Genomic DNA, 57201 nt, shown 5'->3' with positions numbered 1-57201 from the left:
ATCGGGACGTTCACCGAGCCCGGGCTGGCCTTCACCGTGCCCTGCGCCGAGACCGCCCGGGACCAGACCGGGAAGCCCAGTTCGGTCAGCGCGGCCACGTCCCGGCAGCCGGCGTCGATGACGAGACCGAGGACGCCACGGGCCCGCAGCGAGGTGGCCAGCAGTTCGCCGAAGGCGCCGTCCGTGCTGGGCGAGGTGAAGCCGACCACGAGTACGTCGCCGGGCCGGGTCTGCTCCACCGCCGCGTGGATCATCAGGTTGTCGCCCGGCTGGGCGGAGACGGTGACCGCCCGGCCGGCGATCCGGGCCCCCGGGTAGATCGGCCGGAGCAGGTGCCCCAGCAGGCCGGTGCGGCCCTGCGCCTCGTGCACCGTCGACACGCCCTGCCGGGCGAACTGCGCGACGGCGTCGGCCGGCGGGGCGGCGTCGGTCCGGACGATGACGTGGCCGGTCACAGCAGCTCTCCGCCGACCACCGGGAAGACCCGCTGGTACGCCTCGGCGTGGCTGATCGACCGGTCGCCACCGTTGCGGACGGCCTGCACCCCGCGCCGTACGCCGAGATCCGTGTAGTACGCGACCAGGTGGCCCTGGGCTCCCATGATCCGCATCGCCTCGACCTTTCGGTCGAAGACCGGGGTGATGTCCAGCAGCAGGTTCGGCAGGAAGCCGCACTGCTCGGGCTGGTGCGGCTCGAACTGCAACACGTTCGGCGCGCCGATCGGTCGGGTGTCCCGGTCGTGCCCGGCCGCCTGGGCCACCATCCGGGCCCGGAGCACGATCTCGTGGGTCAGCGAGTGGTCCAGGTTGTACGGGTCCTTGGCCGGATGGGTGACGATCACGGCCGGGTCGATCCGGCGGATGGTCGAGACGACGCTGTCGTAGAGGTCGTCCGTGGCCCGCAGCGGGTAGTCCCCGGCGTCGAGGAACTCGATCTCGGCGCCGAGCACCTTCGCCGCCCGGCTCGCCTCGTCGCGTCTCGCCTCCTTGACCCGCTCCAGGGTCATCCCGGGCTGCTTCCACAGCCCCTGCGATTCGCCCTTCTCGCCGAAGGTGAGGCACAGCACGTGGACCTGCTGGCCCCGGGATGCGCCGAGCGCGATGGCGCCACCCGCGCGCCAGACAAAGTCGGCGGCGTGCGCGCTTACCACGAGGATCGGACCTCGCCCGATCGGGGACGCTGTCATCGACAATCCTTTCCGAGCGGTTCCGCGAGTGCGTCGGTACGCCCCGGGCGGAAGCCGCGATGCTTGTCGGAGGCAGACCGATCATAGGTGCGGGCAACACTATTGCCAATAACATTGTCAACAATCTCGGCCGCGCCGGGGCGTACCGATAGATGCCGGAGAGCCCACCGGGCCGGCGGTGCCGGGATAGGTCGCGGAACGGTTTTCCGAAATGGCGGCACCGACGGCGGGAACGTCGCGGGGCCTGTCCGGCTACCGCCCGGCGCCCCTCCCCGGTCACCGAACTGTCCCGCCGGATCCCCACCGGATCCCCACCGGCCGCACACCGCGACGAGCGAAACCCGCCGGCCACCGCACTGGCCGTGGTCGCAGCCCTTCTTCGCCCCCGGCTCGGGACACCGGCCCGGCCCCCGGCCACCGAGCGGTCACCGGGCGGCGCCACCCGGGGTGCCGGCGGTGCCGTTCGGCGTCGAGGCGGCGAACGGCACCTCGGCAACCGGTGCCGACGCCTCGCCGACCGGGTGCCGCCACAGCCCGCGGCGGCGCAGGATCGGCAGCACACCCTCGCCGACCCAGTACGCCTCCTCCAGGTGCGGATGTCCGGAGAGGATGAACTCGGTGATGCCGAGGGCGTGGTACTCGGCGATCCGGTCGGCCACCTCGGTGTGGCTGCCGACCAGTGCCGTACCCGCGCCGCCGCGCACCAGCCCGACCCCGGCCCAGAGGTTCGGCGACACCTCCAGCCGATCCCGGGAACCACCGTGCAGGGCGAGCATCCGGCGCTGCCCCTCGGACTCGCTGCGCCCCAGTCCGGCCTGGACGGCCGTGACGTCGGAGTCGGCGATGCCGTCGAGCAGCCGCTGCGCCTGCGCCCAGGCCGCCTCGGTGGTGTCCCGCGCGATGACGTGCAGCCGGATCCCGAACCGGAGTTCCCGACCCGCCTCGGCGGCCAGCCCCCTGATCCAGGCCAGTTTCTCGGCCACCTGCGCGGGCGGCTCGCCCCAGGTCAGGTACACGTCGCTGTGCCGTACCGCCACCGGGCCGGCCGCCTTGGAGGAGCCACCGAAGTAGATCGGCGGGACGGGGTCGGGCAGCCGGTTCAGCCGGGCCTGCTCGACCCGCAGGTGCTCCCCGGTGTGGCTGACCGTCTCCCCCCGCCACAGCGCCCGTACGACGTGCAGGAACTCGTCGGTACGCGCGTACCGGGCGTCCTTGTCGAGGAAGTCGCCGTAGCCGCGCTGCTCGTGCGACTCCCCGCCGGTGACCACGTTGAGCAGCAGGCGTCCCTGGGAGAGCCGCTGGAAGGTCGAGGCCATCTGGGCGGCCAGGGTCGGCGAGGTCAGTCCGGGTCGGAACGCCACCAGGAACTTCAGCCGCTCGGTGACCTCGGTGAGCATCGCGGTGGCCAGCCAGGCGTCCTCGCACCAGGCACCGGTGGGGGTGAGCGCGCCGACGAAGCCGAGCTGTTCGGCGGTCCGGGCGATCTGCCCGAGGTACGCCACGGTGGCCGGCCGGGCACCTCCGGCGGTACCCGCCGGCAGCCCGTGCCCGCCGCCGACGATGTCCCGGCTGTCGCCGTAGGTCGGCAGGAACCAGTGGAAGGTGAGCGTCATGTCTCTCTCCGATGAGGCTGCGCCCGGGTCGCGGGCGGGACAGGTGGACGTCGGGCGGACATCGGCGGTCGCGGGCCGGCCGGTGCCGCCATTCCGATCTCTGGTCCCGGTACTCTATCCATAAATCCTATCGGTTTAGTAGGCTAACTCTGGCGGCCCGGCCACAGCGACGTGCGCCCCGCCGCATCCGGGCGTCCCCGGTCCGGCACCGACGCCCGCACCACACCCGACCCGCGCTGAGTCGCCCCGAATTCGTTGCCGGCCAACCGAACCGCCCCAACCGAAACTGACCCGACCCGAACACCCCGCCGGCCAGCGGAACCGACCCCAGCGTTCCGGGTCACGCCGTACCCGATCCCGCGTTTCCGACCTCAGCGTTCCGGATCCCGTCGTACCCGATCGGGAGACCGGCCCGTCCGGGACCGGGCCACCGGCCCGGCCGCGCCGAGGTCGGTGCGGCGCCGGTAGCCGGATCCCATCCCCTTCAGGAGCATCCCGATGTCCCACCACACCCTCAGCCCTCCCCGCCGTCGCCGACCCGACGACGCCGCTCGCCGATCCGACGACGCCGTTTGCCGACCCGACGACGCCGTTTGCCAACCCCTGGACGGTGGTGGCCGGTCCGCCGAGGGTGGTCGCCGCCGGCCGACCGGGCCGATCCGTTCCGGCCGGCGACGACATATCCGCCTCGCCGGCCTGCTCGCCGTGGTCCTGGCGGGGATCGGGGCGATCGCCGGATGCGGCGACGACAGCGCCGGCGCGGACTCCGGCGAGTTGCTCGTCGGCTACCAGCGGTTCGGCGGGCTGAGCCTGGTGAAGGCCCGCGGCGAGGCCCCGGACGCGAAATGGTCGCTGTTCGAGAGTGGACCGGCGCTGACCGAGGCGCTCAAGGCGGGCGCGATCGACATCGGCCAGGTCGGCGAGGCGCCGCCGGTCTTCGCCGCGGCCGGCAAAATCAAGTTCCGGATCATCGGTACGTCGGAGCCGGTGCCGCAGGGCGAGGCGGTGTTGGTCAAGGAGGCCAGGGGCTTCCGCAGCTTCGCCGACCTGAAGGGGAAGACGGTGGCCCTGAACAAGGGGTCGAACGTCAACTGGCTGCTGGTGAAGCTCCTGGAAGCGCACCAGATGACGCTCGCCGACATCAACGTCAAGTACCTCAAGCCGGCCGAGGCGCGTCCGGCGTTCGACAACGACCAGGTCGACGCGTGGATCATCTGGGACCCGTACTTCGCGCTGGCCGAGCAGCCCGGGGTGAAGATCCTGGCCGACGCCACCGGGCTGGCCAGCAACCGGGAGTACGTCCTCGTCTCGCCCGAGGCGTTGGAGCGCAAGCCCGAGCAGATCCGGAGGTTCCTGGAGACGTACCGGAGCGTCACCGACTGGGGCATCGCCAACCCGGAGCAGCGGACGAAGATCCTGGCGCCCGAGCTGAAGATCGACGAGCCGACCACCGCCCGGGCACTGGCCCGCAGCGCCAGGCCGCTCGCCCCGGTGACCCCCGAGATCGGCGCCGAGCTACAGGCGATCGCGGACGGCTTCACCAAGCTGGAGCTGATCCCCGAACCGGTCGACATCGCCTCCCTTGTGGACGACCGGTTCGGCGAGGTGTTCCGGTGACGGAGACTCTCGTCGAGAAGCCCACGCGACCGCCCGCCGCCCCGGCGGCCACCCGACGGTCTGGCCACACACCCCGACGGCCGGTACGGCGCTGGCGACGGGCGGTTACCCCGGTCGCGCTCCTGCTGCTCTGGCAGGCGGCGTCCCAGACCGGACTCCTGCCTCCGGAGAAGCTTTCCGCGCCGAGCGCCGTGGCCCAGACCGGTTGGCGGCTCGCCCGGGACGGCACGCTCGGCGTACACCTGCTCGACTCGCTGACCCGGGCCGGCATCGGGCTGGCGATCGGTGGCACCCTGGCCCTGGTGCTCGGCGCCATCGCCGGTCTGCTCCGGCTCGGCGACGACCTGGTCGACCCGCCGGTGCAGATGGCCCGGATGCTGCCGCACCTCGGGCTGGTGCCGTTGCTGATCATCTGGGTCGGCATCGGCGAGTCGCTGAAGATCACGCTGGTGGCGCTCGGTGCGTTCTTCCCGATCTACTTCAACACGTACGCCGGGATCAGGGACATCGACGAACGCCTGGTCGAGGCGGCCCGTACCTGTGGACTCGGCCAACTGGCCCGGATCCGGCACGTCGTACTCCCGGGTGCCCTGCCGTCGCTCTTCCTCGGCCTACGGTTGGCCCTCGGCGCCGCCTGGCTGAGTCTGGTGGTCGGTGAGCAGGTGAACGCGCAGACCGGGATCGGCTTCCTGATGATGGAGGCCCGCGAGTTCAGCCAGACCGATGTGGTCCTGCTCGGCCTGCTCGTCTACGCGCTGCTCGGCCTGCTCTCCGACCTGGCGCTGCGGATGGCGGAACGGAGGACCCTGACATGGCGACGCGGACTCCAGGCGGTCTGAGCACCGCCACCCGGCCGGTCGTCACCGCGCACGGGGTGCGCCGGGCGTTCGGCGAGACCGTCGTACTCGACGGCGTCGACCTCGCCATCGCGCCGGGCGAGGTGGTGGCGCTGCTCGGCGGCAGCGGCTCCGGCAAGAGCACCCTGCTGCGCATCCTGGCCGGGCTCGACCCCGAGGCAACCGGTGAGATCACCCGGACGGGCAGCCAGGCGGTGGTCTTCCAGGAGCACCGGTTGCTGCCCTGGAAACGGGTGGCCGACAACGTCTCACTCGGCGTGCCGGGCGCCGGGGTACGGCAGCGGGTCGCCGCCGCGCTCGCCGAGGTCGGGCTCGCCGAGCGGGGCCGGGCGTGGCCGGCCGAACTCTCCGGCGGGCAGGCCCAGCGGGTCGCCTTCGCGAGAGCACTGGTCCGTGAGCCGGCGCTGATGCTGCTCGACGAGCCGTTCGGCGCCCTGGACGCACTCACCCGGCTGAAGATGCAGACCCTGTTCGGTCGGCTGCACGCCGAGCACGGGTTCGCCGCCCTGCTGGTCACGCACGACGTGGACGAGGCACTGCTGCTGGCCGACCGCACCCTCGTACTCGACGACGGACGCATCGTGGAGGACGCACCGGTGCCGCTGAGCCGACCCCGTGCCCCCGACCACCCCGGCTTCGGACCGTTGCGCCGGCACCTTCTCGACCGACTCGGCGTACGCCCGGACCAGGACGGCGACGCCGGCACCTGACCGGTCGGCGGCCTCCGTGGCCCCTGTGGCGCTCGGTGGCCCCCGTGGCGCTCGGTGGCCATCGCGTGCCGGTCGGGGCCGCGCCCGGAGGGCGACGCGGATTGGCGTGGCCGCACCGGCGTCGGCTGTCCGCGCCTGCGGACCGGCGCGCGGGACCAGTGACCACCCGCCCGAGTCGGTGTGCCGGACCGACGACAGCAGCCTGCCTGGGTCGGGGTGCCGGACCGACGACCTCCTCGGCCGCCGGCTGGGGCCGGGGCTCCGGCCGCACCTGGTCGGCGTACCCGACTGGCGACAGTGGTGATTCCGCGGTCTCGCAGACGCCGGGCCAGAGCCGGGCCTGGTGGGCCCGTACGTCAGGCTCGGACGGGCAGTGTGGCGACGTAACCGGCGGCCAGGTCCGGGTCGCCGAGGCTGGACTCCGGCACCGCCAGGCCGGGTCGCACCTCGGCGCCGAGTTCGACGAGCAGGCCCCGCAGGTGTCGCTCCGACTGGGCGGCCTGGGTCGGGGTGGCACCGACGGTAACCGGGACCGCGACCACTCCGGCCAGCCCCTGGTGCGGCAGGTGGTCGAGGAAGACCTTCAGCACCCCGGTGTAGCTGCCCTTGTAGGTCGGCGTGGCGACCACCAGGATCTGAGCCGCCCGCGCCGTGGCCACGCCATCGGCCACCCCTGGATCGTCTGGTACCAGCAGGGCCGGCCCGTACTCCGCCAGGTCGAGGACGATCGGCGGTCCGGCGCTCTCCCGCCGGGCTACCTCCTCGGCCACCGAGGTGGCGAGCCCTCGAGTACGCGACCCGGGTCGCGGGTTGCCGGAGATGACGACGATCTCGCTCACGTGCTCCTCCACCCGGCGCCGTATCCCGGCGCCCTCGTCCCGGTGGCCGATGTCGGCCGGCCGTCCATTGTGGTCCTGTCTGACGCCGGGCACGGCCGTTTGGGAGGGGTCGGCGGTGCCAGCCTGCCAGGGTTCAGGGTTCAGGGTTCAGGGTTCAGGGTTCAGGGTTCAGTAAATCCTATTTTCCCGATGGGTTAAAGGGCGTTCCGGTAGGGTCACCCCATCCGCACCGAAGGGATTCCAGCTCGGGATGGTCGTGCCGACCGGGGCGGGTCACGCCGGCAGGGCGGCGGTGACGTCGAGTTCGACCAACTGGCCAGGAAAGCCGAGCTGGGCCACCCCGAGCAGCGTGCTGGCGGTGGTGAACGCCGGGGCGAGCGGGGAGGCCCGGAAACGTCGCCAGACCTCGGCAAGCACGTCCCGGTCCGCGCTGACGACATAGATCACCGTACGGACCACGTGTTCCGGGCCAGCACCCGCCGAGCCGAGCGCGATCACGGTGTTCGCGACGACCTGATCCACCTGTGCACCGAAGTCGCCCGGACCGACCAGAACACCTCCGGCGTCAAGCGGACACTGCCCGCCAGATAGGCGGTACGCCCCGCCAGACGATCGTGACGTGATGGTAACCCGGAGTCACATGGAGGCCGTTAGGGTTGCTGGCGGGAGATCGTCATGGTGCCGATTCTGCGGGTAGAGCGTCCCCGGATGGCGCGGGGTATGCCGCCGTGCGTGATCCACCGGCGCCGTGTACAGTTGTCCCCCGTGCGGCGCCACGAGCGGCCAACAAGCGAGATCATCGCCTTGGCCGTCGGTACGGCGACGTATTGCAGGTCCGGGTGGCGGAATGGCAGACGCGCTAGCTTGAGGTGCTAGTGCCCGTATAGGGCGTGGGGGTTCAAGTCCCCCCTCGGACACGAACCGAATCCCAACGGTGCGTGGCAAGATCCACATCTGCCCGCACCGTTTTCGTGTCTGGGTCGTAGGTCAGACGCAGCCCGAGGCTGCGGTACACCTCCATCTTGTGTTCGGGTTCGGCGTCTCGCACAGCGGTGACGAGGTCGCCGAGTTCCTCGACGATGGCGATGATCTCTTCTTCGGTGAGGTGTCCGGTGGTGTCTGGAACCCCGACTGCGGTTACTGCCCGCTCCTGTTGCTCGGCGAGCTGCCGTTCGGCCTGGGTTTCGGCGATCCATCCGGCGACCACGGCTGGGTCCGCCCCCGCTTCCAGGGCCGCCCGGTAGCGGGCCAGCTTCGCGTCACAGTCGGCCACCGTCGGTCCCACCGGCGTTGCCGAAGCCACGGCGGGTGTATCGAGGGCGAGTTGGTCGAGGAGTTTGGCGATGGTGTGGCGGCGCTGCAGTGGTCCGAACTCCTGGACCAGCCAGGTGTCCAACGGAGTGATCAACGCCTCCTCACGCATGATCACGTTGCGCGGGTGGTCGACCTTGTTCGCAAGTGCGTACTCCTGCGGGAATCGGCATCGGTAGTAGGCGACGCCGTGGGAGTGCTGACCCTGCATCTTCCGCCCGCAAACGCCACACGAGACCAGGCTCTTGAAGACGTACGGGTGGCGGGATCGGTGCGCCCGCTTCGGCGCGGTAGCCGTACGAGCCCGCCTGGTCATCAACTGCTGGACACGCTCGAAGTCCGCCTCGTCGACCAGCGGATCATGAACGATGTCCTTGGAGACCAGCCACTGATCGCGGCCGTTCCACCTCATGACCGCGATGTGACCGAGGGCGACATCGTCAACATCGAGCAGCACCTCGTCGGTGCGCTGTTTGTTCCAGACCTGCCGGCCGGTGTACCGAGGGTTCGTCAAGATCACCCGGATCGCGGTCTTGGACCATGCCAGCCCGTCACGGTGGCGGTTGCGGGCCCGATCATGCGCGGACGGGCACGGGATATCGTCGCGGGTGAGCGCCTCCGCGATGGCGAACAGGCCATAGCCAGCCAGGTACATGGCGAAGATCCGCCGCACGACGGGTGCGGTCTGCGGGTCCGGGGTCAGCCCGTGCAGGCGCTTGCCCTCGGCCGCCTTGGCAGGGTTCGGGTGCGGGCCGAGGTCCTTGAGCATGTAGCCGTACGGCGGCCGACCACCGAGGTAACGGCCTTCCAGCACCGTTTGGGAAGCCATGGCAGTACGTACCCGAACCTTGACGCGGTTGCGTTCGCCCTTGCTCATCCCGCCGAAGACCGACATGATCAACTCGTGGGCTTCGTTGTCAGGGTCGAACGGTCCGCCGACCTCGGGCACCCATAGTTGGAGGCCGTAGTGGATGAACAGTGGCACGGTGAGGCCGAACTGGTTGCCGTAGAAGGCACGGTGCGGCTCGCCGATCACTACGGCGGTGAAGCCACGCTGCGGGTTACGCAGTGCGGCCAGTAGACGGGCCGCTTCGGGTCGGCGTTGCCACGGCAGTGCCCGGGTGTGTCCGATGTCGAAGAACTGTTCGACGATCACGCCACCGCGCGGCGCGATCAGGTTGGTGGCCAACTGAACTTGCCAGCCCCGCGACGACTCTGGGTCCTGGTTGTCCTCGGTGGACACACGGCCATAGAAGGCGAAGCTCAGCTTCGGTGCGTCGAAGCTGAGCTTCGCGAGGTTACGCCCCAGGCGTTCCGCGTCTATGGTCATGTTTCCTCCATGGGGTCGTTGGGAATTTCCTTGCGTTGACGGTGTACCGCGACAAGAAGGCGTAGGAGGGCGAGCGCAGCGGCCGGTCCGAATTCCGGTGGGTCCGGCGGAACGATCACGCGTAGTTCGCCCAGCGATGCCGTATCCGTGGTTCCCGAATCGCCATCGTAATTGTAGTCCGGGACGGGCTGATCCGGAAAATCCGGTTGAAATTCTGGCATAAGCATTCCCCCATTTAGTTGAAGTTGTCTGCGCACGGCATTTTAGGCTCGCGCCCATCGCGCAGCTCCCCTTTCTTTGGTAGGCGCGGCAGTCGACTCACTTCGCGGCAACACGGGCTGCGTCGCTTACGACTCACGCCAATCTCTTCTCTGCAAAACAGAACACTAAAGATTCCTCCAGTGGATGGTTGTTCTCGGCCGGACTGGGAAGACTCACCGCACACGACGGGCAGGCGGCGTGACCGGGGAGCGAAAACGACTAATGCGCCACGCGAATCCCCGCGTTCTTCGAGGCGACTAAGCGCCTGCTTTCAGCAGATCCAAGACCTTGTGGTGGCGGCCCCGCTGTACCGAACGAGAGATGCCCGCCAAGCACAGAGCGTGGCGGGCATTCATTCGATAATGATCTTTAGTTTGCTCTTCAGCTCACCGCCTCAAGCTTGAAGTTTCACGGTCCCAACTTTGGGTGTTGACCACTACTGTGCGGCGATTAATGTGACAAGTAGCTCGCCCAGCGTTTCCGCTCGGCGAGCTACTTTCGGGGCGTGAAGGTGGCGGGGTTTCCAGTTAGCCCGTAATGACTGGCAGGAACTCAGTCACTTCGATGGTGGCCTGGTCAGCGGTCGTCGCGGCCGGCTCGGTGCCGCTGAAGCCGCCACCGGCCCACGTTATGCGCCAAGTGACGACGGCACGGAGGGTGAACTTGCCACTGGGCGCCTCCCGCGACGTGGTCGTGTAGGTGTGGCCGCAGTCCGACTTCGACAGCGGTGACGCGCTCCCGGTCCAGGGGGTGCCGGGGCCGGGGCACACGGTGGAGCTGCCGTCTCCGGCGTACCAGGTGATCTTTGTCGGTTCCGCCCTCGCGGTGATGCTGATGCCCGGCAGTGACGCGGTGGCCGTGTGGGTCCTCCAGAGTCCGGGCTGGACCCACCACCACACCGGCACATGTACCACCTGAGGGTCGTCCAGACTGGGGTTCGAGGCGATGACGGGTCTGGGCATGGTGAGCTGCGACACGGCTCGCTGAGCGAGGATGGCCAGGGTGAGCGGCGGGTCGTCCAGAAAGACAGTGCCCTCGAAGTTCATGTTGCCGCTCGCTGGGTCGTAGCACAGCCTGATGTACCAATACTCGGACAGGAAGCCGCCGCTGTCCTTGCCGTAGTAGCATCCGTCGCTGCCGAGCCAACCCCACGCTTCGGAGTAGCAGGGAACGACTTCGCCGCCGAGCTTGCAGGTCAGCGACCCTCCGCCGTCGCTGCCACCACTGCCTGGATCGATGACTACGACTTGGCATTGTGGGTCGTTCGGAGTTAGGGCGCAGTTGACATCGCCGTACCCGTCCGCATAGGCCGCGGATGGAATGAGGACCATCACGATGGCTGCGACGGCGGCGGTTAGGAGCTTTCGAGCTTGCATGATCCCACCTCGTGCACCCCCAATCCTGTGACCTTCCAGGCACCGTCAACGCGTTCCAGGTCGGCGATGACGAGTCGGAGACCACCGGGGGTGTCCTTGTAGGGGTCGCCGTTTGCCTTGTATCGCTGGGTCCTGCTGGTGTCCATGCAGTCGCGCACCCGCGCCTTGGTCGGTGCGTCGGCAGGCTGGAATGATTCGACCTTTGGCTGGAAGATCGCCTCGCCTCGACCCCTCAGACCTTGCTGCCGCATCGACGTCAGGCCATCCCGAAGCCGCTTCAGCGCTGTTCCTGCGGTGTATCGGGGTAGCTCGGGATCGTCTGGGTTCGCAGTCTCACTGGCTTTGAGGAACGCGCGCTGCATGCCGAGGTACACGTCGAGGATCTGCTGTTGTGGTGTGGTCGTTGATGTGACGCTGGCGGTTGGGCTCGGCGCAGATGATGAGCTGGTGGCGCTGGGCAGGGTGATGGGCGGTTCTTCGGGGTCGGTGCAGGCCGTCAGTGTAGCTGCGACGGCGAGCAGGGCGGTCAGGGTGATCGTGCGGGTGGTGCGGTTCATGTGCCCTCCAGCGCCGCTTCTGTTCGTACCTCGGAATGTCGGTTCGCCGCTACTGTCACGTGTGCACGTACACGCTGGCAGTGACTGTCGGGGTTCGTGTCAGCCGGCGTCGTCATCCCGTTGGATACGACGATAGACGTCGATGACCGCTTGGTAGAGGCGGACCTGTAGCCGGCCCTCGTCGGTGATGGCATAGACCGGGACTAGGCGGTCGCCGTCGCGCATCTTGGACTTGCGGACGTGGTTGTCGTTGGCGAGGCGCCGGAGGCTGCGGCCGACGGCGTTGTCGTCTACGTGTCTGCCGTCGGTCTGGCGTTCCAACCGGCTGACCAGCTCTCGGAAGCGGTATGGCCGCTCGGCGATGGCGCTGAGCACGGCCGGGTCGTAGCGGAAGCGGAAAAGATCAGAAATTTCTAAGTAAACATCGACGTCTATCACAACTTTCCCCCGCGCACCTTCGACTGGCCCGACTGACACCTATCGAAAACACCCTCTCAGGTCTTGTCCCCGATCATGCGGCGGGGCACCAGCAAGCGACAGGTGACACTTGTTGACACCCCGCGACTCCCCCTCGGCTCCCACGCGAAGCACGGCGAGGACGCATTGCATTTCATGAGCGCCGACGAGGTAGCGCCCTTTCCGCCCTACGGCGCAATCGGTTATGTGCACCCGAGTACGACCTGGTCCCGCTGATCTCATCGGCACACCTATTCAGACGCGGAGGTAATCCAGCGTTTGGCGAGCAACCTCCGCGAGCGCTCGCGTGATACCACTATCTACGGGCGGCATCTGCCGTTGCAGTGACACCCAGACGAGCCTCAGATAGAGGTTTCCGTCATACGTCGCCACCGCTGGCCCATCAGCCTTCTCGACGTAGGCGTAGGCGGCGGTGCCGAGTCCAGCCACCGGCGTCAGGACAACCTCCTCGGAATGTGCGCGCCGGAGATTCTCGTATACGTCTTCGGCGCTGCTGTTCTCAAAGATCGTTATCTCGGCCATCGCCACACCGTGGTTCCCGCCTTCGCCGAGGGCGACACTGCATCTCATCGTCGCCACGGAGCCCGACGAGGTGCTGCTCTCTTGAGAGTCGGTGCCCAACCTGCCGACCTCCGCCGCGATCGGAGCCCACCCCACTGCCGCACAGGGCCGGTCCACGGCCCTGTAGGTGCCACGGGTCGAGCCGGGCGAGACCGAGATCCCCGCCGCACCGGGATCCGGTTGCAGGTCGGAGGTTTCCACCAGCGGCGACCCCTCTCGGCGGTCTGCCGGCCAGTAGAGGATCGCGGTGGCGAGTACGGAGCCGATCGCGATTGCCGCCACCAGAGCGACAACCGTGAGAGGAGACCGCCGCCGTTGGTGCGTCAACTCCTGGAGCACATCCTGACCACGACTGGCGGAGGACGTGCCGTCGTTATCTACGAGGTACGACATTGCCCGGTCTCCTTGTCTGCTCAAGCCTCTAGCGCCGACGTGCCCGACATCTGGACCTTTTTCTCTGTGCCTGTAACCCCCCGAACGGATGGGCATCTGGTCACGATCTCGGCGGCCAAGTTGACTACCGCCCGGCGAGCTGCCGCGCCGAGCTGCCGTACATCGATTGGTTCGGGCCTTGCCAGTACGGGGTCCCAGGGCACGGTGACGACGCCATGCACGGCGTCGGTGGCTTGTTGCTCGGCGAACCGCAGCTCTCGCGGGTTGTGCGGTCTACCAGCGACCAGGGTGAGGATGACCTCGTCGGCTAACGCGCTGGAGACCTGACGGAGCTGTGTCAGCAGGCGGAGTGTGTGTTGGACGCTTTCGCGCGTCGCCCGAGACACGAGGACGGGAACGGTGCAACCCACGAACGGGGACCACATACCGCGGACCTCGACTTGTGGAAGATCGAGAAGGGCGATCGAGTAGACCTGGCGGATCCGCTCGACCAGGGCATACGTTTCGTGCAGCATCGGGGCACGTCGCGCGCCCCCGGCCGCCGCATTCTCCGCCGCCAGCGCGTGTAGACCAGTGGGGCCCTGCTGCACGAATCGCTCAACGGACTGCCTGTCGATGAGGGAGTCTGCGTTGTCCACGGCATCCCAAACGCTGCGCGCGACGGTGGAGACCCGGACCCCGAGTCCGCCCCAGTTACGACCGGTGGCGTCGATGGCTATAACGGGATCGGGACAGGCGAGCGCCAAGACCCCGCCCACAGCTGCGGTAATGGCCGAACGACCAACGCCACCGTCGGCTGACCCGACGCCGACTACGGCGCACGGCGGGCTAAGCCACGCGGCGCGCAACCACAGCACATCGGCACCATCGGATCGGAAGCGCCTCGGCACCGGCGGCATCGGCAGCCCTCCCTCGACGTGGCTTGTCTGATCACCCGAACTGGCGTCGTCGACCGAACCGCAGACGTCGAGGGACGACCGGAGCTCGTCGGACACGTCACCGTTTTCGGCCACAACAGCCACCTCCGGAACTCGTCATTCCTCTGCCGCATCAAGCGAGATATGAGCCGTGTCGGGTGTCGGGAGCAGACACCCGACACGGCTGCGATTCCCGCGCGCACGGTCCCCCTCACAGAGATCACTTTCGACCCCATCGTGCGTCTCGCAGGTCTCACCCTTCGCAATCTGCCCCGCCCCGTATGCCGATGGCTAGATGCCGGCTGGTGCCTAGATGTTTCGGCATGTGCCGCATGGTGCCGCGTCGTGCTTACCGTTTGCCCTGATCGAAAGCGTCGAGGCTGATTGCGCGTAACACGGCGGCACCTAGTCGTAGCCGGCCTTTCCCGCTACGTTCCTCAACGTAGGCGGCGCCGAAGTCGGGCCAATAGAGCTCATCGGTTTCCGTCTTTAAGCGGCGGATGTCATTCGCCCTCAACAATCACTTCCAGCGGAGACCCAGCATGCAGTTACGGCCTTTTACCGGCACCTATCTAACCGACCCGGGCGTCGTCTGGCGCGAGCTGCTGCACGCCCCGGCGGACGTGCACTTCGCCGACGATCTCGGCCTGTGGTTGATCAGCCGGCACGAGCACGTGCGCCGGGCATTCGCGAACGCGGAGGCTTTCAGCAGCGCGCTCACCCTGGCCCCGGTCTACGAGATGTGCCCGGAGGCGCTGGCCGTCGTCGCGCGCCTGGACGTGCCGCCGACCACGGCGGCGGCGGATTCACCGGTACACGTCCGGACCCGGGGGGCGCTGCGGGCCATCTTCGCCAACACCGCTCCCCGGGTGGCCGACGAGTACGGCCCGATCGTGCACCGTCGCGTGGCGGAGCTGGTAGCCCGGATCGCCGACCGACCGGGCGGGACGGTCGATCTGATGCCGGAGTTCGCCACGCTGCTGCCACTGCTGGTGGTGGTGGACATCCTCGGCGTGCCAGAGCGGGACGTGCCGCGCATCCGGAGCTGGGCCGACGAGCAGATCGCGTTGATCTGGGGCCAGCCCGATCCGTCCGAGCAGGTCCGCCTGGCCCAGGGACTACTGGACTTCTGGCACTACTGCCAGGCGCTCGTTGCGCGGCGGACCGCCGAGGGCGCTACCGGCGACGACTTCGTCAGCCGGGCACTGCGCCACCGCGCTGGCGACAACACCGTGCTGAGCACCGCCGAGGTGGCGAGCATGGCGTTCAACCTCCTCGTGGCCGGGCACGAGACCACCGCCGGGCTACTCGCGCACGGCCTGGACCGGGCGTTGTCCGAGCCAGGACGCTGGGCGCGCATCGCCGCCAACCCCGACGAGGTACCGGCCTATCTAGATGAGGTGCTGCGGTTCGGGCCGGCGATCGACGGTTGGCTACGGGTCACCCGCCTGCCGGTGACCATCGGCGGGGTGACCATCCCGGCCGGCGCCCGGTGCCTGTTGCTAATCGGGGCGGCCAACCGGGATCCAGCTGCCTTCGCCGATCCGGACCGCTTCAACCCGGCGCGTACCGCACGCCGGGGCCACCTCTCCTTCGGGTACGGGCCACATTTCTGCATCGGCGCCGCCCTGGCCCGACTGGAAGCCCGGGTCGCCCTGGTGCGACTCGCCGAGGCGATGCCCGAGCTCCGACTCGCTCCCGGCCACCAGTCGCGGTTCAAGCCCAATCTGGCCTTCCGGTCGCACCGAACGCTCCTTGTCACCAAACCGCGCTCAAGCCAGCGCACCTGATCTCCGCCATCAGGCGGACCAGCAACGACTGCGGAAGGAGGTGGTCGGTACGCGCCCACACACCAAACGACAGCGAGAAGAAACAGGAATCGCATGAAGGGGGGAAACAACATGCGCAAAAGGATCCTCGCGAGCGCAGCCGCGCTCCTCATCACACTCAGCGGCGCTCTCATCGCCACCGGCACTCCAGCCCAGGCCGCCAGCGCCGAATGTAGCGCGCCGTTCTGGTCTCTGGGTACTCGTGGCTGCACCACCGGCACAATCTCGGCACACCCCAGTGGGCGCTACATCGACGTCACCTACTGGGGCTGCCGTGATACGCGCTGGAAGGTGTGGGACACCGGCACCGGCGTGACCGTTGCCAGCGGGAGAACCCCATCGGGGGGGCACATGACCAGGCGAATCGGCGGCCTTTACGGCAGCTACAAGGCACAGATCTCGATGGCCTGCTGGAAAGACCGGATCAGGATCGACAACACCTGACATCCGAATCCGCGTGGAGGGAACGTGGATGCCACCCGCACGGCGGCGGATCCGGAGTCGTTGACTTCTGATTCGACATCCATCCTGTAACAAGGAGAGCGTGGCGGACGCGCCTACCCGGGGAATAGGAAGACGCGTCCGCCACGCATGGAGTTGCCTGGTAACACCTTCGATGAAGGGCTACAACTGTTCGTCCCGCAGGACGTCGAGGTCGATGAACCGTGGGCCGTCGGTGCACAGCGGGACGAACGCTTCATGCGTGGCCTGCGTCTGCGGCAGGTTGGAGTTGATGGCAGCATCCTCGACAGAGTCGAATTCAATGATCTCCATGTAGTGGGTGGGATCATGGCGGTCGCGGCATACCCGGGTGCGGCGGGCTGTGCGAATTCCCGTTGTTGCGTTGATCCAGTCGGTGAGCACCTGGTCGACATCGTCGGGGCGGTCGGTGCGGTAGTCGATGATCTGGATGAAAGCCACGAGCTTCCTTCCGCTACTGGTACGTCGGGGTTATCGGGATGTGGGTTGCAACTCGCGCAGGTAGTCCCGTACGAGAGGTGAGCCGTATAGCTGCGCCACCTGCAGCAGATGGCCGACTTCGTCGTCGAGGTCATCGCCGGTCGGCCCGGCAAGGTTGTGAATCTGTGCCTGGGGTTGCTCGCCGCTGTCCTTGGCGGCCTTTGCCGCCGTTAGCCAGCAGGCCATGACCGCAGCCTGTGCCTGCGTTCCGGTCAGGCCGCTGGCCCGCACGTGCCGGTCGGCCACCTGCAGGGCTCGCTCGGTGACGTAACTGCGCAGCACCAGTAGGGCGTCCCGGATCTCGACGATGCGACGGTAGAGCCCGAACCTTGCTCGTCCGGGCATGGCCACACCCGTCGACGCCGGGCTGAACACGACATCGGGTACGGCGGCGACGAGGTCACGCCACAGCGGTTCGAGCCGGCGCATGGCGGTGCGGTAGGTCAAACCATGGTGTAGGGATACCAGCAGCGGAGGCGCCGCAGCCACGGCGAAAGACAGCCCCGTTACGGCGTCGATGGGTCCGATGGGGTCGAGCCACGCCGTCTCACCGGTTAGCAGCCAGCCGAGGTTGAGCGCCCACGGGATACATAGCAGCAGCATGCCTACGCCCAGCGCAACCAGGCTCAGTCGCATCGCAGTGTGGGCCCGCCGGGCGGCATACGCGCACAGTGGCAGGGCGGCGAGGTGCGCGAGCGTGTGGAAGATCGACAGGAGATGCCAGTAGGACAGCGGCACCTCCGGGGGGACGTCGACCGTCGGGGCGGCCGGCTCCGCACTGGCGTATATGGCGATCATCGTGGCGGCCACAGCGACGCCTGACCCGATGGCCAGCAGACGGTAGCGGGGCCGTTTGGTCATCGCCGTGAGCAGGTACAGCACGCCAGTGGCCTCGACCACGCTGACCAGATGGACGCCGATGAAGACCACGTGTCCGTTGATCATGTCGTACAGCGGGGCCTGGGTTTCGGGCCGGTAGAGTGTGATCTCTGCGGCGACGAGGGCGAGGACCACCCACAGGACTCGCCGCTGGCGATTACGTACTGCGGGCGCGATCAGCAGCACGGTGGCCACCCACAGGCAGATGAGACCGGCCTCCTTGATGAGGGTCATCATGCGCGGACTCCTTAGCGGCGGCCCCGATAGCCGAGTGCGCGCTCCAGATTGGCCAGGACGCCGTTCGAGGGTGATGAAGTGGAGTGGCTGCCAACCTTCTCCAGCAGAAGTGTGGCCGTCATTTCGGCCTCTTGCTCTTCTCGTGTGGAGTAGCACGTGCGAGAAGAAAAACGCTTAACGATGTCTGGGTCAAGTGAGTTGGCAGAGGAGTGCAACACGGCATTGTCCAGGAGTATTCGGTCATTGTGGTCGAACAGGATATGACCGATCTCATGAAATATGATGTGGCGCTGATGGAGCGGGCTGGTTTGGCCGTCGTAGAAGATGTGGTCCTCCTGGTCGGTGGCGAGCCACATGCCACTGGGGAGCCCGGGGGTGGTTGGCTGGGGCAGGGCGTGAAAGTTCAAGGGTCGCGCGCGGTGCTTTGCCAGGGCGAGCCGAAGCGCGTCCACGTCGAACGGCTGTGGGAGCGGGATGCGCTCAATAATTCGTTCGCACCGCCGCCGCAGATGGACCTTGTTCCTCACTATTCCTCCCCTGCCACCTCGTTGTCAGGCGCCGGGAGCCCTTCGGCCCTCCGTGCCGTGTCGATTGCCTGCAGGATGAACCGCCTCGAAGCCTCGGACAGCGGGGCTGCCCTCATTGCGATCCGGGTGACCCCATGTCGTCGCAGCTGCACGAGTAGTTCGAGCTGCTCGTCGATGCTTCGTACCTCGTCGTCGTCGGCGAGCAGATAGCTGGTCGGCACGCCGAAGAAGTCAGCAAGTGCGTGCAGCACGTTGACTGTTGGGTTGGCGCGGATGCCGGTGCGCAGCATCTGAATGTATTGCGGGCTGCGGTCGATGCCGTACCGATCGCGCAATGCGGTCGAGACGGCCTGCAGACTGTAGAGGCGTCCATCGGCGTCGGTCACCGTGCTGAAGAGGCGGTCCAGTCGGCGCGCGATGATGTTGTCGGGGCCCTCGTTGGCGACCACACGACTCCTCGATCTGCTCTTGGCTCACCACTGTCGGCGTTGATCAATAGCCGCGGCGACGGGCTCAGTTGATTGCAGTACGCCCAGCATCAACTACGTCCCCGTGACCGTCAAGAGTGCTGGAGCAACGGATGGTGATCGGGTCTGCGGCGACGGCGAGCTTTCTGCGGAGAGTCGGGTAGTGGCGGGCTCCACGGCGGCACATCCGCAGCAGCATTGACCACGGATGATGTGTCGATCTGTGGTGCCCCTTGGCGACTGGAATGGCATGGAGGAGGTGCTGCTCCCGGATTGCTTGATCAATGGCGGCCTCAGCTTTGGTCACTGAATGGGATCCGGGCAAAACGGCAAAAACGCCCAGTCGATGGATACTGTCGCGAAAGGGGGTGCCGAGAGGGCAACGTGAGGGCGTAGAGTTGCGCAAGGTCTGCTCTGGTTCAACTGGCAGTTGAGACGCGGGGGATCTTGCATCTGAATCGACAGCCTGTCTGGCTGGCCGGGCAGGCCATCCTGGAGAGGATCGCCGATGAACTACCCGACACGTCGACGCAGCCCACGGCTGCGCCTGTGGGGGCTCAGTCTGCAACGGGCCCGTCTGCGTCGCCAGGATGGGCAGGTTGTGGCACCGCCTGGTCGGTGGGTTACGGTGCGCGATGTCGCCTCTCGCGAAGATGCAGTCGTCCAACCGCTTCAGCCAGAAGGCACGGTACTGCCCTACCAGGTCCTGTTTCCGACTCTCGACCCGGCCATGGTCGACAGGGTTTTGGGCTTGGGTGATGACGAAGGCGACAGCGCCCGACGACACCAGGCATAGACGCTCGCGGGTGGGCCTCTGCGCGTCGCCGAACGAACCCTGTCTTCCACGCCTCGCCTTGACGTCGACGTACTCGACGCCCGCGGAGTGATCGACTTCCCCTGTAGTCCCGCAAGGGCTCCGCCGAGCGGATCGCCAAGAGACTCCGGTGCGCTCGACCGCCTGATCGGAAAACACCCCAGCGAGGTGGGGTTTGGGGCGTACGGAATCGTCCCGAGCCAACTGAGAAATTGTCAAGACTTGTGGACGGATGAAGAGTGTCGAGTTTGCCGGCTGGTGTGTCGGCGTCGGTGGTTTCGGTGGTCGTGGATGAGCGAGGGTGGTCAGCCAAGTGCGTGGATCGCCCTGGACGTGCGTAGGTAGAGCGAATTGTCACTGATTGTGAGTGGGGAATCGACTTCCCGGTAATCATCGGCCTCGGGGTTGATCGGTTCGCCGCTGTCGAAGCTCCACCGCATGGCGCCCGTGATGGCGTCGAGGGTGAGAACCTTGCCGGTTTCGGCAGCGACGTGGACCAGACCACCGGCGAGTACTGGAGATCCGCATAGGGTCGGTACCGGCGTGCGCCAGATCGGCTCGCGGGTGGCGATGTTGATCGCGAGCAGGTGTCCAGCGCCCTCGTTGCGTTCCTCGATGAACAACGTCCCGTTGCTGATCGCGGCGGATCCGCCTGGGGCGCCGTCAAGTTGATATCGCCAGCGTTCCTGACCGGTGGCGGTGTCGAAACCGATGACAGCACAGTACTCACGGCAGGCGCGGGATACCCAGACCAGACCGTTGCAGACGACTGGGTGAAACGGCGCCGGTGGCTCCCAGTTCTCCCACTGATCGTCGTCGACGTCGTCCTGGTTGAATCCCCACCGTCGCGCGCCGTCGAGCAATTCCAGGGCGTTGAGTCCACCGTTGTTGCGCTGAGCTTCGAAGCCCTCGGTGAAGAACACCATGTCGTCGTAGATGGCTGGCGGTGCGGTGAGCACACCGAAGTCGTCCACTCTGCGCCACAGCTCGCTCCGCTCGGATAGCTCCACCGCGCGCAGACCCGGGGCGTCGATGGCGAGGCAGAGGTCATCGACGACAACTGGGCACGAGCCCGCGCCGGCGTTCCACACCTGCCGGCCGGTGCCACGATCGTGTGCCACAACCACGCTCTCGCTCAGTTCGTAGTCCTCCCCGGGGTTCTCCACATCGTCGGTGCCGAACAGAACGAAATCACCGACAACGGCCGCTGGCGAGGTCACACCAACGGTGACTACAGAGGTTGAAAGGCTGACGTCCTGTGGTGTGCCTATGTGATCGAGGTCGATGTTCTGGGTAGGCCAGGGAGATGAGGTATCCGGCTGGTGGTGGCATGAACGCGGCAGCCCGGGCCAAGCGTGAGACGGTTCGGATGCAGGCCGCGAGCATGTTCGAAGCGTCCAAACCGACCACGCAGATCGCTTCCGAGCTGCGGGTTTCTGAGAAATCTGTCCCGTGAGTGGCGCCGTCGATGGGCATCTGGGGGCGCGGACGCACTGGCGTCGGCCGGGCCAGGCGGCTCGGACTGCAAACTCTCCGATGAGCAGCAGAAACAACTCGCGCGGTTGCTCGACGAGGGTCCGCTTGCCCTCGGCTGGTCCGACGCCCGTTGGACCCTGGCCCGGGTGGCCGAGGTGATCGAGCGCCGTTTCGAGGTCTCCTACACCCTGCGCGGGGTGTCGTACCTGTTGCACCGACTCGGCTACAGCCAGCAGGTCCCGACCCGCCGGGCGATCGAACGTGACCCCGAGGCGATGGCCAGTTGGCACCGTCGGCGGTGGCCGTCGGTAAGAGGTTAGCGGCGGCCCGCAGAGCCTGGATCTGCTTCGAGGACGAGGCCGGCCGACGCAGGGTCTACGGTGGACTGTTGCCTACTCCGGCAGGAGCTGAGGCGCGGTGAGGACCGGTCGCGGAGCGCTCGATGGCGATCAGGTGGTCAATGATTCCTGCGACCAGCTCCAGAGACGCAGGCGAGAGACATCCGACAGCACGGACGATCTCGTTAACCCTTGGATCCTTGAGTGCCTGCTGAACCTCGTTCAGCTCTTTGATCTGCGCCAACCGCTCAAGATCGCTGGTGACCTGCAGGGCGGTTTGATCATCGAAGAAGTACCCAGGCGGCACGCCGAAAAAGCGGGCAAGCCCGTCCATGACCTTCATGGAGGGGTTATCGCGTTGCCCCGTTCGTAGCATGTGCACGTATCGGCTCGAAATCGTCCGTGCATCATCAGCGGAGGCGAGCGCAGCGGCTACCTCAGCCTCCGTGTAGGGGCCCCGCCCTGCGGGCACCACGCTCGCGAAGAGCCGGTTCAGTCTGTCGGCAAAGGTTTCCTGCTGCCCGGTGGTGGTCGCCACGGCGGCCCTCCCTCTCGGCTCTGGACTATTGTTCCATCGCAACCACGGTGCGAACAATAGTTGACAACACAGCGTGATCTTGCTTCACTCGGAGCGAGAGTGATTCACGTAGATTCACGTAAGCGAGGCGCCAACCCTGTGCGGACAGAGTCGGCGCACTGGCGGGCGCTCATCTGTCCGCGCGCGGGGGGCGTGCGGCCGGCGTTCTTGCTGGAAGATCACTTTGTCTCTGTCGGGGAGAAATCGTGGCCAGAACGCGGGCAGCATCGCCAACCACGTCGAGTCCGTGTGCTGACAAAGGAAGACGGCGCGACGCCCTAGCCAAACTGGCCAATCTGGACTCAGACAAACAGGGCACTGCTGCTCGGATTGGATGCACGCGCCCGGTAGCCGTCATTCAGTCCTCAGAGCACCAGTGCCCGGGGGACGCTACGAGCTCAATGACAGTCGGTGGCCAGGTCGCCCTCGCGGCGATCTGCCGTGTCAGAGAGTCGACCCGACCATGAGGCGAGTTCCTGGGCGATCCCGACCGTTGCAATCACGTTATCGCCCGCTGGCGGCACTCGGGGTGCGCTTCCAGGGGGCGGCCGGATACTTATTGATCTTCTTTGGGGGCGGCTAGGCCGGGGGGGTATGTTCATGACTTCATTCTCGACAGGGGGCAGATCCATGACGCCGGGCGCAGTAATTCGGCGAGCCCGGAAACAGCGAGGGTGGACCCAGTATCGACTCGCGTACGAGATGGCACGTGTCGCCAAGGCGTATGCACTTGAGCCTGCCAGCATTGCGTGTCTTCGATCCATGCTCTCCAGATGGGAAAATGATCATCGAAAGCCGGACGAGGTGAACCGGCGAATCCTGTGTGAGGCGTTGAAAATGCCCCTGAAGGACCTCGCGATGCCGATCGATGAAGACATCCCATGGCCTCCCGTAAGGACGGAGTAGCAACTACTGTAGCGTGGCGGTGGTCGCCGCTATGCTGAATCGAAATGGCTGCTGACGGCAAACGCGAGCGCTGCAGCGTAAGCATGGAGAGCGCTGGGCAGAGCGGCATCAACCTCTACGGACCCTGTCGGGCGACGCCACATGCTCCGCTCGCGGTCGCCTTCATAAAACATTGCAGTGTCAGCTGTCATCCGCGATAGCGCGCCCATGACCGCCTCGTGGGTGGATGCTAGCACTTCGTGGTCCTGCCCTAGACACACCAGCGGGACATAGGTGTGCGGCTCCTTGATGATTTGCGAGGGTTCGATAGGTGTGTCCATGGATTCTGGGGCCGGCCTGCCGGCTGCTATGGCTCCAGCAACTCGAACCGTAGACGTCGCGTAGGTGGCTGCATGTCGGGCGTAAATAAGAATCAGATGTTCCGTGTAGTCCAACGCGGACAGTGCCAGTTCGTTGGCAGCTTTCCGCGTGTGTCTCGCGCTGCGGCGGTCTGAATTTGCCGAATAGATTAGACCCTGGGCCCTACTTTCGCCGAGGTTGGCAGTCTGGATGGCGTCGACGATGTAGTTGCAGGCTACGGCGAGGTCGACAAGTTCATCAATGACGGCAGTTGGTAGAGCGAGGTTATCGCGTGGCGAAATCACCTCATAGGTCATTAGATCCATAAGTGCCCCTATGATCTGCAGTGGCGGCGCGGCGAACATAGCGTTGTTCGTATTCTAGGCGAAGAGCCGGCGAGCCTGCGTAGGCCGCCTATCATTCGGGACCAGTTGTACAAATCAGGTCGCACGCTGGGGATCCGCCCCCGGTGAACTGGGCTGACGTGCCGACATGCCTGTGTGTTCATAAGGTCCTGGTCGTGGAGGTGCTCGATGGCGGACACCTGTGAAGCCCAGGCCGTCACGTCCCACGCCGACCACGGTCTGGACGCCTAGGCGGCCTGCTCGGCAACCGGGCTCCGTTGATCTTGAAGTGCTGGGGAGTCGGCAGATGCGGTCGAGTTCGAGTAGTGCCGGTTCGTTCTCCCTCGTGATCATGGATGAAACGGCTGATCGGCGAACGAGACCCGAACGCGGCTTCGGCGGTCAACGCAGCACGATGGATGGTGGTCGGGTCGGGGATGGGGTTCATGGTCATCATTCGGGCTTTCAGGCCGAGGAACGTACGGTTCGGCGGCTGGATGGGAGAAGTCCGCCGATTCGAGTGGCGTCCTGTCGTCTAGTGAGGGCGCGATCTGCCTACCGGTGGCCGTGGTGGATGGGGTCGGCCGCGTAGTGCAGAGCGCCGCAACGGTGCCGGGTGTCCTGCGTAGTCACTGGAGAGCCGGACGATCGGGAAACCATCACATCCGGTTCGGCGGGAGGCCGCGCAGAAAAGGGCCAGCCCAACGGCTGGCACCTCGCTGCGCGGCCCACCCATCGGCGTGGCTGACCGCGCACCGCCGCCTGGCCCGCGATTACGAGCGCGACCCGCGTACCTCCGAGGCCATGATCCGGTGGGCGGCCATCAACCAAATGCTGGGCCGTCTCACCCATGGCGGTCCCGCCCGCCGACAGCAGCAGTACCGCGAAGTCCAAGGCTCGACAGTGCCACGTCCGCGCCACATCGAAGAAGTAAATATTCCTATACATCCTGGTCTCACAACGGAGTCTGTCCGTCTGTGTGTTGACTCGGGTGGCCGTTTGATCGAGGACATAGGAAGACATTTCATGATTTGCCGCTCGCAGGCGTGTACATATGCGGCGCACGTACGTCGGTGTACGCGAGCGAATGTCCGTAGACCGTGCCCTCGCTGATCCGGTACGCATGGAAGGGATTCCAGCTCACCGGGGGGCAAGCCGATGACCGTAGGAGTGGTGCCGTCGCGCGCCCAGCCGACGACCGCGCGTGCGGTGACACCGTCGCTTCGACCGAAGCGACGGGTCTGGTTGTTGATCGTAAGCCTGCTCGCGATGGTGGTCTGCGCCGGGGCGTTCGCGTTGGTCTACGTACGCGCTGACACCCGGGTTCAGGTGCTCGCCGTCACGCGTGCCGTGGCGGCCGGGCAGACGATCGCGGTGGCTGACCTTCGCGTGGTTCGGGTCGTACCGGATGCCGGCGTCGCGCTGGTGCCGGCATCCGGGGCGTCGCAGGTGATCGGCGCGACGGCTGTGGTGCCGCTCGCGGCGGGGTCGCTGCTGACCGAGTCGCAGCTCGGACCAGCGGCGTGGCCGCCGTCGGGGCAGGCGGTGGTGGCGATCCCGGTGAAGGCCGGTCGGCTCGCATCGGGGGTGACTCCAGGCGTGCGGGTGCTGGTGATCCCAGTGGCCAAGGAAGGTGAGGCCCAGCCGGCGCCTTCGGCGTCGGCGGCGCCCGATCCGGTGAAGGCGACCGTGGTACGCGTCGCGGCCACCGACGGCGCTGGCTCCTTCGTGGTGTCGCTGCTCGTGGCGCGGGCCGACGCGGCCCGGGTGGCCGGCGCCGCAGGTGACATGTCGATCGCGGTTGCGCAGGACTGAGCCATGCTGATCGCGGTCACGTCTACGAAGGGGTCGGCCGGGGTGACCACCCTGGCCGTGGTGCTGGCGGCCGTGTGGCCCGGTGACGACGCGCCGATCGTCGTCGAAGCAGACTGCGCCGGTGGGGACCTCGGTGCCTGGCACTGGCTGCCGGACAGCCCCGGAGTGGCGACCCTCGCCACGCAGAGCCGCACCGGCAGCGCCACCCTCGACGCGCATCTGACCCGCCTGCCGTGCGGGGCCGATGTGGCGCTCGCCCCGGCGGGCCGGCATCTGGCCACCGTCGCGGTGGGGCTGCTCTTGGAGGCGAACCTTGCGCTGTGGACGAAGGAGCGGCCCACGATCGCGGATGTGGGGCGGCTGGAACCCGGCGCGCCGAGCGCGGCCGTCGTCGAGCAGGCCGACACGGTGTTGGTGCTCGCACGCGGTGATGAAGGGTCGCTGCTCCGGCTCGCCGACGCCGACCTACCCGCCGAGACCACCCGGCTGGTGCTGGTCGACGGGAGCCGCTACACACACGCCGAAATCACCGAACGGACCGGCCTGCAGGTCGCGGCGGAGGTGCCGTGGGACCACCGGGCCGCCGACGTGGTCGCCGGGCGGCGCCAGCTCAGCAAAGTGTGGACCCGCCGTGGATTGCCGGCCGCTGCCCGCGCCCTGGCCACCAGTCTCGCCACGCCGCCCACCGTCCCCACACCGGCCGTGAACCGCAACAACCGAGGCGCAAGGGGTGAGGCGTGATGGCCACCGAGGCTGAACTCGTCGTCGAGCTACGCGGCCTGGTCGCCGGGCAAATGGCCGCGCACGCCGGCACCGGGCCGATGCCGATCGCCGAACGGCGGCGCCTGGCCGAGCGGTACACCGCCGACGTGCTCGACGCCCACGCCCAGCAGGCCGTCGCCCGAGGCGATGCGCCGCTGTCCGCGCAGGCCGAGGCCCGTGTCAGCCGGGCCATCGTGGATCGCATCGCCGGCGCCGGTGGGCTGGAGAGCCTGCTCGGCGACAAGGACGTGGAGAACATCGAGGCCAACGGCTGCAACAACGTCTTCGTCCACCGCACCGACGGCAGCTACGAACGGGTCTCGCCGATCGCCGAGTCCGACGACGAGCTGGTGGAACTGATCCGCGCGTTCGCCTCGGAGGCCGCGATCGGCGACGACGAGAAGGGCACCGGCCAGGAACGCACCTTCGACCGCAACAACCCGGTGCTGGACCTGCGGCTGCGCGACGGGTCGCGGCTGTGCGCGGTGATGTCGGTGTCGGCGCGGCCGTCGCTGTCGATCCGTCGCGCCACGATGATCGAGGCGAATCTCAACGACCTGGTGGGCCGCGGCATGCTCTCGGCGGGCATGGCCGAGGTGATCCAGGCCGCGATGCGCGCCCACCTGAACACGATCTTCGCCGGGGGCACCAACACCGGCAAGACCACCTTCGCCCGCGCCGCCGCCCGCGCCATCCCGGTGACGGAGCGGCTAATCACCATCGAGGACGCGTACGAGCTGGAGCTGTACGACCCCGACGTGCACCCGAACGTGCTGGCGTTCCAGTCCCGGCGGGCGAACCTGGAAGGCGTCGGCGCGGTCAGCATGTCGGCGCTGGTGCGCACCGCGCTGCGGATGCGCCCGGACCGGGTGGTGGTCGGTGAGGCGCGCGGCGACGAGGTGATCGACCTGCTCAAGGCGATGTCGCAGGGCAACGACGGCTCGTTCGCCACGGTGCACGCGTCCTCGTCGGGGCAGGCGTTCACCCGGCTGATGATGTACGCGGTCCAGGCCCCGGAACGGCTCACGTTCGAGGCGTCGGCGATGCTCATCGCCGAGTCTGTGCACCTGGTCGTGCACCTGGACTGGACACCGGACCGCAAGCGCGTGGTGTCCAGCGTCCGCGAGGTCGTCGGGTTCGACGGCCGCGATGTCGCCTCCAACGAGGTGTGGCGGCCCGGCCCGGACCGCCGCGCGGTGCCGAACACCCCGCTGCGCGCTGAAACCCTTGACCGGCTGGAGGCCGCCGGGCTGCGCGCGGCCACCATCGAACGGATCGGGTGGTGACGGGCATGGTCGCTGTCGTCGCGCTGCTCGGCGCAGGGTTCGCCCTCAGCGTGTTCGGTGTCGTCGCGGGCCTCCGCAGGCGGGCCGTGCAGCCCACCGTGCTGCGCCCCCCGGTACTCACGAGGGAGATGCTGATCCGGGCCGCCATCGCGGTGCTCATCGCGGCGGCCGTCGGGTTGTGGACCCGGTGGCCGGTCGGGGCTCTGCTGGCCGGCATCGCCGCCTACGCCCTGCCGACCGCGCTCGGCTCGGACCGGCACCAGAAGCAGGCCCTGGCCCGCACCGAGGCGGTCGCGGCGTGGGCGGAAATGCTGCGTGACAACCTGTCCACCGCGGCCGGGCTCGAGCAGACCATCCTCGTCACCGCCCCATTCGCCCCACCGGCCATCCACGACGACATCGCCGACTTGGCCGCCTCGCTGCGGCTGGGCACCCGCCTGCCGGTGGCGCTGACCGAGCTGCGGGAGCGGATGGACGACCCGACCGGACGCCTGGTCGTGCGGGCGCTGTTGCAGGCCAGCCAACGCCAGTCGAGGCAACTGGCCGAGCTGCTGTCGGAGATGGCCCGCCGGGCACGTGAGCGGGCCAACCTGCGGCTGCGTATCGCCCCTGGCCACGCGCGGATTCGCACCAACGCCCGCATCATCGTCATCTTCACCCTCGCGATGGCCGCCGGGCTGACGTTGTTCAACCGCAAGTTCCTCGCCCCGTACGACGACCTGATGGGGCAGCTCGTCCTGGTCGTGGTCGGGCTGATCTTCGCCGCCGGGTTCGTGGGTATCTCGCGGCTAGCCCGCGTCGGGGTCGACACACCGAGGAGGCCGTCATGACCGGGCCGCTGCTGCTCGGTGCCGGGTTCGGTGCCGGTTTCGCGTTGCTGGTCGGCTGGCTGCTGCCGGCCCGCTTGACCCTGGCGCAGGCGTTCGCGGCGTTGCACCCGCCCGCGCCGACCGTGACTCCGATGCCGCTGCTGCTGCCGCCCGAGCCCGGCGGCTGGATCGCCGGCCTGGGCAATCCGGCGGTGCAGCTGCTGGCCCGCGCCGGCCTTCCGCGTACGGTGACCATCGGTGATCTGGCCATCTGTGGACGCGACCCGGCCCGCCACCTCGCCGAGCAGGCAGCCATGGCGTTGTGCGGCTTCCTCGCCGTGCCGGCGCTGGCGGGCATCCTGTACCTCAGTGGGATCACCATCGGCTGGCAGACCCCGCTGTGGGCCGCCTTGGTCGGCGCCGCGCTCGGCCTGTTCGTCCCCGACCTCGCGCTGGCCTCCGAGGCGGCCAAGCGGCGCAAGGAACTGCGCGACGCCACTGCCAGCATGCTCGACATGGTCGTCATCTCTCTGGCCGGCGGCGCCGGAGTCGACCAAGCCCTACGCGACGCCACCGACGAGCCCACCGACTGGGCGCAACGCGCCCTGCGGCAGGCGGTCGAGGCGGCGCACCTGACCCGCGTCCCGCCGTGGCAGACCATCGGCTCGCTCGGCGACACCACCGGCGTGTCCACCCTGGCCGAACTGGCCGCCGCGCTGTCCCTCGCGGGCAGTGAAGGCGCCCGCATCAAAGCGACCCTGACCGCCCGGTCGGCCGCGCTGTCCGCGCACCAGCTCGCCGAGGCCGAATCCGCCGCCACCTCGGCCACCGAACGCATGGTGCTGCCGGTGGTCGGGCTGCTCGGCGGGTTCCTCATCTTCATCGGCTATCCCGCGTTCGCCACGGTTCTGGAAGCGCTCTAGATCATGTTTGAAGGAGGCGTCACACCATGACGTACCTGGCTCTGAACTACCTGCTCACTCACATCCGCACCGCGAGGCAGCGACTGGTGCGCAGCTACCGCGACGACGGATACTCCACCGAGACCATCCTCGTGGCGTCGCTGCTGGTCGTGCTCGCCATCGCGGTGCTCGCCATCCTGGCAACAGCCGTGACCAACAAGGCCAACGACATCGACCTTGACGCCCCGGCACCGGCACCCGGCGGATGACCAGACCCGGCAAGCGCAGCAGCAGTGACCGGGGCGCGGCCACTGTCGAGGTGACCCTCGCGATGCCGCTGCTCGGTCTGCTGTTGCTGCTCATCGTGCAGTTCGCGTTCTGGGCACACGCCACCCACGTCGCGCAGGCTGCCGCGAACCAGGGCGTGCAGACCGCCCGCGCGTACGGGTCCACCGCCAGCGCGGGTGTCGACGACACCAACGCCATCCTCGACCAGACGGCCGGGTCGATCCTGGTCAACCGCAGCGTGACCGCGAACAATACCGCGACCACCTCCACGGTGACGGTGACCGGCAACGCCGCCGCCGTGGTGCCCGGACTGTCACTGCCGATCACGGTCAGCGTGACCGCTCCCCGCGAGAAGGTACCGGGAATGCCATGACTCCCAAGCGCGCCAGCGGGACGGTGTCGGACCGAGGATCGGTGTCGGCGGAGATGGTCGTGCTCGCCACACCGTTCATGATCCTGGTCGCGGTGTTCCTCATCTTCTGCGGCCGGGCAGCCTCTGCCGTCATAGACGTCGAGTCGGCAGCGGCGGCAGCGGCCCGAGCGGCGGCCGACGCGCCCACGCCGGCCGGCGCCGTCACGGCCGCGAAAGACGCGGTCACCGCTACCACCGCCGGAAGCGCATGGACCTGCACTACCAGCACGAACACGGCGCAGCACGATCGCGGTGGGCAGGTCTCCGTGACGGTGACCTGCGTGGTGCCAATGTCCGACCTCGGCCTACCAGTCGGCGCCAGCAAGACCGTGCACGGCACCGCGACCGAACCCATCGCCACCTACAAGGCGGACACATGAGGCAGCCACAGTGGAGCAACCGGCGCGACCGTGATGCCGGATCGGTGTCCGGCTACACCGTCATCACCAGCCTGGCCGGGCTGGCGTTCGCCGCGCTCGTCCTCGACGCCGGCCTCGCCATCGCCACGAAGGATGCCGGATCGGTGTCCGGCTACACCGTCATCACCAGCCTGGCCGGGCTGGCGTTCGCCGCGCTCGTCCTCGACGCCGGCCTCGCCATCGCCACGAAGGTCGACGCCGTGTCCATCGCGCAGTCATCGGCCCGTGCCGGCGCCCGGGAACTCGACGTGCTGTACCTGCGGGAGACCGGCGTGATCCGACTCGACCCGGTCAAAGCCCAGAACACCGCCGAGCAGTGGGTGGCCAACGCCGGACTGTCCGGCACCGTCACCGTGGCCGGCAACACCGTCACCGTCACGGTCACCACCGACCGGCAAACGCAACTGCTGCAAATGGTCGGCATCACCTCCATCCCGATCGCCGCGCAGGCGACCGCCACCGCCGTGGAACCGTAGAAGGGAGGCGGGTCTCGATGCTCGGCACCGTCCGCCGCCTCGCCGTCCGCGCCGTCGCCGCCGTGCTGCTGGCGGCGGCCGTCGCCGGGCTGCCCGCCGCCCTCGTCGCGTTCATCGGCTGGCCGCTTCCGTCCCGGATTCCGACAGGTGACCAACTCGCCGGGTGGATCACCACGCCGGTCACCGACGCGGTCATCCTCGACGCCCTCGCGGTAGCCGCCTGGCTGCTGTGGGCGGCGTTCCTGCACGCCATCGCCACCGAGGCCCGCGCCGCCTGGCGCGGCCTGCCCACCCGGGCCACCACCCGCCGCACCGCGAACCCGCTCCGGCTGGCCGCCGCCACCTTGATCACGGCGCTGACGCTGGGCACCCTGTTCAGTGGCGCCCCAGCCGCCGCGAGTCCCGCCCCCGCCCAGGCCCGCCCTCCGGCTGTCCAGGTCGTGAAGGCCACCCCACCGGTGCTGGTGCAGCAAGGCCCGGCCACCATCCACGTCGGGGACGAGACGTACAGCTACGTCGTCGAACGCCGCGACACCCTGTCCAAGATTTCCAAGGAGTGGCTCGGCGACGCCAACCGCTGGCCGGAGATCTGCGAGCTGAACTGGCACCGCCACTTCCCGAAAGTCGGCGGCACGCTGCGCGACTGCAACCTCATCTACCCTGGCTGGGACCTGCGGCTACCCGCCGACGCGAAACCTCCCGCGAACGCGGCGCCAGCCCTCACCTCACCGCCGCCGACCGCCGAGCCGAACCCGGACCCCGCCCCCACCCAGGAGCCGACCCCGGCACCGTCGGCCAGCAGCACGGCACCCACCCAGGACCCGGACGGCGTGGTCGAACCCCCGTCGACCACGCCGTCCGCCACCCCCTCGGCCACGACCGCCGCGCCGGGTGCCGCCCCGACGCCGGCCACCAGCTCGGCGCCGGCCACGCCGCGCCAGTCCGCCCCGGCCTCACCGACAACGGCGACCCCCACCACGACGGCGAGCCCGGCCGACGACGCGCAGGACGACCGCCCGTCCGCCGACGAGGACGGCGTCCGCCTGCCCGGCGGCAGCTTCGTCCCGTGGACCCTGGCCGCCGCGATCGTCGCCGCCGCCGCCATGGTGTGGTTGCAACGCCGCCGCCGCTTCATTCCCGGCAAAGTCAACGAAGACGACGAACCGCCCGAGCTGCCCCCACCCGTCGCCGAACTGCACCGCCAGGTCACCCGCAACCCCGATCTGCCCACCCCGAGCGACCCGGCCGAACGCGCCGCCGCCGGGCCCGCCCTGCCCCTGCTGCCGCCCGACGGAGTCGGGCTCGTCGGCGACGGCGCCCACGCCGCCGCCCGCGCCGCCCTCATCGCCACCCTGGCCTCCGGCGGCCCCCGCGAACCGGACCGGCGCGGCGAAGTCGTCATCGACGGCACCACCCTGACCACGCTGATCGGCGCCGACGCCGCCGCCCTCGGCCCCTGGCCGCGCCTGCACATCGCCGACGACATCGACCACGCCCTGTCCCTGCTGGACGCCCGACTGCTGCACCGCGCCCGGGTCCTGGACGAACACAGCCTCACCGACCTCGACGCGCTGCGCGAACGCGCCCCCGACGAAGAAGCCCTTCCACCGGTGCTGCTGATCTGCGAAACCCCACCCGCCGGAGCGCGGATGCGCGCCCGGGTCAGCTTCGGCCTCGGCAAGGGCCTGGACGTCTCCGCGCTGCTGCTCGGCGAATGGCCGCACGGGTCCACCATCACCGTCAGCAGCGGCGGGCACACCAGCGTCGCCGACGGGCCGGCGGTCGAGGCGATCGGCGAACGCGTCGCCGTGCTCGACACCGCCGAGGCCGTGGCGATCCTGACCACCCTGCGCGAGGCCCACACCGGCGAACCACCCAACCCGGTCCTCCGGCCGCCCGCCCCGCCGCGGCCCACCGCCCCAGCCAACGAGCCCGCCACGGTTCCACCCACCACGACCGGGCCGGCAGGCGAAACGGCACCGGCGGCGCATCCGCTCGACGCCCCACCGCCTGCCGTGGACGGCACGCCGCGCGTCAAGGTGCGCCTGCGGGTGCTGGGCACCCCGGAGGTGAAGGACATCACCCTGCCGGGACGGGACCTACGCAGTCGGGCCGCCGAACTGGCCGTCTACCTCGCCTGCCACCCCGACGGCGCGGACACCGAGACCATCGCCGAACACCTGGTGCCCGACGTGCGGCGCCGCCAGGCCAAGCAACTGGTGCACACCAACGCCTCCAACCTGCGCCACGTCTTCGGCCGCGCGGGTGGACCGATCACCGGCGGGTACGTCCTCAAACGCGGCGCCTCCGCCCGCTACCGGCTCGACCCCACCACCGTGCAGGTCGACCTGTGGCAGCTGCGGGACCTGCTCACCCGCGCCCAACTCGCCTCCGCCCCGGCCCGCACCGACCTGCTACGCGAAGCCTGCGACCTGTACACCGCGCCGCTCGCCGAAGGCTGCGACTACGAATGGGTCGACCCGCACCGAGAGAAGGCCCGCCAATGGGGCACCGAAGCCCACCTGCTGCTCGCCGACGACCTGCTCGAATCCGACCCGCAGGCCGCGTCCGACCTGCTCGACAAGGCGATCGGTTTGGACCGCTACAACGAGGAGCTGTACCGCAAAGCCATGCACGCCCGCCACGCCCTACGCGACCCCGACGGCATCCGCGCCCTGCTGCGCGCGTTGACCAAGGCCCTCGCGGACCTGGACACCGAACCCGCCGAGGCCACCACCGACTTGGCCTCCAAGCTGCGCACCAGCCTGGAGCAGCGGTGAGCACCCCGACCGCCATCCGGCACCGGCCGCACCAGCTCGCCTACGCCCTCGCCGTCACGCCGCTGCTGCGCTGGCTGATCGCCCACCACAGCGTTCCCGCAGACCAGCCGTGGCGGACCGGGTGCCCGGTCTGCGCCACCGCGTTGTGGCCCGCCGCGTGCACGCCGTCGGGCCAGTGCCGCACCTGCCAGGCGCGAGTCGGCGCTCCACCGTACGCCGTCGAACTCGTCGCAGTCGTGGCGTTCGGGCTGCTGGCCGCCAGCGGTACGCGTGGCTGGGAGCTGGCCGCCTACACCTGGTGGAGCCTCGGCCTGCTCGTGCTGGCCCTCATCGATGCCGCCGTGCTGCGCCTGCCGCACCGGCTCACCCTCGCAACAACCGCCGGCACGGTCCTGCTGCTGACGCCCGTCACCGCGTCCGCCTCGGCCTGGTGGAGCGCGATCGTCGGTGCCGCGTGCCTGGCCGGCTTCTACGCCCTCATCCACGCCGCCACACGCGGCGGCCTCGGCCTGGGCGACGTGGCCGTGGCCGTCCCAATCGGCATCGGCGTCGGCTGGCTGGACTGGCGCCTCATCGCCGTCGCGGCCGTACTCGGACACAGCCTGGCCGCCGCCACCATTCCCATCCGCCGGATGACCGGCACGGCGCCGTCACCGGTTCCTCTGGGCACCTACCTGATCGCCGGGTCGCTTCTGATCGTGGTCGTCGCGGGCGTCCTCTGAGCTCACCCGGTCATGACTGGCAAAGACCGATGGCAACCCAGTACACGGCAGGCTCCGCCGGCCGTGCCGCCTTCCACAAGCTCCGCGACTGTCCTTTGCCAGTGAACTGTGTCCGTGCCAACAAAGGATGTCCGACGCGCGGTTTTGTCAGTGAACCTGGTCTGTTGGACGTGCAATTAGAACCTCGGCGGGCCGAGTGCCGGTCTGTTGCCGTACGATGCGGCATCGGGCTCGACTGGCGAAAGGACCTCGGCGCCTGATGACCTTGTACTCGGTCAACTGCGACCAGCGCTTCCGGTTCCCGGTCCTGGCCACCTTCCTCACCCCGAACGGGTATCCGGCGACCGTCACGGTCACCACAGTCACCGACTTTGGTCTAGCCACCGACCTCGTCGCCCGGCTCAATCGAATCTCCGCGTGCGCCGCCGAACCAGTCGTTAGGACGACCGAGCCGACCGGCAACCCGCGCCAGGCCCACGAGAAGTTCCCTGACCTGCACCTGCGCGTGTTCCTCGACGACGCGGCGGGGCAGCAGCTGACTGGCGGGTTCTTCCACAGCCTGTGGTACAGCTACATCACCGCCGTCCTCACCTACGAGCTCGGCGGCATCAACGGTGTCTTGGACCTGCTGCCGGAACGGGCTGCGGCCGGGGTCAGTGAAGAACTTGGTGAAGAAGTCCGATCGTTGCTCAACCTCCACGCCGGCCGTCCCGCCGACCGCGTGTTTCGCGGCTCCGGGCCCGACCCGAGGCCGCTCGGCCTTATCGGCCCCGGGCTGGCAGTGCACAGCGATGACGTGCAAGCCCTGCGTAAGGCCCAGATTGCTCTCGGCCCGAAACGCGCCGCCGAGGTCTCCCGGCACCTGTGGCAGCTGGCCCACATGGCCGTCTACCTCGGTGTCGACCTGGATCCGATCGGGCGGACATTCGAGGTCGGTGGTGGACCCGAGTACCACTTCCACTCCGCACAGGTGCAGGCGCCGGCCAAGACCGGCGAGACGTGGCAGCTGACGGTCCGTTCCCCGGAGAGGCTGGCCGTCGTCTGCGAGATCCCCGACCCTCTCGACGACGAGGAACTCGTCAACCACCTGGTCAAGGCGTGCGAGGCCGAGGGTGGACTGATGTCACAATGGTCACTCGCAAAGGTCGGCTTCCGACTCTATGGAACGCCGTACGTCGTCGTCAGGCAGGCATTCGGCCAGCCGTGAGCGCCGGGCGGCAGAACACGCCCACGCCGACATGACCTCTCTCCTGCTCGCTCGGGGCGCGGATCCACAACGCCGCGACCCCACCGGCGCCACGCCCTTAGAAGACGCCGAGTCCCGAGGCCACTGGCTCGCCGCAGAGGTAATCCGCGCCTGGGCCGGCCGACCCGCCCGAACGACGGCCGCCGACCTCCTACCCGCTGGCGGAGATATCGATACGGCAGGCATGACACCATGATCAGCATGGCATCGTTCGACCAAGTCGCGGTCAGTTTCTGGCACCCGGAGATCGAGCATCTCCGCCTGCCGCCGTTAACGGACGAACTGATCGTCGACGCAGAAGCGCAACTCGGTGTCACCTTGCCGCCCGACCTCATCCACCTGCTTCGGATCCAGAATGGCGGCATCATCGCCGACGCCTGGGACGCCTGCCCCGCCGAGGCGAACTTCTACGCAGAAGATCACGTTCCCTTCAATCACCTCCACGGGATCGGACCCGCCGGGCAAGCTGAGACGATCACGCTGCTCGACACGCCATACCTGGTTCAAGAGTGGGAGCTTCCGTCACCAGTGGTCCTGCTCAGCGGCGAAGGACACTACTGGCTCGCCCTCGACTACCGAGACTGCGGACCAGCCGGACAGCCACCGGTTGCCTGGATCGACAACGAGATGGGCCATGAGCTGGTGCTCGCACCGGACTTCCGCACCTTCGTCGATCGCTTGACCGCGTCAGCCTCCTTCGAGGAGTAGTCCGCCACGGCGCAACGAACATGCCTCAACTCTGATGGCAAGAATGTCGCCACACTTCGCCATCGAAGATGAGGCACCGCAGGTCAGCGGCTTGGCCTACCTCACCTTCATTGGCAGAGGACAGTTCGTTAGCTTCTTTCGGTAACACTTCGGCGACGTTCATGATCGGCATGTTGTTTGGGTACCGTGCCGCCTCGGGGTGTACACCGGCAGCCAACCGGAGACGCGGTCACCGACACCATCTTCACAAACGTCTCGATCAGCGGGGCGCAGCGCAGCGGCGACCACTTCGACGCCAAGTCCGGCTTCGGGATCTGGGCCAACGAGCTGCCCGAGCCGGGGCAGGGCCCGGCCGTGCGTGAGGGCCTGCGCGGCGCGATCCGCGGCGTCGTCGAGATATACGCGGCCCACCGCGACGTCCGGCACGTTATCCGGTACATCACCACCGGCGCGCGACGGCCGGCCTGAGCGCGGCGCCGAAGGTCGTCGCCCTACGCGGCGGAAGTGTCAGCCTCGCCGCCGCCGACGCCCTCCTGGCCACCCCGCGCACGGCCAACCCCAATGCCGAGGTCCTTCGCCGCTTGGTCTGGGGCGAACGGTACGGGTCAGGGTTCTCGCCCGAGCGGGTCCGTGACGTCGATGTCGCCTTCTTCGACCCGCATGATCTCAACCGAGCCAACGACGATCGGATCACAGGGCGGCTGCATCGACGGTGCCCGCAGGTGCCGTGGGGGGGGCACGCAACCAGGCGGCGGTCCACACCTGGTATCCGAGCAAGTTCGGCGGTGGTCCGGTCGAGCCGCTGACCTCGATCGCGGACGCGGTGGCAACCTGGCCCGAAACCGCCACCGCTGTCGCGGTCCTCCTGCACGAAGACAGCGACATCGGGATCTGCGCCCCACTTGGCCTGGCTGATCTCCTCAACGTATGGCGGCGCAACCCCCGACGCGTCAGCGTCCAACAGTCACTCGCCAGGCTCGCCCGCCACCAACCCCAACAGCGCTGGCCGGGCGTCACGGTCATCCCACCCGTGTGAAGCACCCGTCAGCGACGGCTGGGCTGGGATGATTTCGCCAGAAACACGAAAGGGCCGGCTGCGCGGCCGGAAGGCCGCACTCGATGGTGCCGGGCACCCCCACGCGGGGAATGCCCGGCACCAGTGCGGATCAGAATCGGTACATGCGGCCGGCGCCACGCTCCAACGTCCACCGGTGGTAGTCGCGGTGACCAGCGCCGTCGAAGTGGGTGGCGTGCCACTCGTCGGCGTCGTTGGGCACCCTACGCCTGGTCACGCACCTCGATGAGTGGCATTCGATGGTCTCCTTTGTCGTGGTAGGAATCGTCGGTGCAACGCAGGTGTGGGTGGAGGTGCCCGGGACTGGCAGGCGCCCGCACGGGCTGCCACGGCTCACGCCTTCGCGGTGTGGAAGTCCGTGCGCCGGTGCCGCCGGTACCGCGGTTCGGTCTCCCACCGCGAGCGGCGCAGGCAGGTCAGACAGGCGCCCCGCTCGGTGGCCGTGGCGACCCGCTCGGCCCACAGCGCCGCCCGCTGCTCCTGGTAGCGCTGCTGCCCCGCGGCCTGCGCCTCGGCGGCTCGCAGCCGCTGCTCACGCTCGGCGGCCTCACGGGCTCGGCGGTCCTGCTCGGCGCGGACGTGTTCGGCGGTGGCGTGCTTCGACGCCCAGCACGCCGGGTTGTCACAGTGCTGCGCCTCGGGCGGGTTCGCCGCCCCGCACCACGGGCAGTTGAACCAGCCGCCCACGAACCACGTCGTGATCTGTCGGGTCTCGCCGGTGGCGATCCGCATCACCCGCGCCTCAGTCACGACGGCGTCCCCGCGTGGCAGGAACACGGACATGGCGTGGGAGCCTTGGCGCGAGCGCCGGGCTTGCTGCTTCCCGGACACAGGTCACACCAGCGGCGGTGACACGCCACCGTGATGCCGGGCGGACTGATCTCAGGGATCGAGTCGATGGCCAGGCTCACCGCGCCGCCGCCCGCGTCGGCGAACCAGTAGGTCTGCCACAGGTCGGCCCAGCGGATCTCGACCGCGACCAGCGGCACGTAGACCACGAGGTCCGGGTCCAGCCTGGGGTGGGTGAGCCAGTCCGGGGCAACGCCGTTGGGGGCGTCGTGGTCGTGGATGCAGCGCCACGGATCGCAGCGGCAGTCCAGGGTGGTCAGGAAGTCGCTGGTGTAGCCGATCCGGGCGGTCTTGGACGCGGAGCTGCCGAACGTGGCGAGGATCTGGTTGATCAGCAGCCCGGGTGACATCGGCAGGTTCGGCTTGCCGTGCATCCGGACCCAGCAGGTGGTGGCCATGACCGCGCGGACCGCCGTGCGGCGCGCGGGGGTGCCGGTGTAGCGGATGCCGGCGGGGGTCCAGTCGCGGTGGCCGTCCGGAAGGGGATGTTGCAGGTAGTAGGTAGCTTCGTCGTCGTCAGACGGACACAGCTCGCCGTGCCCGGGGGCTTGCCGGCAGATGAGGCAAGGTGGGATGGCTTTCGGTGGCCTGGTCATGGAAGGGTCAGCGTCCTTTCGTGCGATGGGCGTCTTCGCCGTCCGGGCGGGCGGCGAAGACGCACGGCGGTTTCCCGCGGCGCGCGGGTGGTTGGAGTCGGCCGTCAGGGCTGCCGGTCGATGTGCAGGTCGATGGCGGCGGTGACGTCGTCGAGGTCGGGACGGTCCGCGCCGCGCAGGTCGCAGAGCGTCCAGGCGATGCGCAGGATGCGGTCATGGCCGTCGTCGGAGACGGTGCCCACATGCCGCAGGTGCAGCAGCGGGTTGATGTCGCAGGTGGGCAGCGCGCACACGCCGGTGCGCAGGATCTCGCCGGGGATCTCGGCGTTGACGCGGTAGCCGAGCGCGGCCCATCGGTCTGCGGCGTGCTCGCGGGCGGAGGCGACCCGTGCGGCGACCACGGCGGAGGAATCGCCGACCGCCGCGTCGGTCGGGTTCATCACATCGAGGCGCAGGCGGATGTCGGTACGCCGCCACAGGTCCGCCATCCGGGCCAGGTAGCGGCGTCGGTCCAGGTCCGAACACGAAGTGCACAAGTCGACGCCGTTCGGGCGGGCGCACGGGCAGGGCTGTGCGGCGAGGACGAGCTGGAACCGGGCCGGGTAGGTCACGGCGCGGCGGGCTCCGGCGAGCATGACCTGACCGATATCGAGCGGGTGGCGCAGCGCCGCCAGTGCCCGGTTGCCGAACTCCGGGGCATCGTCCAGGTAGAGCACGCCGTGGTGGGCCAGGCTGACCGCCCCCGGGTACGAGTCGCGTGGTCCGCCGCCGAGCAGCGCGGGAAGGCTGGCGGTGTGGTGCGGCGCCCGAAACGGTGGCCTGCGCATCAGCCCTCCACCGGGCGGGGTCACCCCGGCGGCCGAGCGGAGCGCGGCCACCTCCAACGCGGCGGCGTCGTCGAGGTCCGGCAGCAGCGAGGGCAGGGATTGCGCGATCAGCGTCTTGCCGGCTCCGGGCGGCCCGACTAGGCCGAGGTGGTGACCGCCGGCCGCAGCCACCTCCAATGCCCGGCGGGCCTTCGTCATCGCGGCGGGCACGTGGACCAGATCGCCGACGTACCCGTCACCGTTGCCGAGCCGCTGGTCGGTGGCAGACGTCGGCGTCGGCGGGTGCGCGCCGGTGCTGGCCCACCTGGCGAACTGCTGCAGGGACGCGACAGCGACGACGGTGACGCCGGACACGAGGCGGGCCTCGTCGGCGTTGGCCGCCGGGACGACGACCGTGCGCATGCCAAGGTCGGCGGCAGCGGTCACCATCGGCAGCACGCCCCGCACCGGGCGGACGGTGCCGTCGAGGCCGATCTCGCCGATGACCGCCGCCGCGTCCAGCACGCTCGGTGGGAACAGCCCGGCGGTGGACAGGATGACCGCCGCCATGGCCAGATCGGTGCCGGAGCCTGGTGCCGGGTCGTCGGACGGCGGCAGGGTGACGGTCACCCTATGCCCGGGAAGGGAAAGGCCAGCGTTGGCGATGCCGGCGCGGACCCGGTCGCGGGCCTCTTCCATGCTGCGCCCGTCCGGGCCGAGGATGACGACGCCGCCGGGCTGGCCGGTGGCGGGTGCGGCCTGAACCGGCACGAGACGGCCGGTGATACCGGACAGGCTCACTGACGTGGCCGTGGCGTAGCTCATGACGCGTACCCCGGTCGAGGCCGCCGGTAGGCGGAGGTGGCGTGGTGCGATGTGGCCATGGGTTGGTTGCTCCTTCACGAACAGGCGCCTCGCCGCACGACAGCGGCGAGGCGCACAGGGATAGGGATTGACCCCGCCTCCGCGAAGGGCGCCCGCGGCGCGGGCGGGCAGGGCGGGGAAACCTGACTCGGGCGGTCAGGTCGTCGATGGGCGGACGCTGACGATGCCGTGCACGCCCGCAACGAGGTGGAACGCGGTGACCAGGTGCCGGCGGGCGTCGTCGCCCAACTCGGCGGCGCGCTCGAACGCCTCACCGGTGCCGGGCTCGTCGTGGTCCACCGACGGGAGTGCCGTCTCCAGCAGGGTCACGGTGATCGCGGCGGTGGCTGCGGCGAGGTCGATCAGATCGCGGGTCGAGGGTGCGCCGTCGCTGGTTGCCAATCGGCGCAGGTCGGTGGCGACGGCGTCGGCGCGGTCGGCCACGGTGGGCAACGGGGTGGGGTCGGGCGTGACGGTCATGATCGCTCCCCGGACAGGTGATAGGCGTGCCGCCGTTGTGGTGCGGCGGCTGGCATCGCCGCTCCATCCGCCCCGGTTGTCAAGGCCGGCGGAGGACCGCATCCCGACCAGCCACCGGCCGCAGCAGCCCGGGCGCCTACCGCGCAGCGGGTTGTCCTGAGAGCGGCGGAGGACACTGCCGGTCGTCGCCAGCGACGGCGCCCGTTCCGCTTCACAACGGTGCGAGCGCCGACCGCGCGACACGGTCCGAGGAGTGATCAGCGATGGCCCGCTGGACAGGCGGTATTGGCGACGGCTGATCGGCGGGTACACCGCTCGGGATGTGCCTGCCGAGCGCGGCCGGGAAGGGCACAGCCTCTGGCAGCGGTACTGGGCGACCCTGCTGAACATTCGGCTGCCCGTGCGTCACCTGCGGGGGCATCGCTGAGGTTGTCTTCAGGGCTGGCCGACAACGATGGCTGTCACCGTCAGGGTTGACCGAGCGCCGCCCCGTGAGCGCGCATCCAGCCCTCCGGGTCCACCGGCCCGCCGTTGACATGAACCTCGTAGTGGAGGTGGGGACCGCTGGAGTGTCCGGTGGAGCCGACCTCGCCGATCGGCTGTCCGGCGATCACCGGATCACCGACCTTCACGTACGGTTCGGTCTGCATGTGGCAGTACCGTGTGGTGATCCCTCCCGGATGCCCGATGTCCACGTACCAGCCTTCTCTGCACTATGTGCGTGCATGGCAGGTCAGCGACCGGCCGCCAGAGTGGCACCCAAACCAGGCGATCATCTGATTACTACCTTGGATCCGTGCCTTACCGTGGACGGCAGGACGAAGAGAGGTCGTGATGCGGAACTGGCCGCTAGCCCGGTCGATCACGGCGGCCATCGGGGCCGTCGCAGCCGCAGCCGTTGGCGTCGTTACCAACCTTGTCACCGCTAGCTGGAGCTGGGTCCTGGCGGTGGCGTTGGTCGGCCTGGTGCTCGCGGGTGCGGTGCTGGCAGCGCTGTCGGCGGGCGGTACCAACTCCGTGGCTGGCAGGACGGTCGTTACACAGGACGCCCGGGGCGGTGCCATCGTGGGTAGCGTCGTTGAGGCCGCCGATGGTGCGACCGTCGCCGAGCGGGTCGGGCGGCGCGGTGAAATTCAGGACGTACACACGACGGCGAAGAACGCCGAGGTCCGTCGAGCGGCTCGCAAGGGGAAGATCCGGGGCGGAAAGATCAGCGCAGAGTGAGCACCGCGGACGAAAGGCAATTCGTCGGACGTGACAGCGAACTGGCGGTGCTAGACGAACTCCTCTCATCCCGTTCGAGCATCCGAGTCCTGGCTTTTTGGGGGCAGTCGGGTATCGGAAAGTCCGCCCTGCTGAGGTACATCGCCTCGCAGGTGCGAGGGTGGCAGGTCCGGCTGTTCGACTTGGAGGCGACGAACCTTCCACTGGCCAATGCGGGCGGGTCGTCCGCACTGAACGATGGTCTGCTGTTCAGCCTGGCCCGCCTGCTCCTGTCATCCTGCGGCGAAGCGGGTGACAGAAGGCTGCGTACCTTCGAGGAGCGGGCCGCCCGCGCCGCCCGCGGTTTCCTGACGCCGACGACCGACGTCCGGGTGAGTCAGTCGGCTTCGTTGGGCGGGCAGGTCAGGGATTCCCACGTCCACGTCTACGCGGATCCTGGCATCCCGACGGCGGCGTTGCTGGCGTACCGGCGGTCCCTGGTCCGGGCCCTGCTCGACCAAGTGCGGGAGGCTGGCTGCCAACGCGTGCTGCTACTCGTCGACACCGTCGAGCGGATGCGGCTGGCAGACGAGACGGATAATGCAGGTACAGAACGGCTGGTCGCCGAGCCCTCGCTGGGCCTCTCGCAGTGGTTCGTGCACGAGTTCCTCCCGGACCTTGTCGGCGCGGCACCAGGCCTGCGCGTCATACTGGCCGGGCGAGACCGGCTGCCCGGACGAGACAGTTGGTTCCAGCAAGTGGAGCTTGCCGAGTGGACCCCCGCCGAGACCGCTAGTTACCTCGTGGCCGAGGGCTACCGAGACCCGGCCTTTGCTGAGGCGGTGCACGAGCTGTGCGTCGGCGTACCGCTCTGGACCGCCATGGTGGTCGAGGCATGCGCGCTACGATTCGGATCGCGTGAGCCGCCAGCGGAGTGGTTGCGGAGCGTCGCACACAGTCGACCCACCGAGCAGTGGCTGCCCGAGGTGTTTCTCGCCCGGCTGCCGGCGGTGCAGCGGCAGGTAATCCACTGTGCGGTGATTCCACGGCAGTTGACTCTTGAACTCGTGCAGCATCTTTTGGAGCTGTCCGGCATCGACGTGCCCGACGACTGGTGGGACCGATTCTGCTGGCACTCCTTTGTCCGCGCCACGACCGCCACGGACCTGGCAGGTCACCGCCACGTCCACCGGATGGTTCGGGCGGCCGTGCTGATGCACCTTGAGCGGCAGGAGCCGCTGCGGTTGTCAAAGTTGCACCGCGCCGCTGCCGAATACCACCATCGGACGGGCGACCTCGCCGAGGAAAGCTACCATCGGTTCGCGGCGGCCGACTACGACATTGTGCCCCGTTGGCGCGAGGCACTGAGCGAAGCGCGACGACGACGGGATCTTGAAGAGATTCTCCGGCTCGTCGACTGTGTAACCGCGCCGGAGCAACGCCACCGAATCGCCCGGCTCAACCGGGCGTTACTGGCCGAAGGCCACCTGCAGTTCGCGCTCCTCGGCTACACAGAGGACGACTACGAGGTAGCCGAACAGCGGCTCAGCATTGCACTTCAGGAGTACGGGACCCTGGGGGATGAGGCCGGGCCCAGCAAGACGCACAGATGGCTCGCCATCGTCAGGTGCTACCAAGGCGACCACCGGGCGGCCGAGGAACACGGACGGGCGGCGCTACTCGCCGCGCGCCGGGCCGAGGACTCCGGCTTAATACGTGACGCGCACTCCGTTATCGCCATGAACTACGGAGAGTGGGGACGCTCGCGCGGTGCAATCGGGCACTATTCGGCGACGATTCGACTGAGTCGACGGCTTGGAGAACCGTTGGAGGAGTCGAACCACCTCTGCCAACTGGCCGACATCCTGTGCGCGATGGGCGAGGAAGACGCGGCTTCCCGATACCTCGCCCAGGCGGAGGTAACGGCGCGACTGTCAGGGGACCCAAGCGAGATCTCCTACTGCTTGTACACCCGGGGTTGGCAGGAGATCAGCAGTGGCCGTCCTGCCACCGCGATCGCACCCCTCGAAGAATCGCTGCGCCTCACCCGTCCCCTGAGTAGACCGCCGCAAACGGCGTGGACGCTCCGGCCGCTGGCCCTGGCCTACCTCCTGCTCGGACAGGGACACCGGGCTGGTCCGTACATCGACGAGGCTCTGGATACCTTCGATCACCTCGGCGACGGGGTCGGCCTGGCCCACATGTACAGCTTGCGAGCTCTCGAAATGCTGGCCTCCGGTCGCCCAGAGGCGGCGGAAGTTGCGGCCCGGGACGCGGAGCGTCTGATCCGGAAACGGCGGGCCAGTCACGTCACCGGCTGGATCCGGCTCGTCTCCACTGCGGTGCGGGCCGTCGCCGACCAGCACGGCTTGGTCGAGCGCCTGCGGGAAACCTTGCTTGCCGACTACCTGCGCGTACACCCCTACGCGTCCGCCACCGACCTCCTCATCGTCGCGGGTGTGCTCGATGCCCAGCGCGAGTCCCGCGTGGCTCGTCGGTTCCTTCAGTACGCGTTGGCTCACGCCCGGCGCGCCGGACACCGGGACCGTCAGCACCAGGCCGTCCGACTGCTCGACCAGGGACGGGCGAGCAACAGACGATAAATCGGCCGCGGGCCCGCCAGAGCGGCGCCAACCCTTGCTGCGCTCGCTGGCAACAGGCTCAGCTCCACAGCGTAGGCGAACACGTCCGCCGCCAGGATGCCGGGCAGGGCCGAAACCCGCTGGGCCCGGTCTGTCGCATTCTCGCGGTTCGTGCACCTTCAAACATAATGAGACACGGCATTTCAGGGCGTCCTGGGATCTCGTAAGACTGCCAGGCGATAAGCACACCGGCAGGTCGATTTGCCTTGACGAAAAACGCACTCCTGTTGGGAGTTGCACTTGTTTCAATTGGTGTTGTCAATGATTTGAAGGTAATTGCCGACTTTTCAAGGGGTCCAGGCAGGCGTCTGCGATCGTGATTCGTCACCGTGACTCGGAACCCGTCCGTCCAATCGGACGCTGGGCCGGTGCCGAGTGAATGCGTCGTGCACAGGATACCGATTCCTCGGCAGAAGGCATAGGTCGGGAACCAGCCAAGCGCTTCCGTAATTTCCATCGACGCCCGAACCCCTCAGCCGAGAGGAAAAACGCCTCTGACCACAGCGGCTCCGATGTCGACAGCGGTCTGCGCTTGATCGCGACCTGGTGGTCGCCCTTTATGAATCGCCATGTTACGAACCCGCGTCAGCCCGTTGGAGAGCCCATCTTGCGTCACCCCCGGCGGCAACATGCCGGCATTCGCGATCGTGGCAATGAAGCTTCCGAGGGTCCGGCGTTCACGGAGGATGGCTCCGCGGATGCCAGTATCAAGGGCACCCAGAGCGACGTCGAACAGGTGGGCTAGCGCAAGTTCCGCAGCGGTCGCGGCATCGAGCACTGCCCTTCGGTGATCTCCACCATCTAAGGCTTCACGAGCATCAGCGACAAAGGTGTGAGCGGGGGCTGGCAGTTCGCTGGCCGAGACGGCTTTCAGGGCGACGGTCCAGAGATCACGCGATAAGGTCTCGCGTTCACGGCGGACCAATCGGATTGACTGACGGAATGACATGCGTTCCGGGACTTCAGTGCCGGCTTCGCGAAAAATCGTAAGTCCGTGTCCACGGTTATGAATCGGCGAAATGGGTCGCAAGGGCTGATTCACTAGCACCCGAATCCATTCCCGAAGCCGCTTGAACCACTCAGCCAGCGTGTCAGGCAGGTCCTCGGCGATCGACTGCGTCTCGCTCGTAGGACACTCTATTATGATCACTACCGTCTGCAGGTGTGCGCCGTCGTTCGTGAATGGCTCGCCGGGCAGCACGGCTCCCCAGGTGCCCTGCCTTGGCTGAAAATCCGCTACTCGCTCCTCGGTGCTCAGCACGGCCGGTGCTGCAAGGTCCTCTGAATCGGGCGCCTGGATGGGCAGATGCAGTACGGCACTCCTGCCAGCGATCCGGACCTGGTATGTATCGTCAAGTATCTCCTCGGAGATGAGGAGGGACTGAGGCAGCGCATAGAGGCAAACCAGTCGATCATCTGCGGTCACTAGTACATTGTCGCCTACGGTTCCGCATAGTTCGTCGACGGGGGCGCATGCAGTGCGGATCGTCCGGTGGAGGCGACGGACCGAGGTAGCGTTTTCGGTGGATATGTGTGTCAAGGATCTGGGCGGCCAGCGCCGCGGTGGCCCGCTCCTGGTCGGCGGCAGTCCGCAGCAATCGATCGGTCGGACAACCTGCATATCGGGTCTGAGGTGCCACGACAATCCCGTGTCGGAATCCGGACCCGATTCATGTCATCGGACCTCTCGCCACGCCACGACCGCGGCTAGATCACGGCCCCACGTCAACGATGATTGAGGAGACGCGGCATCGCCTCAAATCGCGCCTGAACTGCAGGTTTGGGGGAGGTCGATGCGTGAGTTGCGACGCCGGTCGATCGTTACGACCTCGCGTCGTAAGTGGAGCCCGCGCTAGGCCGGCGCTTTACCGGTTCATGTCGCAGGCGACATCCACAGCGACGTGATCTTGAGAACGTGTCATCGAGATTGAGAACCTACAGCATCATCAAGAGGGGAGGGTGATGCCGACGCTGCGGAGGAACACCGCGGGGTCGATGGCGTTGTCGGGTGTGGCGGGGTTGCCGTCGTGTATCTCCCAGTGGAGATGGGGTCCGGATGAGTGTCCGGACGTGCCGACGAGGCCGATGACTTGCCCGGCGGTGACGTGCTGGCCGACGGTGACGTGGGGCTGGACGAGTTGGTGGCAGTAGCGGTGGACGTGTCTGCCGGTCTGGATTTCGCTGTAGTAGCCGCATCCGGTCACGGATGGTGATCCGTCGTGGTCGCAGGGGTAGGGCTTGCCGTTGAGGCTGGCGTTGCAGCGGACCTTGATGACCACGCCTGTGGCGGCGGCCCGGATCGGTGTTCCCTTCGGGGCGGTGATGTCGATGCCGTCGTGGCCGGGTCGCTCGGTGGTGCGGAAGCCGGAGACGATGGGGTGGCCGGGCAGCGGGTGGGTCCATCCGGCGGCCGAGACCGCGCTGTCGTCGCAGGCGGTAAAGCCGCTGGTGAGGGCGGTGATGATCGCGGTGGCTCTGGGTTCGTGTTTGGCGTAGGCGTCGGGGTAGGCCGATCGTTGAACACGTTGGGCGACGTCGGTCAGCGGCAGGGACTGCCACGCCGTGATGGTGATCATTTTTTGGTAGAACTTGGTCGCCGCGGTGGTGGGGGTCATGAGTTCTGCCACGGTGCCCCATGTGCCGTCGCCGTCGGGTGGCAGGGGGCGTTGTTGGAACAGGCCGACGGAGTCGTGGTCGTGTCCGATGCCTTCGTGTGGTTGCTGGAGTGAGGCGGGCACGTTGCTGTTGGCGAGGTTGCGCAGGTTGCTTTCCTGTATCGCGGTCGCGGTGGCGATGACCGCGGCTCGGGTGGGCAGCTTGAGTTGAATGGAGGTCTGGTGGATGGTGGCGGCGTTGGCGGCCTGCCGCGCGTCCAGGTCGTTCAGGTCGGTGCTCGGTGTCGTGATTGCCGATGTCGCGGTGGTCGGTGGGATGCAGGCGTTGGCGACGGCGCCGATCAGCAGCACGGGGGTGCAGATGAGTAGCAGCAGGCCGCCGAGGCCGGCGGCGACGCCGATGCGGAGGGGTGTCATCGCCGGCTCCGGGGGTGGTGGGGGTGGCTGGGGTTGAGGTGAGGGGTGGTGGTCATCGTGGTCTCCTCGGTGCGCGGGGCAGGGTTCGTGGGGTGGGCCGATCGCGATCGTGGGTCCGGTGGTGAGCCGGATCGTCTGCGCGCGTTTGCGGCGTAGGTGGTCCAGGGTGATGTCGATGCCTTCGATCTCGCCGAGCCACTGTTCGGCCTCGGCGCGGGCACGGCGGTCGTGCAGGTCGGCTTCGATGGCATCCAGGCGGGGTAGGGCGTCGGGGTGCACGTGCAGCATCGGGCAGCGCAGGCAGGCGTGTTCGTGGGCGCAGCCGGTGCCGTACGGGCGGCCGCAGTTGCCGAGTTCGACCTTGCGTTTGTCGAAGTGGGTCTCGAACTCGCGCCATTCGTCGTCGGTGGCGGGCCGGTATTCCTCCGTTGGTCGCAGGGCGCGCCGGTTGGTCAGGAAGGTCTGGTAGTGGCGGACGAGGTCCTCGTCGAAGACGGCGACGTAGCCGCGGGTGGTGTTCAGGTCGAGGTGGCCGAGCAGGGCGGCGCCGATGTGGATGGGCAGCCCGTTGTTGACCAGGTCGGTGGCGAACAGGCGGCGGAAGTCGTGCGGAGTAAACCTGGAGTGGCCGAACTCGGGGTGGGTGGTGGACAGGTCGCGGCACCGGCGGGCGAGCATCGCGACGGCCTGGTGCTGGCCCAGTACCTGCCGGGCGTGGCCGTGCCGGCGGGAGAACAGGAACGGCATCGGGTCGGTGTGGACGCGTTCGTTGTAGTCGTAGCGGGGCAGAATCGGCACCGATCCGGTGGCGTTCTGATGGCGGCGGATGATCGCGGCGATGACGGCGAACAGTTCACCGGACATGGGGATGACCCGTTCGCGTTCGGTCTTCGACGGAGCGACTATCAGAAGGCCGATCGTCTCCCCGTTCGGCCGCAGGTAGCGGCGGATGGACAGCTGGGTCAGCTCCAGAGCTTCCTCGATGCGGCAGCCGGTGTGTCGTAGCACCTCGACCAGGGCCCAGTCCCAGAAGCAGGCACCTTCGATCAAACGGACGTTGATGATCTTCCCGGTGGCGAGGTCGCGGGCCCGGGTCGGGTCGTTGGCCTTCCACTGCTGGTCGTAGTCGGTCCAGACCCGCTCGTAGGCGCGGCCTTCCACGGTGAACCGCTGTCCGGGCTGCGCTGCGGTGGCACCGGTGAGTAGCTGCTGGTGGTGGGTCAGGCGGCCCTCGACGTGTGCGACCAGGACGGGCAGCAGGGGTTGACGGGAACGGGTCCGTTCCTGGGAGCGTTCGATGCGTTTGCGATCGCGGCGGGCGCTGCCGGCCAGTTCCCGGCCGGAGATCGGACAGGGCGCGACCCAGTGCGCCCACCGGTCGGGTTCGCTGACCGACCAGGTGTGCAGGTCGAGGTAGAAGCTGCGTACCGCCAGCAGGATCGGATCGACCGATAGCCGTTCCCGTCCGTCCTCACGCAGCCGGATCGCCTCCCGCCACTGCTCGTAGACGTGATCGGGGATCTTCAGGTCGGCGGTCCCGGGTAGCAGGTGCTCGATCTTCAACCAGAACAGGCCGGCCAGCATCCGGGCCAGGTTGCGCATGGTGCTGTGGTCCATGCCGAGTTCGCGGCGGGTCAGGTAGTCGATCAGCAGCTGGCGGACGTCGCGGTTGGCGATCGGGTACTGGTCGACCAGTTCGGTGACGGTGAGCTGGCCGCGTTGCCCGGCGGCGTTGATCGTCGGCGGGGTGCCGGGCGGGAAGTGGCCGGTCTCGGCCAGCACCGCCCACGCCAGCCGCGCGGAGAAGCTGGTCCGGTTGCCGCTGCGGTACAACCCGGTTCCGCTGTCACGGCACTGCCACGAGTAGGCCAGAAGCCCTGCCGGGGTTAGCTGCGCCAGCTGGATGCCGAACACTGCCAGCACCCGCGCGATGTCGAACAACGCGGTCGCCTGTGCCAGCTTGCCGGAGCCGGACGCGGCCACCGCGGCGAAGTAGGCGTCCAGCGCCGGATCGCGTTGAGCGTGACGGAACATCTCGGCAAAGCTGGCCGCGTGGGCGCGGTTGACCGCTCCCAGCCGTGGCCGGATGACACGAAGGCTGATCAGCATCCTGAACGCGTAGATCAAGCGGGCCTGCGGCGCCGGCTCCAGCCCTTCGCGAGGCAGGCCGCCGTCGACAAAGCCGCTGCCGTCCCACCGCTGCTGCCACGTGTCGCCGTCGAACCCGGCAAGAAGGCGCAGCAGCCCTCGCAGGTCGCGGCGGCGCTCGGCCAATGCCCGGGGCGGCCCGGCCCATACCTGTTCGGCCAGGTCGACCAGCTGCTGCTCGCTCGCCCTCGACAGGTCCCCGTGCGGCATCGCCGCCGACGATGGTGCCGGAACCTCGGGGACTATCCGGCCCCGGCGGTAGCGGCTGCCGTCGACCAGCGACAGATCCACCGGCAGTGTGCGGCGCACCTTACCGGTGCTGGTCAGCTCAGCCACCGAACACCACCGCCATGTCCTCGGCCGCGTACCCGGCCGCCGGACGGATCTGCTCCACCCGGGGACGGCGGAAATGCTGCTGTAACCGACTGAACAACTCATCGATGTCGGTACGTACGTAGCGCAGGGTGTCGGCGATGTTGCGGTGCCGCAGGATCGTCTGCACCTGCGGCAACGTCAGTGCTGAGTCGTTGGCCATCCTGGTGGCCGCCGTATGCCTCAGGTCATGAAACGTCCAGTTGGTGCCCAACCGCGTGTTGACCCGCTGCAGCATCCGCCGCAGAGCCCAGTACGACAGCGGGCGTGGCTCGCCACGCAGGGTCCGCCACACCGGCTGCCCAGGTGCGGGCAAGCCCGCCTCGTCCAAGTACAACGCCAACAGCGTCAACGCCTGCGGCGACGCCGGCACCGGCTCCACCAGCCGCGACCCCTTCGACACCACCCAGAAGCGTTGACCGGCCCAGTCGACCCGATCACCAGTCAGCCCGAGCAACTCGCTGGCCCGCGCCGCTGACGACACGAACAGCGCCATCAGCGCCTGATCCCGCACACACGACAGCGCCGCGAACAACTCATCCCACAACAGATCCGGGATCGCCCGCGGCGGAGCATCGGGCTGCTTCTGCCGCAGCGGTGCCCGCCGCCGCACCGGCACCGGCACCATCGGGCCGCGATGCGACAACAACGCCCTCCGCCGAGGCGACACCGGCACTGGGTTAACCACCGGCCCGCGACCATGCTGGGCGTGGAACGTGTAGAACGCCGACACCACCGACAACGCGTGATTGATCGTGGCCCGCGCATACCCCGCCTGCAACAGCGGCTTGCCGGTCCTCGGATTGACCGCCGCATGATCCGCAGCCGGGCGCCGCTGCGGGTTCGGCGCGCTGCGTAGCCAGCCCACCATCACCGCCACCTCGTCCGCCGTCGCCTGCTGCCAGTCGACCTGTAACGCGACCAGGATTCGCCACCAGCGCAGCAGATCCATCGCATACGAGCGGACTGTCAACGGGCTGCAGTCCGACAGCGCCAAGTCTCGGAGGAACCGGCTGACCGCCTCCACCTCAGCACCGGCGCAGTCGACCAACGCGAACGGCAGCGAACCGCGACCGGTCGCCACCACCTCGCCCAGCTGCGGCAGCCCACCACAGCCCTCCAACAACTCCTCGCGCACACCCATCGCAGCGCCCGCTCCCATCACTCGAACCGCGAACATTGATGAGGGAACGAGCGAGAGTCCATGACGGATACACGTGCAGCTCACGACTGGTTGGTGCAGTCAACATGCCACAGCCCTTCGTGAGATTGGGGTTTCCGTCGCGGTGACAGCCCCAGTCGCCGCCGGTGCGGCTGTCGATGGCGTTGCAGCGCACCCGCTGCACGGTGCCGGAGGCGGCGGCCACGATGGTGGTGTGCCGGGCCGCGCCGAGGTCGACCCCGTCGTGGCCGGGCCGTGCGCTGGTCCGGAACCCGGACACGACCAGCGCACGCACGGGCTGCGTCCAGCCCTGGGCGGAGACCTCGCCGCACGGGTTGATCCACACGGTGGACAGGCCGAGCGCCGCACCGACGTGGCTGACCAGGCGGATCGTTTCGGCGGTGTGCTTGGCGTACGCGTCCGGGTGCGCCGACCGCTGCACCGCCTGCGCGGCCTCGGTGAGCGGCATTTGTTGCCAGCCCTCGATCGTGACGAGCTTGTCGAAGAACTTGCCCGCCTGGTAGGCCGGATCGCGAAGCTGCTCCGGGGTGCCCCGCCCCTGCGACGGCCGTTGCTGGAACAGGCCGATCGAGTCGTCCGCGCCGCCGGGCAGGTTCCGTAACGTCGATTCCTGCATGGCGGTCGCGGTGGCCACCACCCATCCCGACGGCGGCACGGCTTTGCTGTTGCCGACGGTGAGGATGGTGGCCACGTTGCCGAGTTGCTCGGCGTCCCAGCCCTCGACGGGCGGTATCGGTCCGCTCGGCGCGACCGGTCCCGGCGCCGCCGGTGCGGTTGTCGCCGGTGCCGCTGTGGTGGGGATGCAGGTCGTGCCGCCGCCGCCGAAGATGGCGGCGCCGCCGAGCAGCGGGATGGCGATGATGGCGGCGAGGAGCGCGATGATGAGGCTGATGAGCTTGCGCATGGCGGCGCCTCCTTCCGGGGGCGTGAAGCGGAAAAAGGGCCGGTGGGCCGCCCTCACGGGGCGGCCCACCGACCATGGGTGAACTGGTGGCGCGGTGCGGCTATCCGGCGTTGTCCGGCTGCGGCTCGGTGGCGGCGTCCGGCTGCCCGGCCTCCTGCTGGCCCGCCGTGCCGTGGCCGTCGCTGCCGGTGTCGCCGTTGGTGTCGGTGGTGGCGTCGGGCTGTGCGGCGTCGATGAGCTTGTAGCGCTCGGGGTCGTCGCCGATCAGTTCGGCCTTGCCTTCCTTGGCGAACTTGCGCATCGCGTTGGTCATGGCGCCGGGGCTGCGGCCGGGGATGTGGACAGCGAGGCGGCCACCGGTCCAGCCGACGATGCCGGCGAAGGCGGGCATCGGCTGCTCCCGCATCACCTTCTCGACCATGGCCTCCAGCTCGCCGGGGCGCAGCTTGGGCAGTCCGTTGGACAAGATGACCGGCTCGCCGGGCTCGCCGCGCCGGACCTGCGGCATGTTGCGGCGGCACGTGCCGCAGTAGGCGGGGGTCTTCTGCCAGCAGCATTCGCAGATCTTCGGCATCTGGGCCTGGCAGCCGCGGCACAACTTCGGCGGTTCCGCCTCGGCCAGCTTCTCGCCGTCCGGGTTGGCGTCCCCGGCCGGCGTGCCGTCCCCGTCGGAGGTGGCCTGCTCCTGGTCAGCGGCCTCGCCGTCCGGCGCGGTCTGCATGTCGGGCGGAGCCTCGCCGTCCAGCGCGGTGCGGTCCTGGCCGTCTTCGGGGCTTGTCCCGGCGTCGGCGGGCTGTGCGTCTGCCGCCAGCTCCGGCGACGCCTCCCGGTTGGCCGGATCATCCGGCGTCGCCGGGTCGGCCTCGGCCGCCCCGTCGGGGTCCGGCTCGGCGGCCTCGCCGCCACCGTTCGGCTCCGGCTGGACCGCATCGCCGTCAGCGGAAGCCGGGTCGGCGAGCTGCCAGCGGGCCGGGGCGCCGTCGGCGGGGTCGCCGCCGTCTTCCACCTTGACGATCAGGCCGGCCTTGGCGAGGTCGTTGATCGCCTTGTCGGTGGTCGAGCGGCTGCGGCCGGTGCGCTCGCTCAGCTCGTGCACGTTACCGGGGCCGGCGTTCAGTGCGTCGAGCGTGAGCTTCGCGCTGGGTGAGAGCTTCTGGTTGTCCATTGCGGACGGTTCCCTTCTTCGGGTTGATGGATAGGTCAAAGCCCGACCCCAGGTGCTGGGGTCGGGCTCGTCTGCGGGCCGCCCGGCTATCGGGCGGAGGTGGTGCCGGCCAGTGCGGTCAGCCGACCGGCGTCCGGCGCGGGATCCTCGGCGGCCGTGGTGAACTGGCGTTGCAGCCGGCGCATGGCGGCGCGTTCGAGGTGCCGAACCGCGTTGACGGTTCGGCCCATCGCCTTCGCGGTGGCGTCGCGGGGGTAGCCGTCGATGTGCCGGAGCTGGATGGCTTGGCGCTGGTCGGAGGTGAGCCGGGCCAGGGCGTGCACGAACGTCATCCGCGTCACGGCCTCGGACACGGTCGGCGCGGCCGAACCCAGCGAATCCGGGGCGGGGTTGGTCTGCTGGTCTTCGCCGACGGTGTACGCCGCTCGCAGGTAGCGGCGGTGGGACCACTGGTGGCGAGTCACCGCCCGTGCCGCGAGCCGCAGCATGGAGCCGATCGGGTCGTCGCCGATGAGGGTCGGCTCGGCAAGGGCGAAGCAGTACGCGTCGTGGACGAGGTCACCGATGGCCTCGCGGTCGCGTTCGCGCATCCGCACCGCGACATAGCGGGTGACGGCGTCCAGGGTGAGCTGGTACAGCTCCGCGAACGCGGCCCGGTCGCCGCAGCGGGTGCGGTCGACGAGACCGGCGTCGAAGCTCGGGCGGTGTCGGCGGCCGGTCAGCGTGGGCCGGTGCAGTGATGTGGCCATGGCAGAGGGACTCCCTTCAGCGGTGGGCGATCCCGGGCATGGCCGTGCGGCCACGCCCGCGGTGCGCGCGGTGGCGCGGGGTTGGCCGGGCGTCGGCCGTGGTTCAGCGATGCATCAGCGGTCTGGGTTGATCGAGCGGCGCCACTGGTCAGGCGACCAGCGCGGCCTGCTCGGCGGCGGTGAGCTCGGCCGGTGTCCGGCCGTGCCATTGCTCGGAGTCGCGCAGCGCCCACCAGCGCAGCAGGGCTCGGCAGGCGGCGGCCTCGGTGTCGGCCGGCGGCAGCGGGTAGACCAGGTGCGGGCAGGTGGCCCGGTGCTCGGGGTGGGTGAAGGCGGTGGCCTGCCAGCCGGCGCTGCCGTGCCAGATCCCGCCGACGAGCGCGCCGTAGGCGGACAGGCCGTGCACCTTGGCGGCGACCTGGTCCGGTGCGACGAACCATCCGACTCCGGTCTCGTCGGCGCTGAGCGCGACCATGCCCTTGCTCGGGTCGTACGGCTGGACCAGCAGGTGCCGTGAGCGAGGGTCACGGGTGGTGTGCCGGTGCCGGCGCCACATTCCGTACAGCTTCAGCAGCGCCTCCCGTTGGGCGTCGAAGCGTTCCAGTTGCTGCACGAGGCGGACCGTGTCGCTGTCCAGCGAGTGCGGGTAGATGGTGGCCAGGTCGGTGACGGTGCTGGTGTGCCGGCGGCACAGCTCGCCGACATGGACCAGCACGCGGGTCAGCAGGTCGGCGGTGGTGTTGAAGTCGTGCGCGGCGCGGGCCAGTTCGATCGCGATGTAGGCGATCGGGTCGCCGCTGTCGGTCTCACCGGTGTCGTAGCGCCACAGGTGTTCGGTCAGGGCGTCGTTGGTGGCGACCGCGATGGCGGTCAGCGCGGGGTCGTACGGCACGGTGTGGGTCTCCTCACGGGCGTTCGGGCCGCCCCGACGGGCGGCCGAAAATGGGCCACCCGGCGATGGCCGGGGAGTATCGCCGCTCCATCCGCACGCCCGGTCAAGGCGCGGCTGGAGGGCTCGAACGGCGAACAGCCGGCCGCGAAGATGCGACCGGCTGTCCTCACAGGAGAGTGGGATGGATGAGTGGGTGTGGTTAGGGCTGTGCTCCGACCGTGACGGCGATGATCTGGTGGCTGCGGCGCAGCTTATTCAGATACGCGCCGGCCTCGGCCAGGAAGCGCAGCTTGTCGGCCAGCGACGGTGAGGCGGGCTCGAGCAGCCGCCCGTCGTCGGTGACGACCGCGTCTCCGGTGATGGCCTGCTGCCAGTGCACGACCGTGTAGGTCGCCTCCCCGGCCTGGTAGGCGTCCAGCTCGTACGGGTCGAGTTCGACTCGCGATGCCGGGTGGGAGTTGTACGACAGCATGGCCAGCACGCGGGGCTGTTCCTCGAACCGGCGGCGGGCCTCCTCCAAGGTGACCTTGGTGGGGTTGGCCTTGTGCTGGGCGAGGTAGTCACCCCAGGGCTTGGCGACCGGAGTGGTGCGGACCACCTGAGCCCACGTCCGCCACCGGTAGACGGCGGCCGTGTTGGCGGCGGTTACCGCTGCGGTCAGGTCGAGCCGGCTCTTGCGGCCACCAGCGGCCCAGACGACCGCGCCGAAGCGGCGCGTGGCCTGGACCAGGTGCCGAGCCGACCACCGGGTGAACCAGCCGATGATGCGCGGCCGGCGGACCGGGAACATGGTGCGGGGGGTGCCAGCCGGCAGGTTGTGCCAGTCGAGGATCTCCGAGGCGGAGAACCAGTCGATGGTGGTGTCGGCGGGCATGCAGACGATGACGGTACGAGCGGTGCTGGTGTTGGTGGACACGGCAGGGTACTCCCTTCGCAGGATGCGGGCAGGTGGGATGAACACCGGTGCCGTCGCCAAAGGACTGCTGTGGACAACGCCGAGGCGAACACCAGCCGACCCGGGAACGGGTGGGCTGAAGATGTGTTCGCGCGGGCGCGCGAGTCGAAGGTGGCGACGGACGGTGCTGGAACAAATAGATGTGCTTGGCACCGTAGCTTCGCTACCTGACAGCCAAAGCCGCGCCGGAAACTCCCGGCGGGGCTGTGACCTGCGGTGTTAGGAGTCGGGCCGCCGGCTGACAGGTGCTGTCAGCTCCGGTCAGGTGCCCGCCGGCCCGTTGTCAGGTCAGGCCGCGAGGTCGTCTTGACCGGACAGGTCGAGCTGACCGCCGACCCAGTTGGGGTTCTCCGCGACGTTGCGGCCGTGCTCGCTGGGCAGGTCCGGCAGCGAGATCCGCTGCCAGCCGTCGACCGGCAGCCACACCGCCCCGGCGGGGTCCATCTGGTGGGTGGCGGTGGCCACCGGCACCTCCGGCAGCCGGCGGCGCAGCTCCTGCTGAAGGTGCGACTCCCGCTCGGCGCCCGGCAGCCAGAACAGCACCGGGTACCGCGGACCGCCGGAGGCGACCAGCCGTTCGTACGCCTCCAACTTGCCAATGACGCGGGCCAATGGTTCGGTGCCCCGGTCGGTCTCCAGGAACCAGCCGACCGTGCGCCCGCGCTCGGTCCACAGCCCGTGCCCGTCCGGGCGGATGCGCATGAACCTCGTGGTGGCGGTCCGCTCGGACCACCACCGGTCCAGCCGCACCCGCTGGTCGATGCGGGCGGTGAACGCCAGCCGGACGAAGAACTCGTTGGTGGCCAGCAGGTGCGGCAGGCGCGGGCTGGCGGCCAGCCGGTTGACCTGGTCGCGGTGGGCGCGCACGGTTGGTGCTGGGTGGCCGGTGGCTCCGGCCATGAACCGGGCGCCGTGCAGGCCCAGGACCCAGTGCCACGGCTCGGACCCGCCGTAGAGGCGGGC

57 protein-coding genes, 1 tRNA gene and 1 pseudogene (1 of these 59 only partly in view) are annotated in these 57201 nt (G+C 68.6%); 25 read left to right on the top strand and 34 right to left on the bottom strand.

Annotated elements, in window-relative coordinates:
* The 3 genes from Pma05_RS05975 to Pma05_RS05965 all read right to left on the bottom strand — a co-directional run.
* On the bottom strand, window positions 1–455 hold the 5' portion of the coding sequence (locus tag Pma05_RS05975; protein WP_203856286.1) for a 4-carboxy-4-hydroxy-2-oxoadipate aldolase/oxaloacetate decarboxylase. 340 nt of this gene lie to the left of the window's left edge; only the first 455 of its 795 coding nucleotides appear in the window; it begins with the start codon at window positions 453–455; the stop codon falls past the left edge of the window.
* On the bottom strand, window positions 452–1186 hold the full coding sequence (locus Pma05_RS05970) for a PIG-L deacetylase family protein (RefSeq protein WP_203856285.1): 735 nt from the start codon (window positions 1184–1186) through the stop codon (window positions 452–454). Before Pma05_RS05970 ends, Pma05_RS05975 begins: the two co-directional genes overlap by 4 nt.
* A gap of 425 nt (window positions 1187–1611) precedes the next feature.
* Entirely contained in the window at window positions 1612–2799 is a 1188-nt protein-coding gene (locus Pma05_RS05965) for an LLM class flavin-dependent oxidoreductase (protein ID WP_203856284.1), read from the bottom strand.
* Window positions 2800–3297: 498 nt separating this feature from the next.
* On the opposite strand from Pma05_RS05965, the gene Pma05_RS05960 reads away from it, so the two are divergent.
* From Pma05_RS05960 to Pma05_RS05950, 3 genes are read left to right on the top strand one after another with little or no spacing between them, the layout of a single operon-like run.
* The gene (locus tag Pma05_RS05960; protein WP_203856283.1) at window positions 3298–4416 is read left to right on the top strand and encodes an aliphatic sulfonate ABC transporter substrate-binding protein; all 1119 of its coding nucleotides are present in this window, start codon (window positions 3298–3300) and stop codon (window positions 4414–4416) included.
* Window positions 4413–5255 carry an ABC transporter permease gene (locus tag Pma05_RS05955; protein ID WP_203856282.1) on the top strand — a complete coding sequence of 281 codons (843 nt, stop codon included), beginning with the start codon at window positions 4413–4415 and terminating at the stop codon, window positions 5253–5255. Before Pma05_RS05960 ends, Pma05_RS05955 begins: the two co-directional genes overlap by 4 nt.
* Entirely contained in the window at window positions 5228–5983 is a 756-nt protein-coding gene (locus Pma05_RS05950) for an ABC transporter ATP-binding protein (protein ID WP_203856281.1), read from the top strand. The genes Pma05_RS05955 and Pma05_RS05950 overlap by 28 nt, the downstream gene beginning before the upstream one ends.
* 356 nt (window positions 5984–6339) lie before the next feature.
* Here Pma05_RS05950 and Pma05_RS05945 read toward each other — a convergent pair whose 3' ends face one another.
* Together Pma05_RS05945 and Pma05_RS05940 are read right to left on the bottom strand one after the other, a co-directional pair.
* Window positions 6340–6822, bottom strand: coding sequence for an NADPH-dependent FMN reductase (locus Pma05_RS05945; protein ID WP_203856280.1), 483 nt, complete (start codon window positions 6820–6822; stop codon window positions 6340–6342).
* A gap of 273 nt (window positions 6823–7095) precedes the next feature.
* Window positions 7096–7374 carry a RidA family protein gene (locus tag Pma05_RS05940; RefSeq protein ID WP_239311841.1) on the bottom strand — a complete coding sequence of 93 codons (279 nt, stop codon included), beginning with the start codon at window positions 7372–7374 and terminating at the stop codon, window positions 7096–7098.
* Window positions 7375–7655: 281 nt separating this feature from the next.
* Here Pma05_RS05940 and Pma05_RS05935 point away from each other — a divergent pair.
* A tRNA-Leu gene (locus Pma05_RS05935) sits at window positions 7656–7739 on the top strand.
* On the opposite strand, the gene Pma05_RS05930 is transcribed toward Pma05_RS05935, so the two are convergent.
* The 7 genes from Pma05_RS05930 to Pma05_RS05895 form a co-directional block, all read right to left on the bottom strand.
* Window positions 7721–9463 carry a recombinase family protein gene (locus Pma05_RS05930; protein WP_203856279.1) on the bottom strand — a complete coding sequence of 581 codons (1743 nt, stop codon included), beginning with the start codon at window positions 9461–9463 and terminating at the stop codon, window positions 7721–7723. The two genes, Pma05_RS05935 and Pma05_RS05930, sit on opposite strands and share 19 nt — an antisense overlap.
* Window positions 9460–9720: a hypothetical protein gene (locus Pma05_RS05925; protein WP_203856278.1), complete on the bottom strand. Its 261-nt coding sequence runs from the start codon at window positions 9718–9720 to the stop codon at window positions 9460–9462. Before Pma05_RS05925 ends, Pma05_RS05930 begins: the two co-directional genes overlap by 4 nt.
* 531 nt (window positions 9721–10251) lie before the next feature.
* Window positions 10252–11100, bottom strand: coding sequence for a hypothetical protein (locus tag Pma05_RS42320; RefSeq protein WP_239311753.1), 849 nt, complete (start codon window positions 11098–11100; stop codon window positions 10252–10254).
* On the bottom strand, window positions 11079–11657 hold the full coding sequence (locus Pma05_RS05910; RefSeq protein WP_203856558.1) for a hypothetical protein: 579 nt from the start codon (window positions 11655–11657) through the stop codon (window positions 11079–11081). The genes Pma05_RS42320 and Pma05_RS05910 overlap by 22 nt, the downstream gene beginning before the upstream one ends.
* A 99-nt stretch (window positions 11658–11756) precedes the next feature.
* Window positions 11757–12095 carry a helix-turn-helix transcriptional regulator gene (locus Pma05_RS05905; RefSeq protein ID WP_203856277.1) on the bottom strand — a complete coding sequence of 113 codons (339 nt, stop codon included), beginning with the start codon at window positions 12093–12095 and terminating at the stop codon, window positions 11757–11759.
* Window positions 12096–12368: 273 nt separating this feature from the next.
* Window positions 12369–13088 carry a hypothetical protein gene (locus tag Pma05_RS05900; protein WP_203856276.1) on the bottom strand — a complete coding sequence of 240 codons (720 nt, stop codon included), beginning with the start codon at window positions 13086–13088 and terminating at the stop codon, window positions 12369–12371.
* 20 nt (window positions 13089–13108) lie between these two features.
* Complete coding sequence (locus tag Pma05_RS05895) at window positions 13109–14110, bottom strand: P-loop NTPase family protein (protein ID WP_203856275.1); 1002 nt, start codon at window positions 14108–14110, stop codon at window positions 13109–13111.
* Between the two features lie 437 nt (window positions 14111–14547).
* Between Pma05_RS05895 and Pma05_RS05890 the strand changes: the two genes are divergently transcribed.
* Window positions 14548–15795: a cytochrome P450 gene (locus Pma05_RS05890; protein ID WP_203856274.1), complete on the top strand. Its 1248-nt coding sequence runs from the start codon at window positions 14548–14550 to the stop codon at window positions 15793–15795.
* Window positions 15796–15888: 93 nt separating this feature from the next.
* A complete protein-coding gene (locus tag Pma05_RS05885; protein WP_203856273.1) occupies window positions 15889–16278 on the top strand; it encodes a hypothetical protein in 390 nt (129 codons plus the stop codon).
* A gap of 180 nt (window positions 16279–16458) precedes the next feature.
* Here the strand turns inward: Pma05_RS05885 and Pma05_RS05880 are convergent, their stop codons facing one another.
* From Pma05_RS05880 to Pma05_RS05860, 5 genes are all read right to left on the bottom strand, one after another.
* On the bottom strand, window positions 16459–16755 hold the full coding sequence (locus Pma05_RS05880; RefSeq protein WP_203856272.1) for a hypothetical protein: 297 nt from the start codon (window positions 16753–16755) through the stop codon (window positions 16459–16461).
* A 30-nt stretch (window positions 16756–16785) separates the two neighbouring features.
* Window positions 16786–17910: an MAB_1171c family putative transporter gene (locus Pma05_RS05875; RefSeq protein ID WP_203856271.1), complete on the bottom strand. Its 1125-nt coding sequence runs from the start codon at window positions 17908–17910 to the stop codon at window positions 16786–16788.
* Between the two features lie 11 nt (window positions 17911–17921).
* Window positions 17922–18437 carry an ImmA/IrrE family metallo-endopeptidase gene (locus Pma05_RS05870; protein ID WP_203856270.1) on the bottom strand — a complete coding sequence of 172 codons (516 nt, stop codon included), beginning with the start codon at window positions 18435–18437 and terminating at the stop codon, window positions 17922–17924.
* Complete coding sequence (locus Pma05_RS05865; RefSeq protein ID WP_203856269.1) at window positions 18437–18886, bottom strand: helix-turn-helix domain-containing protein; 450 nt, start codon at window positions 18884–18886, stop codon at window positions 18437–18439. Before Pma05_RS05865 ends, Pma05_RS05870 begins: the two co-directional genes overlap by 1 nt.
* Before the next feature lie 1137 nt (window positions 18887–20023).
* Entirely contained in the window at window positions 20024–20938 is a 915-nt protein-coding gene (locus tag Pma05_RS05860; protein ID WP_203856268.1) for an outer membrane protein assembly factor BamB family protein, read from the bottom strand.
* Between the two features lie 135 nt (window positions 20939–21073).
* Here Pma05_RS05860 and Pma05_RS05855 point away from each other — a divergent pair, with 135 nt between their 5' ends.
* Window positions 21074–21514: a winged helix-turn-helix domain-containing protein gene (locus Pma05_RS05855; RefSeq protein WP_239311749.1), complete on the top strand. Its 441-nt coding sequence runs from the start codon at window positions 21074–21076 to the stop codon at window positions 21512–21514.
* Between the two features lie 55 nt (window positions 21515–21569).
* Here Pma05_RS05855 and Pma05_RS05850 read toward each other — a convergent pair whose 3' ends face one another.
* Together Pma05_RS05850 and Pma05_RS05845 are read right to left on the bottom strand one after the other, a co-directional pair.
* Window positions 21570–22070 (bottom strand): helix-turn-helix domain-containing protein, encoded by a 501-nt coding sequence (locus Pma05_RS05850; protein ID WP_203856267.1) that lies wholly within the window; start codon window positions 22068–22070, stop codon window positions 21570–21572.
* Between the two features lie 974 nt (window positions 22071–23044).
* A complete protein-coding gene (locus tag Pma05_RS05845; protein ID WP_203856266.1) occupies window positions 23045–23719 on the bottom strand; it encodes a hypothetical protein in 675 nt (224 codons plus the stop codon).
* A gap of 1224 nt (window positions 23720–24943) precedes the next feature.
* Between Pma05_RS05845 and Pma05_RS05840 the strand changes: the two genes are divergently transcribed.
* The 16 genes from Pma05_RS05840 to Pma05_RS05765 all read left to right on the top strand — a co-directional run bounded on the left by Pma05_RS05840 (window position 24944) and on the right by Pma05_RS05765 (window position 37359).
* Window positions 24944–25513, top strand: a complete 570-nt coding sequence (locus tag Pma05_RS05840; protein ID WP_203856265.1) for an SAF domain-containing protein — start codon at window positions 24944–24946, stop codon at window positions 25511–25513.
* Between the two features lie 3 nt (window positions 25514–25516).
* On the top strand, window positions 25517–26254 hold the full coding sequence (locus Pma05_RS05835; RefSeq protein ID WP_203856264.1) for a CpaE/TadZ family protein: 738 nt from the start codon (window positions 25517–25519) through the stop codon (window positions 26252–26254).
* The gene (locus Pma05_RS05830; protein ID WP_203856263.1) at window positions 26254–27561 is read left to right on the top strand and encodes a TadA family conjugal transfer-associated ATPase; all 1308 of its coding nucleotides are present in this window, start codon (window positions 26254–26256) and stop codon (window positions 27559–27561) included. Before Pma05_RS05835 ends, Pma05_RS05830 begins: the two co-directional genes overlap by 1 nt.
* 5 nt (window positions 27562–27566) lie before the next feature.
* Window positions 27567–28391 carry a type II secretion system F family protein gene (locus Pma05_RS05825; RefSeq protein ID WP_203856262.1) on the top strand — a complete coding sequence of 275 codons (825 nt, stop codon included), beginning with the start codon at window positions 27567–27569 and terminating at the stop codon, window positions 28389–28391.
* The gene (locus tag Pma05_RS05820) at window positions 28388–29293 is read left to right on the top strand and encodes a type II secretion system F family protein (RefSeq protein ID WP_203856261.1); all 906 of its coding nucleotides are present in this window, start codon (window positions 28388–28390) and stop codon (window positions 29291–29293) included. The genes Pma05_RS05825 and Pma05_RS05820 overlap by 4 nt, the downstream gene beginning before the upstream one ends.
* 26 nt (window positions 29294–29319) lie before the next feature.
* Window positions 29320–29541, top strand: coding sequence for a hypothetical protein (locus Pma05_RS05815; RefSeq protein WP_203856260.1), 222 nt, complete (start codon window positions 29320–29322; stop codon window positions 29539–29541).
* Window positions 29538–29933 carry a TadE family protein gene (locus Pma05_RS05810; protein WP_203856259.1) on the top strand — a complete coding sequence of 132 codons (396 nt, stop codon included), beginning with the start codon at window positions 29538–29540 and terminating at the stop codon, window positions 29931–29933. The genes Pma05_RS05815 and Pma05_RS05810 overlap by 4 nt, the downstream gene beginning before the upstream one ends.
* 53 nt (window positions 29934–29986) lie before the next feature.
* Window positions 29987–30352 carry a hypothetical protein gene (locus Pma05_RS05805; protein WP_203856258.1) on the top strand — a complete coding sequence of 122 codons (366 nt, stop codon included), beginning with the start codon at window positions 29987–29989 and terminating at the stop codon, window positions 30350–30352.
* Window positions 30349–30867, top strand: a complete 519-nt coding sequence (locus Pma05_RS05800; protein WP_239311747.1) for a pilus assembly protein TadG-related protein — start codon at window positions 30349–30351, stop codon at window positions 30865–30867. Before Pma05_RS05805 ends, Pma05_RS05800 begins: the two co-directional genes overlap by 4 nt.
* Window positions 30868–30884: 17 nt before the next feature.
* Window positions 30885–33647 carry a LysM peptidoglycan-binding domain-containing protein gene (locus Pma05_RS43400; protein ID WP_203856257.1) on the top strand — a complete coding sequence of 921 codons (2763 nt, stop codon included), beginning with the start codon at window positions 30885–30887 and terminating at the stop codon, window positions 33645–33647.
* The gene (locus Pma05_RS05790) at window positions 33644–34369 is read left to right on the top strand and encodes a prepilin peptidase (RefSeq protein WP_203856256.1); all 726 of its coding nucleotides are present in this window, start codon (window positions 33644–33646) and stop codon (window positions 34367–34369) included. The genes Pma05_RS43400 and Pma05_RS05790 overlap by 4 nt, the downstream gene beginning before the upstream one ends.
* Before the next feature lie 259 nt (window positions 34370–34628).
* The gene (locus Pma05_RS05785; RefSeq protein WP_203856255.1) at window positions 34629–35576 is read left to right on the top strand and encodes a hypothetical protein; all 948 of its coding nucleotides are present in this window, start codon (window positions 34629–34631) and stop codon (window positions 35574–35576) included.
* A 240-nt stretch (window positions 35577–35816) separates the two neighbouring features.
* Window positions 35817–36323, top strand: a complete 507-nt coding sequence (locus Pma05_RS05780) for an SMI1/KNR4 family protein (RefSeq protein WP_203856254.1) — start codon at window positions 35817–35819, stop codon at window positions 36321–36323.
* Between the two features lie 177 nt (window positions 36324–36500).
* A complete protein-coding gene (locus Pma05_RS05775; protein ID WP_203856253.1) occupies window positions 36501–36791 on the top strand; it encodes a hypothetical protein in 291 nt (96 codons plus the stop codon).
* A gap of 113 nt (window positions 36792–36904) precedes the next feature.
* Complete coding sequence (locus tag Pma05_RS43920; RefSeq protein ID WP_203856252.1) at window positions 36905–37129, top strand: nucleotidyltransferase family protein; 225 nt, start codon at window positions 36905–36907, stop codon at window positions 37127–37129.
* Window positions 37051–37359 (top strand): nucleotidyltransferase family protein, encoded by a 309-nt coding sequence (locus Pma05_RS05765; RefSeq protein WP_203856251.1) that lies wholly within the window; start codon window positions 37051–37053, stop codon window positions 37357–37359. The genes Pma05_RS43920 and Pma05_RS05765 overlap by 79 nt, the downstream gene beginning before the upstream one ends.
* Window positions 37360–37489: 130 nt before the next feature.
* Here the strand turns inward: Pma05_RS05765 and Pma05_RS43395 are convergent, their stop codons facing one another.
* The 6 genes and pseudogenes from Pma05_RS43395 to Pma05_RS05740 form a co-directional block, all read right to left on the bottom strand.
* Complete coding sequence (locus tag Pma05_RS43395) at window positions 37490–37615, bottom strand: hypothetical protein (RefSeq protein ID WP_275414649.1); 126 nt, start codon at window positions 37613–37615, stop codon at window positions 37490–37492.
* Window positions 37616–37731: 116 nt separating this feature from the next.
* The gene (locus tag Pma05_RS05760; RefSeq protein ID WP_203856250.1) at window positions 37732–38148 is read right to left on the bottom strand and encodes a hypothetical protein; all 417 of its coding nucleotides are present in this window, start codon (window positions 38146–38148) and stop codon (window positions 37732–37734) included.
* The gene (locus Pma05_RS05755) at window positions 38145–38843 is read right to left on the bottom strand and encodes a hypothetical protein (protein ID WP_203856249.1); all 699 of its coding nucleotides are present in this window, start codon (window positions 38841–38843) and stop codon (window positions 38145–38147) included. Before Pma05_RS05755 ends, Pma05_RS05760 begins: the two co-directional genes overlap by 4 nt.
* Before the next feature lie 104 nt (window positions 38844–38947).
* Window positions 38948–40474 (bottom strand): YifB family Mg chelatase-like AAA ATPase, encoded by a 1527-nt coding sequence (locus Pma05_RS05750; RefSeq protein WP_203856248.1) that lies wholly within the window; start codon window positions 40472–40474, stop codon window positions 38948–38950.
* Window positions 40475–40669: 195 nt separating this feature from the next.
* A complete protein-coding gene (locus Pma05_RS05745; RefSeq protein ID WP_203856247.1) occupies window positions 40670–40993 on the bottom strand; it encodes a hypothetical protein in 324 nt (107 codons plus the stop codon).
* A 467-nt stretch (window positions 40994–41460) separates the two neighbouring features.
* Window positions 41461–41697: pseudogene (locus Pma05_RS05740) on the bottom strand (M23 family metallopeptidase); the annotation flags it as partial.
* Between the two features lie 130 nt (window positions 41698–41827).
* Here Pma05_RS05740 and Pma05_RS05735 point away from each other — a divergent pair.
* Window positions 41828–42217 (top strand): hypothetical protein, encoded by a 390-nt coding sequence (locus tag Pma05_RS05735; protein WP_203856245.1) that lies wholly within the window; start codon window positions 41828–41830, stop codon window positions 42215–42217.
* Window positions 42214–44799, top strand: a complete 2586-nt coding sequence (locus tag Pma05_RS05730) for an AAA family ATPase (RefSeq protein ID WP_203856244.1) — start codon at window positions 42214–42216, stop codon at window positions 44797–44799. Before Pma05_RS05735 ends, Pma05_RS05730 begins: the two co-directional genes overlap by 4 nt.
* Before the next feature lie 511 nt (window positions 44800–45310).
* Here the strand turns inward: Pma05_RS05730 and Pma05_RS05725 are convergent.
* The 9 genes from Pma05_RS05725 to Pma05_RS05685 form a co-directional block, all read right to left on the bottom strand.
* Window positions 45311–46264 (bottom strand): hypothetical protein, encoded by a 954-nt coding sequence (locus Pma05_RS05725; protein WP_203856243.1) that lies wholly within the window; start codon window positions 46262–46264, stop codon window positions 45311–45313.
* A gap of 520 nt (window positions 46265–46784) precedes the next feature.
* On the bottom strand, window positions 46785–50354 hold the full coding sequence (locus Pma05_RS05720; RefSeq protein ID WP_203856242.1) for a peptidoglycan DD-metalloendopeptidase family protein: 3570 nt from the start codon (window positions 50352–50354) through the stop codon (window positions 46785–46787).
* Window positions 50347–51534: a tyrosine-type recombinase/integrase gene (locus tag Pma05_RS05715; protein ID WP_203856241.1), complete on the bottom strand. Its 1188-nt coding sequence runs from the start codon at window positions 51532–51534 to the stop codon at window positions 50347–50349. Before Pma05_RS05715 ends, Pma05_RS05720 begins: the two co-directional genes overlap by 8 nt.
* A complete protein-coding gene (locus tag Pma05_RS05710; protein WP_203856240.1) occupies window positions 51419–52546 on the bottom strand; it encodes a M23 family metallopeptidase in 1128 nt (375 codons plus the stop codon). Before Pma05_RS05710 ends, Pma05_RS05715 begins: the two co-directional genes overlap by 116 nt.
* A gap of 31 nt (window positions 52547–52577) precedes the next feature.
* Window positions 52578–53642: a helix-turn-helix domain-containing protein gene (locus tag Pma05_RS05705; RefSeq protein WP_203856239.1), complete on the bottom strand. Its 1065-nt coding sequence runs from the start codon at window positions 53640–53642 to the stop codon at window positions 52578–52580.
* Window positions 53643–53728: 86 nt separating this feature from the next.
* Window positions 53729–54391: an RNA polymerase sigma factor gene (locus Pma05_RS05700; RefSeq protein ID WP_203856238.1), complete on the bottom strand. Its 663-nt coding sequence runs from the start codon at window positions 54389–54391 to the stop codon at window positions 53729–53731.
* 148 nt (window positions 54392–54539) lie between these two features.
* A complete protein-coding gene (locus Pma05_RS05695; RefSeq protein ID WP_203856237.1) occupies window positions 54540–55283 on the bottom strand; it encodes a hypothetical protein in 744 nt (247 codons plus the stop codon).
* A gap of 199 nt (window positions 55284–55482) precedes the next feature.
* Window positions 55483–56199 carry a hypothetical protein gene (locus Pma05_RS05690; RefSeq protein WP_239311745.1) on the bottom strand — a complete coding sequence of 239 codons (717 nt, stop codon included), beginning with the start codon at window positions 56197–56199 and terminating at the stop codon, window positions 55483–55485.
* 327 nt (window positions 56200–56526) lie between these two features.
* The coding region (locus Pma05_RS05685; protein ID WP_239311742.1) for a replication-relaxation family protein at window positions 56527–57201 on the bottom strand (675 nt) is incomplete at its 5' end.

Origin of the sequence: Plantactinospora mayteni, assembly GCF_016862935.1 — a bacterium.
Taxonomy (GTDB): Bacteria; Actinomycetota; Actinomycetes; order Mycobacteriales; family Micromonosporaceae; genus Plantactinospora; species Plantactinospora mayteni.
This window is presented reverse-complemented; position numbering and strand designations above follow the sequence as displayed.

Bases quoted from the DNA above. Each gene is read 5' to 3' on its own strand.
- Pma05_RS05970 (WP_203856285.1), bottom strand. From the start codon at position 1,186: ATGACAGCGTCCCCGATCGGGCGAGGTCCGATCCTCGTGGTAAGCGCG.
- Pma05_RS05965 (WP_203856284.1), bottom strand. From the start codon at position 2,799: ATGACGCTCACCTTCCACTGGTTCCTGCCGACCTACGGCGACAGCCGG.
- Pma05_RS05960 (WP_203856283.1), top strand. From the start codon at position 3,298: ATGTCCCACCACACCCTCAGCCCTCCCCGCCGTCGCCGACCCGACGAC.
- Pma05_RS05950 (WP_203856281.1), top strand. From the start codon at position 5,228: ATGGCGACGCGGACTCCAGGCGGTCTGAGCACCGCCACCCGGCCGGTC.
- Pma05_RS05930 (WP_203856279.1), bottom strand. From the start codon at position 9,463: ATGACCATAGACGCGGAACGCCTGGGGCGTAACCTCGCGAAGCTCAGC.
- Pma05_RS42320 (WP_239311753.1), bottom strand. From the start codon at position 11,100: ATGCAAGCTCGAAAGCTCCTAACCGCCGCCGTCGCAGCCATCGTGATG.
- Pma05_RS05910 (WP_203856558.1), bottom strand. From the start codon at position 11,657: ATGAACCGCACCACCCGCACGATCACCCTGACCGCCCTGCTCGCCGTC.
- Pma05_RS05900 (WP_203856276.1), bottom strand. From the start codon at position 13,088: ATGTCGTACCTCGTAGATAACGACGGCACGTCCTCCGCCAGTCGTGGT.
- Pma05_RS05890 (WP_203856274.1), top strand. From the start codon at position 14,548: ATGCAGTTACGGCCTTTTACCGGCACCTATCTAACCGACCCGGGCGTC.
- Pma05_RS05885 (WP_203856273.1), top strand. From the start codon at position 15,889: ATGAAGGGGGGAAACAACATGCGCAAAAGGATCCTCGCGAGCGCAGCC.
- Pma05_RS05875 (WP_203856271.1), bottom strand. From the start codon at position 17,910: ATGATGACCCTCATCAAGGAGGCCGGTCTCATCTGCCTGTGGGTGGCC.
- Pma05_RS05845 (WP_203856266.1), bottom strand. From the start codon at position 23,719: ATGTTCGCCGCGCCGCCACTGCAGATCATAGGGGCACTTATGGATCTA.
- Pma05_RS05835 (WP_203856264.1), top strand. From the start codon at position 25,517: ATGCTGATCGCGGTCACGTCTACGAAGGGGTCGGCCGGGGTGACCACC.
- Pma05_RS05830 (WP_203856263.1), top strand. From the start codon at position 26,254: ATGGCCACCGAGGCTGAACTCGTCGTCGAGCTACGCGGCCTGGTCGCC.
- Pma05_RS05825 (WP_203856262.1), top strand. From the start codon at position 27,567: ATGGTCGCTGTCGTCGCGCTGCTCGGCGCAGGGTTCGCCCTCAGCGTG.
- Pma05_RS05820 (WP_203856261.1), top strand. From the start codon at position 28,388: ATGACCGGGCCGCTGCTGCTCGGTGCCGGGTTCGGTGCCGGTTTCGCG.
- Pma05_RS05815 (WP_203856260.1), top strand. From the start codon at position 29,320: ATGACGTACCTGGCTCTGAACTACCTGCTCACTCACATCCGCACCGCG.
- Pma05_RS05810 (WP_203856259.1), top strand. From the start codon at position 29,538: ATGACCAGACCCGGCAAGCGCAGCAGCAGTGACCGGGGCGCGGCCACT.
- Pma05_RS05805 (WP_203856258.1), top strand. From the start codon at position 29,987: ATGGTCGTGCTCGCCACACCGTTCATGATCCTGGTCGCGGTGTTCCTC.
- Pma05_RS05800 (WP_239311747.1), top strand. From the start codon at position 30,349: ATGAGGCAGCCACAGTGGAGCAACCGGCGCGACCGTGATGCCGGATCG.
- Pma05_RS43400 (WP_203856257.1), top strand. From the start codon at position 30,885: ATGCTCGGCACCGTCCGCCGCCTCGCCGTCCGCGCCGTCGCCGCCGTG.
- Pma05_RS05785 (WP_203856255.1), top strand. From the start codon at position 34,629: ATGACCTTGTACTCGGTCAACTGCGACCAGCGCTTCCGGTTCCCGGTC.
- Pma05_RS05780 (WP_203856254.1), top strand. From the start codon at position 35,817: ATGGCATCGTTCGACCAAGTCGCGGTCAGTTTCTGGCACCCGGAGATC.
- Pma05_RS05755 (WP_203856249.1), bottom strand. From the start codon at position 38,843: ATGACCAGGCCACCGAAAGCCATCCCACCTTGCCTCATCTGCCGGCAA.
- Pma05_RS05750 (WP_203856248.1), bottom strand. From the start codon at position 40,474: ATGAGCTACGCCACGGCCACGTCAGTGAGCCTGTCCGGTATCACCGGC.
- Pma05_RS05745 (WP_203856247.1), bottom strand. From the start codon at position 40,993: ATGACCGTCACGCCCGACCCCACCCCGTTGCCCACCGTGGCCGACCGC.
- Pma05_RS05735 (WP_203856245.1), top strand. From the start codon at position 41,828: ATGCGGAACTGGCCGCTAGCCCGGTCGATCACGGCGGCCATCGGGGCC.
- Pma05_RS05715 (WP_203856241.1), bottom strand. From the start codon at position 51,534: ATGGGTGTGCGCGAGGAGTTGTTGGAGGGCTGTGGTGGGCTGCCGCAG.
- Pma05_RS05705 (WP_203856239.1), bottom strand. From the start codon at position 53,642: ATGGACAACCAGAAGCTCTCACCCAGCGCGAAGCTCACGCTCGACGCA.
- Pma05_RS05700 (WP_203856238.1), bottom strand. From the start codon at position 54,391: ATGGCCACATCACTGCACCGGCCCACGCTGACCGGCCGCCGACACCGC.